General features: G+C 71.8%; 52 protein-coding genes and 2 tRNA genes (1 of these 54 cut by a window edge). 38 read left to right on the forward strand and 16 right to left on the reverse strand.

The annotated features are described in order from the left end of the window. Positions 1–667, forward strand: a 667-nt coding sequence (locus tag AL2_RS33640; RefSeq protein ID WP_245667107.1) for a hypothetical protein, incomplete at its 5' end; no start/stop codon positions are given. On the opposite strand, the gene AL2_RS33645 is transcribed toward AL2_RS33640, so the two are convergent. Beyond that, on the reverse strand, positions 651–1,031 hold the full coding sequence (locus tag AL2_RS33645) for a winged helix-turn-helix transcriptional regulator (RefSeq protein ID WP_067640928.1): 381 nt from the start codon (positions 1,029–1,031) through the stop codon (positions 651–653). The genes AL2_RS33640 and AL2_RS33645 overlap by 17 nt on opposite strands. A gap of 122 nt (positions 1,032–1,153) precedes the next feature. Here AL2_RS33645 and AL2_RS33650 point away from each other — a divergent pair, with 122 nt between their 5' ends. Beyond that, the gene (locus AL2_RS33650) at positions 1,154–1,735 is read left to right on the forward strand and encodes a YceI family protein (protein WP_067640930.1); all 582 of its coding nucleotides are present in this window, start codon (positions 1,154–1,156) and stop codon (positions 1,733–1,735) included. Positions 1,736–1,758: 23 nt separating this feature from the next. Here the strand turns inward: AL2_RS33650 and AL2_RS33655 are convergent, their stop codons facing one another. Continuing rightward, positions 1,759–2,445: an HAD family hydrolase gene (locus tag AL2_RS33655; RefSeq protein WP_067640932.1), complete on the reverse strand. Its 687-nt coding sequence runs from the start codon at positions 2,443–2,445 to the stop codon at positions 1,759–1,761. Then, positions 2,445–3,020 (reverse strand): TetR/AcrR family transcriptional regulator, encoded by a 576-nt coding sequence (locus tag AL2_RS33660; protein WP_067640934.1) that lies wholly within the window; start codon positions 3,018–3,020, stop codon positions 2,445–2,447. The genes AL2_RS33655 and AL2_RS33660 overlap by 1 nt, the downstream gene beginning before the upstream one ends. A gap of 81 nt (positions 3,021–3,101) precedes the next feature. On the opposite strand from AL2_RS33660, the gene AL2_RS33665 reads away from it, so the two are divergent. Then, positions 3,102–3,947, forward strand: a complete 846-nt coding sequence (locus AL2_RS33665) for an SDR family NAD(P)-dependent oxidoreductase (RefSeq protein WP_067640936.1) — start codon at positions 3,102–3,104, stop codon at positions 3,945–3,947. A 156-nt stretch (positions 3,948–4,103) separates the two neighbouring features. On the opposite strand, the gene AL2_RS33670 is transcribed toward AL2_RS33665, so the two are convergent. Together AL2_RS33670 and AL2_RS33675 are read right to left on the reverse strand one after the other, a co-directional pair. Then, positions 4,104–5,942 carry a glycosyl hydrolase family 18 protein gene (locus tag AL2_RS33670; RefSeq protein WP_083947176.1) on the reverse strand — a complete coding sequence of 613 codons (1,839 nt, stop codon included), beginning with the start codon at positions 5,940–5,942 and terminating at the stop codon, positions 4,104–4,106. Positions 5,943–6,131: 189 nt separating this feature from the next. Continuing rightward, complete coding sequence (locus AL2_RS33675; RefSeq protein WP_067640938.1) at positions 6,132–6,602, reverse strand: MarR family winged helix-turn-helix transcriptional regulator; 471 nt, start codon at positions 6,600–6,602, stop codon at positions 6,132–6,134. Between the two features lie 62 nt (positions 6,603–6,664). Here AL2_RS33675 and AL2_RS33680 point away from each other — a divergent pair, with 62 nt between their 5' ends. Continuing rightward, positions 6,665–7,081 (forward strand): cupin domain-containing protein, encoded by a 417-nt coding sequence (locus tag AL2_RS33680; RefSeq protein ID WP_067640940.1) that lies wholly within the window; start codon positions 6,665–6,667, stop codon positions 7,079–7,081. A gap of 66 nt (positions 7,082–7,147) precedes the next feature. Here the strand turns inward: AL2_RS33680 and AL2_RS33685 are convergent, their stop codons facing one another. Together AL2_RS33685 and AL2_RS33690 are read right to left on the reverse strand one after the other, a co-directional pair. Further along, on the reverse strand, positions 7,148–7,792 hold the full coding sequence (locus AL2_RS33685) for a LuxR C-terminal-related transcriptional regulator (protein WP_067640942.1): 645 nt from the start codon (positions 7,790–7,792) through the stop codon (positions 7,148–7,150). Then, the gene (locus AL2_RS33690) at positions 7,744–9,051 is read right to left on the reverse strand and encodes a sensor histidine kinase (protein ID WP_083947177.1); all 1,308 of its coding nucleotides are present in this window, start codon (positions 9,049–9,051) and stop codon (positions 7,744–7,746) included. The genes AL2_RS33685 and AL2_RS33690 overlap by 49 nt, the downstream gene beginning before the upstream one ends. Positions 9,052–9,306: 255 nt before the next feature. On the opposite strand from AL2_RS33690, the gene AL2_RS33695 reads away from it, so the two are divergent. Continuing rightward, positions 9,307–11,811: a Tex family protein gene (locus tag AL2_RS33695; RefSeq protein WP_067640944.1), complete on the forward strand. Its 2,505-nt coding sequence runs from the start codon at positions 9,307–9,309 to the stop codon at positions 11,809–11,811. A gap of 141 nt (positions 11,812–11,952) precedes the next feature. On the opposite strand, the gene AL2_RS33700 is transcribed toward AL2_RS33695, so the two are convergent. Continuing rightward, entirely contained in the window at positions 11,953–13,122 is a 1,170-nt protein-coding gene (locus AL2_RS33700; protein WP_067640946.1) for a DMT family transporter, read from the reverse strand. Positions 13,123–13,351: 229 nt separating this feature from the next. Here AL2_RS33700 and tig point away from each other — a divergent pair, with 229 nt between their 5' ends. The 4 genes from tig to clpX all read left to right on the forward strand — a co-directional run bounded on the left by tig (position 13,352) and on the right by clpX (position 18,015). Continuing rightward, positions 13,352–14,851 carry a trigger factor gene (gene tig / locus AL2_RS33705; protein ID WP_067640948.1) on the forward strand — a complete coding sequence of 500 codons (1,500 nt, stop codon included), beginning with the start codon at positions 13,352–13,354 and terminating at the stop codon, positions 14,849–14,851. Positions 14,852–15,137: 286 nt separating this feature from the next. After that, positions 15,138–15,770 (forward strand): ClpP family protease, encoded by a 633-nt coding sequence (locus tag AL2_RS33710; RefSeq protein ID WP_067641026.1) that lies wholly within the window; start codon positions 15,138–15,140, stop codon positions 15,768–15,770. 112 nt (positions 15,771–15,882) lie between these two features. After that, entirely contained in the window at positions 15,883–16,566 is a 684-nt protein-coding gene (locus tag AL2_RS33715; protein ID WP_067640950.1) for an ATP-dependent Clp protease proteolytic subunit, read from the forward strand. A 174-nt stretch (positions 16,567–16,740) separates the two neighbouring features. Next, the gene (clpX, locus tag AL2_RS33720) at positions 16,741–18,015 is read left to right on the forward strand and encodes an ATP-dependent Clp protease ATP-binding subunit ClpX (protein ID WP_067640953.1); all 1,275 of its coding nucleotides are present in this window, start codon (positions 16,741–16,743) and stop codon (positions 18,013–18,015) included. Between the two features lie 45 nt (positions 18,016–18,060). Here the strand turns inward: clpX and AL2_RS33725 are convergent, their stop codons facing one another. Both AL2_RS33725 and AL2_RS33730 read right to left on the reverse strand, forming a co-directional pair. Beyond that, a complete protein-coding gene (locus tag AL2_RS33725) occupies positions 18,061–18,717 on the reverse strand; it encodes a response regulator transcription factor (protein ID WP_067640955.1) in 657 nt (218 codons plus the stop codon). Then, positions 18,718–19,515, reverse strand: coding sequence for a sensor histidine kinase (locus tag AL2_RS33730; RefSeq protein WP_083947178.1), 798 nt, complete (start codon positions 19,513–19,515; stop codon positions 18,718–18,720). It lies immediately after the preceding gene. Between the two features lie 178 nt (positions 19,516–19,693). Here AL2_RS33730 and AL2_RS33735 point away from each other — a divergent pair, with 178 nt between their 5' ends. Next, complete coding sequence (locus tag AL2_RS33735) at positions 19,694–22,363, forward strand: valine--tRNA ligase (protein WP_083947182.1); 2,670 nt, start codon at positions 19,694–19,696, stop codon at positions 22,361–22,363. 123 nt (positions 22,364–22,486) lie between these two features. Beyond that, a complete protein-coding gene (locus AL2_RS33740; RefSeq protein WP_067640958.1) occupies positions 22,487–23,473 on the forward strand; it encodes a hypothetical protein in 987 nt (328 codons plus the stop codon). On the opposite strand, the gene AL2_RS33745 is transcribed toward AL2_RS33740, so the two are convergent. Then, on the reverse strand, positions 23,445–24,641 hold the full coding sequence (locus tag AL2_RS33745; RefSeq protein ID WP_067640960.1) for a folylpolyglutamate synthase/dihydrofolate synthase family protein: 1,197 nt from the start codon (positions 24,639–24,641) through the stop codon (positions 23,445–23,447). The genes AL2_RS33740 and AL2_RS33745 overlap by 29 nt on opposite strands. Before the next feature lie 107 nt (positions 24,642–24,748). Between AL2_RS33745 and AL2_RS33750 the strand changes: the two genes are divergently transcribed. From AL2_RS33750 to AL2_RS33830, 17 genes are all read left to right on the forward strand, one after another. Beyond that, a complete protein-coding gene (locus tag AL2_RS33750) occupies positions 24,749–26,122 on the forward strand; it encodes a bifunctional folylpolyglutamate synthase/dihydrofolate synthase (protein WP_067641030.1) in 1,374 nt (457 codons plus the stop codon). Further along, positions 26,119–26,463, forward strand: a complete 345-nt coding sequence (locus AL2_RS33755; RefSeq protein WP_067640962.1) for a DUF4233 domain-containing protein — start codon at positions 26,119–26,121, stop codon at positions 26,461–26,463. The genes AL2_RS33750 and AL2_RS33755 overlap by 4 nt, the downstream gene beginning before the upstream one ends. Before the next feature lie 87 nt (positions 26,464–26,550). Then, complete coding sequence (ndk, locus tag AL2_RS33760; protein WP_067640964.1) at positions 26,551–26,961, forward strand: nucleoside-diphosphate kinase; 411 nt, start codon at positions 26,551–26,553, stop codon at positions 26,959–26,961. A 196-nt stretch (positions 26,962–27,157) separates the two neighbouring features. Continuing rightward, on the forward strand, positions 27,158–28,192 hold the full coding sequence (locus AL2_RS33765) for a rod shape-determining protein (protein WP_067640966.1): 1,035 nt from the start codon (positions 27,158–27,160) through the stop codon (positions 28,190–28,192). A gap of 95 nt (positions 28,193–28,287) precedes the next feature. Beyond that, positions 28,288–29,301: a rod shape-determining protein MreC gene (gene mreC, locus AL2_RS33770; RefSeq protein WP_067640968.1), complete on the forward strand. Its 1,014-nt coding sequence runs from the start codon at positions 28,288–28,290 to the stop codon at positions 29,299–29,301. Between the two features lies 1 nt (position 29,302). Next, on the forward strand, positions 29,303–29,902 hold the full coding sequence (gene mreD, locus AL2_RS33775; protein WP_067640971.1) for a rod shape-determining protein MreD: 600 nt from the start codon (positions 29,303–29,305) through the stop codon (positions 29,900–29,902). Beyond that, positions 29,899–31,971 (forward strand): penicillin-binding protein 2, encoded by a 2,073-nt coding sequence (gene mrdA / locus AL2_RS33780; RefSeq protein ID WP_067640975.1) that lies wholly within the window; start codon positions 29,899–29,901, stop codon positions 31,969–31,971. The genes mreD and mrdA overlap by 4 nt, the downstream gene beginning before the upstream one ends. Then, positions 31,968–33,152 carry a rod shape-determining protein RodA gene (rodA, locus tag AL2_RS33785; protein ID WP_157438535.1) on the forward strand — a complete coding sequence of 395 codons (1,185 nt, stop codon included), beginning with the start codon at positions 31,968–31,970 and terminating at the stop codon, positions 33,150–33,152. Before mrdA ends, rodA begins: the two co-directional genes overlap by 4 nt. 64 nt (positions 33,153–33,216) lie before the next feature. Next, entirely contained in the window at positions 33,217–35,139 is a 1,923-nt protein-coding gene (locus tag AL2_RS33790; RefSeq protein ID WP_067640977.1) for a TIGR03960 family B12-binding radical SAM protein, read from the forward strand. A 174-nt stretch (positions 35,140–35,313) separates the two neighbouring features. Beyond that, positions 35,314–36,171 (forward strand): TIGR03936 family radical SAM-associated protein, encoded by an 858-nt coding sequence (locus tag AL2_RS33795; protein ID WP_067640978.1) that lies wholly within the window; start codon positions 35,314–35,316, stop codon positions 36,169–36,171. 205 nt (positions 36,172–36,376) lie between these two features. Next, a complete protein-coding gene (locus tag AL2_RS33800) occupies positions 36,377–39,499 on the forward strand; it encodes an Rne/Rng family ribonuclease (protein ID WP_067640980.1) in 3,123 nt (1,040 codons plus the stop codon). Between the two features lie 289 nt (positions 39,500–39,788). Next, on the forward strand, positions 39,789–40,103 hold the full coding sequence (rplU, locus tag AL2_RS33805; protein WP_067640982.1) for a 50S ribosomal protein L21: 315 nt from the start codon (positions 39,789–39,791) through the stop codon (positions 40,101–40,103). Positions 40,104–40,117: 14 nt separating this feature from the next. After that, on the forward strand, positions 40,118–40,375 hold the full coding sequence (gene rpmA / locus AL2_RS33810; RefSeq protein WP_067640985.1) for a 50S ribosomal protein L27: 258 nt from the start codon (positions 40,118–40,120) through the stop codon (positions 40,373–40,375). Positions 40,376–40,544: 169 nt separating this feature from the next. Beyond that, positions 40,545–41,939, forward strand: a complete 1,395-nt coding sequence (gene obgE / locus AL2_RS33815; protein ID WP_067640987.1) for a GTPase ObgE — start codon at positions 40,545–40,547, stop codon at positions 41,937–41,939. Between the two features lie 52 nt (positions 41,940–41,991). Continuing rightward, positions 41,992–43,098 carry a glutamate 5-kinase gene (gene proB / locus AL2_RS33820; protein WP_174550903.1) on the forward strand — a complete coding sequence of 369 codons (1,107 nt, stop codon included), beginning with the start codon at positions 41,992–41,994 and terminating at the stop codon, positions 43,096–43,098. Positions 43,099–43,153: 55 nt separating this feature from the next. After that, positions 43,154–44,416 carry a glutamate-5-semialdehyde dehydrogenase gene (locus AL2_RS33825; protein ID WP_067640989.1) on the forward strand — a complete coding sequence of 421 codons (1,263 nt, stop codon included), beginning with the start codon at positions 43,154–43,156 and terminating at the stop codon, positions 44,414–44,416. A gap of 64 nt (positions 44,417–44,480) precedes the next feature. After that, positions 44,481–46,232, forward strand: a complete 1,752-nt coding sequence (locus AL2_RS33830; protein WP_067640992.1) for a TIGR03767 family metallophosphoesterase — start codon at positions 44,481–44,483, stop codon at positions 46,230–46,232. Positions 46,233–46,283: 51 nt separating this feature from the next. Here the strand turns inward: AL2_RS33830 and AL2_RS33835 are convergent, their stop codons facing one another. Next, positions 46,284–47,315: a M48 family metallopeptidase gene (locus AL2_RS33835; RefSeq protein WP_067640994.1), complete on the reverse strand. Its 1,032-nt coding sequence runs from the start codon at positions 47,313–47,315 to the stop codon at positions 46,284–46,286. 141 nt (positions 47,316–47,456) lie between these two features. Here AL2_RS33835 and AL2_RS36945 point away from each other — a divergent pair, with 141 nt between their 5' ends. The 9 genes from AL2_RS36945 (at position 47,457) to AL2_RS33875 (ending at position 52,860) form a co-directional block, all read left to right on the forward strand. Continuing rightward, entirely contained in the window at positions 47,457–48,308 is an 852-nt protein-coding gene (locus AL2_RS36945; protein ID WP_083947179.1) for an RNA-guided endonuclease InsQ/TnpB family protein, read from the forward strand. A gap of 100 nt (positions 48,309–48,408) precedes the next feature. Beyond that, positions 48,409–49,695, forward strand: coding sequence for a phenylacetate--CoA ligase family protein (locus AL2_RS33840; protein ID WP_067640996.1), 1,287 nt, complete (start codon positions 48,409–48,411; stop codon positions 49,693–49,695). A gap of 52 nt (positions 49,696–49,747) precedes the next feature. After that, on the forward strand, positions 49,748–50,335 hold the full coding sequence (gene nadD / locus AL2_RS33845) for a nicotinate-nucleotide adenylyltransferase (protein WP_067640998.1): 588 nt from the start codon (positions 49,748–49,750) through the stop codon (positions 50,333–50,335). Positions 50,336–50,494: 159 nt separating this feature from the next. Then, positions 50,495–50,908 carry a ribosome silencing factor gene (rsfS, locus tag AL2_RS33850; RefSeq protein ID WP_067641000.1) on the forward strand — a complete coding sequence of 138 codons (414 nt, stop codon included), beginning with the start codon at positions 50,495–50,497 and terminating at the stop codon, positions 50,906–50,908. Then, on the forward strand, positions 50,901–51,563 hold the full coding sequence (locus AL2_RS33855; RefSeq protein WP_067641002.1) for a histidine phosphatase family protein: 663 nt from the start codon (positions 50,901–50,903) through the stop codon (positions 51,561–51,563). The genes rsfS and AL2_RS33855 overlap by 8 nt, the downstream gene beginning before the upstream one ends. 78 nt (positions 51,564–51,641) lie before the next feature. Further along, positions 51,642–51,714 (forward strand) — tRNA-Ala (locus AL2_RS33860). A gap of 241 nt (positions 51,715–51,955) precedes the next feature. Further along, positions 51,956–52,186, forward strand: a complete 231-nt coding sequence (locus AL2_RS33865; RefSeq protein ID WP_067641036.1) for a hypothetical protein — start codon at positions 51,956–51,958, stop codon at positions 52,184–52,186. Between the two features lie 101 nt (positions 52,187–52,287). Continuing rightward, entirely contained in the window at positions 52,288–52,704 is a 417-nt protein-coding gene (locus AL2_RS33870; protein WP_067641004.1) for a hypothetical protein, read from the forward strand. 83 nt (positions 52,705–52,787) lie between these two features. Further along, positions 52,788–52,860 (forward strand) — tRNA-Ala (locus AL2_RS33875). Positions 52,861–52,924: 64 nt separating this feature from the next. On the opposite strand, the gene AL2_RS33880 is transcribed toward AL2_RS33875, so the two are convergent. The 4 genes from AL2_RS33880 to AL2_RS33895 are packed head-to-tail and all read right to left on the reverse strand — an operon-like array spanning position 52,925 to position 55,230. Further along, the gene (locus tag AL2_RS33880; protein ID WP_067641006.1) at positions 52,925–54,055 is read right to left on the reverse strand and encodes a baeRF2 domain-containing protein; all 1,131 of its coding nucleotides are present in this window, start codon (positions 54,053–54,055) and stop codon (positions 52,925–52,927) included. A 48-nt stretch (positions 54,056–54,103) separates the two neighbouring features. Then, positions 54,104–54,613 (reverse strand): DUF1360 domain-containing protein, encoded by a 510-nt coding sequence (locus AL2_RS33885; RefSeq protein ID WP_067641008.1) that lies wholly within the window; start codon positions 54,611–54,613, stop codon positions 54,104–54,106. Continuing rightward, positions 54,610–54,972, reverse strand: a complete 363-nt coding sequence (locus tag AL2_RS33890; protein WP_067641010.1) for a VOC family protein — start codon at positions 54,970–54,972, stop codon at positions 54,610–54,612. The genes AL2_RS33885 and AL2_RS33890 overlap by 4 nt, the downstream gene beginning before the upstream one ends. Further along, positions 54,973–55,230: a DUF7218 family protein gene (locus tag AL2_RS33895; protein WP_067641012.1), complete on the reverse strand. Its 258-nt coding sequence runs from the start codon at positions 55,228–55,230 to the stop codon at positions 54,973–54,975. Positions 55,231–55,297: 67 nt separating this feature from the next. On the opposite strand from AL2_RS33895, the gene AL2_RS33900 reads away from it, so the two are divergent. Further along, on the forward strand, positions 55,298–57,187 hold the 5' portion of the coding sequence (locus AL2_RS33900) for an ATP-binding protein (RefSeq protein ID WP_067641014.1). The gene runs 1,320 nt beyond the window's last position; only the first 1,890 of its 3,210 coding nucleotides appear in the window; it begins with the start codon at positions 55,298–55,300; the stop codon falls past the right edge of the window.

Here is a 57,187-nt window from a genome sequence, read left to right on the forward strand (position 1 = left end):
AATGTCAGTCGAACGCATGGGACGGCCTCACGAGGTCGATGGGATGACGGCGCACACCGCCGAGCCGGGCCGGGCACGACTGCTCGTCCCCCAGCTCGGCGCGGCTAGCTCGCCGTCCCACCTCGTGAATGACCATCGCACCCAAGCTACCTCGGCACCCGGCATGGCGGCACACGAATTTCCGGTCGCCCCGCACGGCCCGCCGTCCTACGGTGGCGGCATGTACGTCTACGTCGGGCCAGCCGAGTTGCTCGAACAAGCCGAAATGCCGGGCGAACCCGTCAGGTCGCCGGCGGACATGGAGGGCCGTCCGCAGGACGAACCGTTCACCTATGTCGTCACCCTCGACGGCACGCTGCGCATAGCGCCACGTCGCAGCGAACACGTGGCCTGCGCCGGTCGAGAAAATGTTCTGGCCGCGGGTGAAATCACCTTCCAAGGTGCGGTGGCCACCGAGGTCAGCAACCAGTCCACCGGCTACTGCCCGGGCGAAGAATCCTGGCCCGCGGTCGCCGATGCGCTCGACCGTGCCGGAATACGGAGGCCGGACGGCTTCACGGCCACCTTCGTCTTCCGTCACTGTTCCGAATGCGCGGAACTCAACGTTGTGAAAGACGAGTACTACGTCTGCGTCTTCTGCGACGCCGATCTTATGACGGCGTCTTAACGGGCTCTTCCGCGCTGGCGCGGGCGTCGTAGCCGGCGCGTGCGGTGTCGATCTCTTCCAGGTGGCTCTCCGCCCATCTGACGAGGGTGTTCGCCGCGTCCATCAGGGTCGCGCCCATGGGGGTGAGGGAGTACTCCACCCGCGGCGGCACGACCGGGTACACGGTCCGCGTGACGATGCCGTCGCGTTCCAGGCCGCGCAGCGTGACGGTGAGCATCCGCTGGCTGATGCCGTCGATCTCTCGCCTCAGTTCGGTGAACCGTTTGGTGCGCTCGCCGAGCAGCGAGATCACCAGCAGCGACCACTTGTCGCCGACCCGGTCGAGGATCTCGCGGGCCCGGCACCCCGCCGGGGTGTACTCCATGGTTATCTCCAGGTGACCGGGGCAGAAAAAAGTGCCTTCTTGTGCTGACCACGTGGGTCTCCGCACGATGGAGGCGGTTACCGATCGGAACCGCCTTACCATTCATAACCCAAGGAGACACCATGACGGCCGAGCTTGTCGAGGTCCCCGGTTACGTCGCCGGGACCTGGACCATCGACCCCCTCCACTCCAACATCGGCTTCACGGTCCGGCACCTGATGGTCAGCAAGGTCCGCGGCCGGTTCGGGACGTTCGAGGGTACGGTCGTGACCGGCGACGACCCCCTCGACTCGTCCGTGACCGCGACCATCGATCTCGCCTCGATCGACACGGGCATCGACAAGCGCGACGAGCACGTCAGGTCCGCCGACTTCCTGGACGCCGCGAAGTACCCCACGATGACCTACCGGTCCACCGGCGTGCGCCGCGACGGCGACGACTACGTCTTGGACGGCGACCTGACGCTGCGGGGCCTGACCAGGCCCGTCCCGCTGAAGCTGGAGATCGGCGGGTTCGGTCCCGACCCGTTCCGGGAGGACGACCCGTTCAAGGGCGCCCGCGCCGGGTTCACCGCGACGGGCGAGCTCAGCCGGCTGGAGTTCGGGGTCGGCGACACCGCCAAGATCCCGGGCGGCGGCGGACTCGGGCTGGGAGAGAAGATCCAGATCATCCTGGAGATCGAGGCGGTCCTCCGCACCGAGTGATCCCCGCGGCGGGGCTGCGCGGGTCAGCGGTCCCCGAGCAGCCGGGGGAGCGCCTCCAGCGTCGTGACGCGCGGGACGGTCAGCTCCTCCGGGGCGGGGTCGCCGGAGCGGTCGAGCCAGATGCCCGCCAGCCCCGCCGCCGCGGCGCCCTGCGCGTCGGTGACGAGGCGGTCGCCGACATAGACGGCCTCGTCCGGGGGGACGCCGAGGCCCGCACAGGCCGTCCGGAAGATCCCGGCGTCCGGCTTGGCGGACCCCGCCTCGCTGGACGCCACGACGTACGGCAGGACGTCCGCCAGGCCGATCGCGTCGATCTTCCTGCGCTGCTGCTCGGCGTCCCCGTTGGTGATCACCCCGAGCCGCGGGCCGCGCGCCGCCAGGACGTCCAGGACGCGCGGCACCTCCGGGAACGGACGCCACGCCGCCTCGTACAGCGCCACATATCCGGCGAGCCACGCATCGGCGCGGGCGTCGTCCCAGTCGCCGAGCCCCAGCTCCCGGGCGAGCGCGACGATCCGGACGCGGCGCTGGGCGATGAAGCTGAGTTCGCCCGCCAGATACCGGTCGACCGCCGAATCGCTGAGTTGCGCCCAGCGCGGGACGAGCCACGCCGGGTCCGCGTCCGGGAACGAGCGGACGATCGCCTCGCCCGCCGCGCCCTCGTGGTCGAGGAGCGTCCCGTCCAGGTCGAACAGCACCGCCGTGGTCATCACGCGAGCCGGTGCGCTTCGGCGAGGACGCGAGCCGACTCGACGACGGCCGCGCGGCGGCGCGCGAGGGCGGCACCGTCGTCGTCCTCGTCCAGGATCAGCCGCCGCAACTGGGGGACGGCGAAGTTCCACGCGATGAGGCCGAAGACGGTGAACATGAGGTCCTGCACGTCGCGCGAGCTGTGGCCGGTGTCCGTGAAGCGGTCGGTCTTCTGCCGGAACGCGTCGCGGCGCTCGTCCTCGCCCTGCACCTCGCCTCGCGTCTCCAGGGCCTCCCAGAGCAGGAGCCGGATCAGCTCGGGATGCTCCTGATACCAGTCGAACAGCCGGCCCACGCACTCCGACAGCCGGGCGGGATCGATGTCGGTCGCGCCCCCGATCTCGTCCATCTTGGCGCGCACCACGGCGCCGAACAGCTTCTCCTTGCTCCCGAAGTACAGGTAGATGGCCTGCTTGTTGGCCCGCGCCTCGGTGGCGATGCGCTCGATCCGGGCGCCCGCGAGCCCGCGCGCGGCGAACTCGGCGGCGGCGGCCTCGAAGATCCGCCGGCGGGTCGCCTCGGCGTCGTAGCTCATACCGAAATTAAACCATCCGGTTGACTTCGGCTCGGCCGGAGGTCATTCTAAAACAACCAGATGGTTTATTTGGGAGAGTCCATGGCCACGACCGCAGCACCCGTCCCCGTCCGTTCACCGCTCCCGCGGAGCCTCGCCGGCCGGACGGCGGTGATCCTCGGCGGCAGTTCCGGCATCGGCCTGGCCGCCGCCGAACTGCTCGCCTCGTTCGGCGCGCGGATCCTGCTCGTGGGCCGCGACAAGGAGCGGCTGGACGCCGCCGTGACCCGCGTGAACGCCGCCGCCGCCCGCCCGAACACGGCCGGCGCCCCCTCCGGCACGTCCGACATGGCGGGGATACCTGCCGAGGTGCACGGGATGTCCGCCGATGTCGCCGACGACGACGCGCTGGAGGAGGTCTTCGAACGCGCCGGCACCGTCGACCACGTCCTGCTGACGGCCGGTCGTCCCTCCGATGCCGGCCCTGTCAGCGGGCTCACCCGGGAGACCGCCCGGGTGGCCGTAGGGGAGCCGGTGGGGTCCGTCCTCACCGTCGCGCGAGCGGCCGTCCCGCGCATGCGCCCGGGCGGATCGATCACCCTGGCCTCGGGCATCCTCGTGGCGCGCCCGCGACCCGGCATGTCCGCGCTGGTCGCGGCGGCCGGCGCCGTCGAGACGCTCGCCCGCGCGCTGGCCGTCGAGCTGGCGCCGGCCCGCCTGCGGGTCAACGCGATCCGGTTCGGCGCCATGGACACGCCCCTGCTGCGCGCCCTCTACGGAGTCGGCGGAGCCGCGGGTGACGCGGCGATGGCCGAGGCGGGCGGCGGCATGCCGCTCGGCCGGTTCGGGACGGCCGAGGAGGCCGCCTCCGCCGCGCTGTTCCTGATGGCCAACCCGTACATGAGCGGCGAGGTCCTCACGGTGGACGGCGGCCAGTCCCTCGCCTGAACCAGCCTGAAGCCGAGAAGGCAAGGAAAGCCGAGAAGAAAAGGGGCGGGCCCCTGACCGGCGTCCGTTGGGTCAGGGGCCCGATGTCTCGGCCGTCTGAGGGGCTGGGAGTACCCCTTCTGCGAACAGCTCGGCCGAGACGGCTCTGCGATCGGGTCAGCCGAGTCCGCCGCGCATGGCGCCGACCAGCTCGCCGTTCGCGGTGTCACCGCTGAGCTCCCAGAAGAAGGCGCCGCCCAGGCCCTGGCCCTTGGCGTACGTCATCTTCCCGCTGATGGTGGACGGGGTGTCGTAGCTCCACCACTCGCTGCCGCACTTGGCGTAGGCGGTGCCGGCGACGGTGCCGGTGGCGGGGCACTTGCCCTTGAGGACCTTGTAGTCCTCGATGCCGGCCTCGTAGGTGCCGGGCGCGGCGCCGGTGGCGGTGCCGCCGGGCTCGGACTGGGTGACGCCCGTCCAGCCGCGCCCGTAGAAGCCGATGCCGAGCAGCAGCTTGGACGCCGGGACGCCCTTGGCCTTCAGCTTGGCGATGGCGTCGGCGGAGTTGAACCCGGCCTGCGGGATGCCCGGGTAGGACGTGAGCGGCGAGTGCGGCGCGGTCGGCCCCTGGGCGGCCCAGGCGCCGAAGAAGTCGTACGTCATCGGGTTGTACCAGTCGGCGTACTGGGCGGCGCCCGCGTAGTCGGTCGCGTCGATCTTGCCGCCGTCGGACGCGTCGGCGGTGATCGCGGCCGTCACGAGGTTGCCGGAGCCGAACTTGGCCCGCAGCGCGGACATCAGCTTCTTGAACGCGTCCGGCCCGCTGGTGTCGCAGGACAGGCCGCAGGCGTTCGGGTACTCCCAGTCGATGTCGATGCCGTCGAACACGTCCGCCCAGCGCGGGTCCTCGACGAGGTTGTAGCAGGACTCGGCGAACGCGGCCGGGTTCTGCGCGGCCTGCCCGAAGCCGCCGGACCAGGTCCAGCCGCCGAACGACCACAGCACCTTCAGGTTCGGGTGCAGCTTCTTCAGCTTGCGGAGCTGGTTGAAGTTGCCGCGCAGCGGCTGGTCCCAGGTGTCGGCGACGCCGTCGACGCTCTGGTCGGCGGTGTAGGCCATGTCGTAGTCGGCGTAGGAGTCGCCGATGGCGCACTTGCCGCCGGTGACGTTGCCGAACGCGTAGTTGATGTGGGTCATCTTGGCGGCGGAGCCGCTCGTCTCGACGTTCTTGACGTGGTAGTTCCGCCCGTAGACGCCCCACTCGGTGAAGTAGCCGACGACCTTGTCGCCGCCACCGCCGCCGGGGTCGCCGCCGCCGTCCGCGTCGGTGGTGACCGACACGGAGGCCGACGCCGGGGAGGTGTTCCCGGCGGCGTCGCGCGCCTTGACGGTGAAGGTGTAGGCGGTCTTGGCCGACAGCCCGTCGACGGTGGCGGTGGTGCCGGTCACCGAGGCCGCCTTGCCGCCGCCGTTGTAGACGTCGTAGCCGGTGACGCCGACGTTGTCGGTTGAAGCGTTCCAGGCCAGCGACACGCTCGTGGCGGTCTTGCCGGTGGACCGGAGGCCGGACGGCGCCGCGGGGGCCTGCGTGTCGCCCCCGGGGCTGCCGGAGCCGTCGCAGGACGCGCCGTTGATCGTGCAGTTCGTGAACCACCCGGAGCCGCTGCCGCCGAACCCGAAGCCGACGCTCGCGCCGGCCGCGATCGTCCCGTTCCAGCCGGCGTTGGTGAACGTGTAGTGGTTCCCGGAGACGGTCTTCGTCGCGTCCCACACGTTCCCGACGGACGTCCCGGACGGCATGTCCGCTTCGAGCTTCCAGCCGTTGACGGCCGCGCCGGTTCCGTTGGTGATGGTGCAGCTGCCGTCGAAGCCGGTGCCCCAGTCGGACCCCTTCTTGCAGGTCGCGGTGACCGTCCCCGCCGACGACGCCGGGGGCGCCGTCAGGAGGGCGGTGGCCACCGCCAGTGTCGCTGTGCCGGCGAGCGCGATGGCCCGCCGTCCGCCCGGTCTTGACATGATTCTCCGTTCGTTCGGCCCCCGAGCAAACAGGAATCCCCGCTCAATTCTTAGTAAAGTTTCCTAAGAATTGGGAGGATCGTAACCGGGTCGAACGGCACGTTCAAGGGCTTCCGGCAAGCTCGCGAGCAGCGGCAGAGTGGTCTAAGCGACTGCCTGCACCCATACGGTCACCACCGGGCGGAAAGTTCAGCCCGTGCCGAACCAGCCGGGCATGTCGAGGCGCCACAGGTCGGCGGGGGTCATCCGGCGAAGATCGTCCTCCAGGGCGCGGACGCGGCCGGCGCCCAGCGCGGCGACCCAGTCGCCCCGGATCCGCTCGAAGATCTCCGCCGACCGGACGAGCGAGTCCACTCCGCGCTCGGTCAGCCGGACGATCTTGCGCCGGGCGTCCCGCGGGTCGGCGGCGCGCTCGACGTACCCGGCCCGCTCCAGCGACTCGACCATCTTCCCCGCGGCCTGCTTGGACACCCCGAGCCGGTGGCCGAGCTCCACGGCCGTCGTCCCGTCCGGGCCGATGGCCTGGAAGACGAACCCGTGCATCGGGCGCAGCCCGGGGTGCCCCTCGCGCGCCAGCTCGGCGTGCAGCTCGTCGATGATCACGCGGAAGGCCAGGAAGAGCCGCAGCGGCAGCTCGAAACCGGGTGCGTCGCTTGACATAAAAGACAACCTCATTGACTATATGGACAACCATGTTGTCTAAACCTAGGGGATCGGGGCTCATGACGCTCATCCGCAACGCCGACAGCCGCCGCACCGGCACGCCGAACGGCACGATGACCACGTTCGCCACGCCCGCCCAGGGCGGCACCGAGGGCATCGCCGTCTGGCGCGTCGACATGCTGCCCGGCAAGACCGGCCCGCTGCACGCGTTCGACACCGAGCAGGTGTGGACGTTCCTGGACGGCGCCGCGACCGTCGACCTGGACGGACGCAGGCTGGAGGCGGCGCCCGGCGACACCGTCGTCCTCCCGGCCGACGCACCCCGCCAGATGACGGCCGGCGGCACCGGGTTCACCGCCGTCGTCGCCGCCCACGCCGGGTGCCTCGTGTACGACCCCGACGAGATGGTGGACGAGAGCAGGTGCGAGATCGCACCGCAGGGCAGCGAGCGGCTCGTCCCGCCCTGGGCGAAGTGACCAAGGATGCCCGGGAAGTGACCAGGACGTCCGGGAAGTGAGCCGGGATGCCCGGGTAAGTGAGACTCAGGCGCCCAGATAGGCGAGGACGGCCAGCACCCGCCGGTTGTCGTCCTCCGACGGCGGCAGCCCGAGCTTGCCGAAGATGTTGTTGGTGTGCTTGCTGATCGCCTTCTCGGTGACGAACAGCTGCCCGGCGATCGCCGCGTTCGAGCGGCCCTCCGCCATCAGCCCGAGCACCTCGCGCTCGCGGGGGGTCAGCCGCTGCAGCGGCTCCTCGCGGGCGTGCCGGGTGAGCAGCTGCGACACCACGTCCGGGTCGAGGGCGGTGCCGCCGTCCGCGACCCGGCGCACCGCCTCCACGAAGACCTTCACGTCCGACACGCGGTCCTTCAGCAGGTAGCCGATGCCGCCCCGGCTGTCGGACAGCAGCTCCCGCGCGTACAGCTGCTCCACGTGCTGCGACAGCACCAGCACCGGCAGGCCCGGGATCTCCTTGCGGGCCTCCAGCGCGGCCTTCAGCCCCTCGTCGGTGAACGTCGGCGGGAGCCGGACGTCCACCACGGCGACGTCGGGACGGTGCGCGGTGAGGGCCCGCAGCAGCGACGGCCCGTTGTCCACCGCCTCGACGACCTCGAAGCCGAACGCGCCGAGCAGGCGGATCAGCCCGTCCCGGAGGAGGGCGAGATCTTCGGCGATGACAACGCGCACGGCAGCTCCATGGTCACGACGGTCGGCCCGCCGGGCGGGCTCGTCACCGCCATCGTCCCGTCGAAGGCCGCCAGCCTGCGCTCGATGCCGCGCATCCCGCCGCCCGCGCCGGGGTCGGCTCCGCCCGTCCCGTCGTCACCGACGATCATAAGCAGCCGGCCGCCGGAGTGCTCGATCTGGATCCAGGCCCGCCGCGCGCCGGAGTGCTTGACGACGTTGGCGAACATCTCCGCGACCGCGAAGTACGCCGCCGACTCGACCGGGGCCTCCGCGCGTCCCGGCAGGTCGATGCGGACGTCCACGGGCAGCGGCAGGGTCAGCGCCAGGGCGCGCACGGCGCCGTCGAGCCCGCGCTCGGCCAGCACCGGCGGGTGGATGCCGCGCACCAGGTCGCGCAGCTCCGTCAGCGCCGTCCCGCTGGCCTCGCGCGCCTCGGCGAGGAGCTGCCGCGCGGTCTCGGGGTCGTGCTTCATCATCTCCTCGGCGAGCCCGATGTTCATGCTGAGCGCGACCAGCCGGGCCTGGGCGCCGTCGTGCAGGTCGCGCTCGATGCGGCGCAGCTCCGCCGCCGACGCGTCCACCGTCTCCGACCGGGTCTCCGTGAGCCGCTGCACGCGCTCCTCCAGCGCGCGCCTGGTCGGTGAGAGCAGCGACTGGCCGAACAGGGCGTGCGCCTTCAGGAACACCCCGCCCAGCGGGACCGAGACCACCGTGAGCGCGGCGGCGAGGACGATCGTGCCCGCGACCCCGGCCGCGCCGTAGTCGGAGATCATCCAGAAGGGGCCCCAGCCGTAGTCGGTCAGCAGCGCCACCCACCACGCCACGAGCACGCCCTCCAGCCCGTAGACGGTCAGGCCCGCCGCCAGCACCCCGAGGACGAGCGCGACCGGCACGTTCAGCAGCGACCACAGCAGGTCGCGCCACGTCGCCGGGTCGCCCAGCACCCACTTCAGGCGCCCGATCGGACCGGTCGCACCGGCCGGTTCCGGCCGGTAGGGCACCGGGATCCGCACGCCGCTCCAGTCCGCCGCCAGGGTCCGCTGCAGGTTCGCCACCGCCCGGATCGCGAGCAGCACCGCCGGCGCCAGCACCACCCCGGCGCCCAGCGGGATGAAGGCGATCGACAGCACGGCCAGGATGAACAGCGGCAGGTTCACCGCGTAGGCGAGGACGATCTGGGCCGTCCCCCGGAGGACGTTGGCGAACGCCGCCCGGGCGAGCGCGCCCGTCCGGCGGGTGAAACGCCTGCCGTCGTCCATCCGTCCTCCCAGGGTTTCCGGCGGGCGGCCCGCCGCGGTGGCGCCCGGTGCGACCATTGTGTCGCCAGACGCCCGGCCGCTCAGTGGGGCTATGTCCCGGATCCGGGCGGATCATGGGGGAGTTAGCTCTACCCTCTGCGGAAGTGCGGGGCGGCCGGTCCCTCGACCGGCCCCATTCGAGCGGTGACAAGACAACCGGCCGAGTTCCCTGGACAATGCACAGGCGATATCCAGGGGAGAAAGCGAATCCAAGCTGTGACAGCGACCACCAGCCAGACGTCCGCCGGCCAGACCGCGCCGTCCACGCCGCCCATCACGCAGCGCATCGCCGACGAGATCGGCGTCCGCGAGGGGCAGGTGCGGGTCGCGGTGGACCTGCTCGACGGCGGGGCGACCGTCCCGTTCATCGCCCGCTACCGCAAGGAGGCGACCGGAACGCTCGACGACGCGCAGCTCCGCGCGCTGGAGGAGCGCCTGCGCTACCTGCGCGAGCTGGACGAGCGGCGCGCCGCGATCCTGGAGTCGGTCGAGTCGCAGGGCAAGCTCACCGACGAGCTGCGCGCCCAGATCGTGACGGCCGACTCCAAGGCCCGGCTGGAGGACATCTACCTCCCGTACAAGCCGAAGCGGCGCACCAAGGCGCAGATCGCCCGCGAAGCCGGCCTCGAACCGCTCGCCGAGCTGCTGCTGGGCGACCCGTCCCGGGACCCGCAGGCCGAGGCCGCCGCCTACGTCGACGCCGAGAAGGGCGTCGCGGACCAGGCCGCCGCGCTGGAGGGCGCCCGCTCCATCCTCGTCGAGCGGTTCGCCGAGGACGCCGACCTCATCGGGTCGCTGCGCGAGCGCATGTGGAACCAGGGCCGGATGGTCTCCCGGGTCCGGGACGGCAAGCAGGAGAGCGGCGCCAAGTTCTCCGACTACTTCGAGTTCGCCGAGCCGTTCGCGAAGCTGCCCTCGCACCGCATCCTCGCGCTGTTCCGGGGCGAGAAGGAAGAGGTCCTCGACCTCGACCTGGAACCCGAGGAGGCCGACGACTCCGCGGTCCGCAGCTCGTACGAGGCGGAGATCGCGCGCCGGTTCCAGATCGCCGACCAGGGGCGTCCGGCCGACAAGTGGCTGTCGGACGCGGTCCGGTGGGCCTGGCGCACCCGGATCCTCGTCCACCTCGGCATCGACCTGCGCACCCGGCTGCGGCAGGAGGCCGAGGACGAGGCGGTCCGCGTGTTCGCCGCCAACCTGCGCGACCTGCTGCTCGCCGCGCCCGCCGGGACCCGCGCGACGATGGGCCTCGACCCGGGCCTGCGCACGGGCGTCAAGGTCGCCGTCGTGGACGCCACCGGCAAGGTCGTCGCGACCGACACGATCTACCCGCACGAGCCGCGCCGGAAGTGGGACGAGTCGATCGAGACGCTCGCCCGGCTCGCCCGCGAGCACAAGGTCGACCTCGTCTCGATCGGCAACGGCACCGCGTCCCGGGAGACCGACAAGCTCGCCGCCGACCTGATCGCCCGGTACCCCGACCTCGGGCTCACCAAGATCATGGTGTCGGAGGCGGGCGCGTCGGTGTACTCGGCGTCGGAGTACGCCGGGCGGGAACTGCCCGGCATGGACGTCTCGCTGCGCGGCGCCGTGTCGATCGCCCGCCGCCTGCAGGACCCGCTCGCCGAGCTGGTCAAGATCGACCCCAAGTCGATCGGCGTCGGCCAGTACCAGCACGACGTCTCCGAGGTGAAGCTGTCCCGCTCCCTGGACGCCGTCGTCGAGGACTGCGTGAACGCCGTCGGCGTGGACGTCAACACCGCGTCCGCGCCGCTGCTGACCCGCGTGTCCGGCATCGGCGAGGGCCTCGCGGAGAACATCGTCGCGCACCGCGACGCCAACGGCCCGTTCCGCAGCCGCACCGGGCTGAAGGACGTCCCGCGGCTCGGCCCGAAGGCGTTCGAGCAGTGCGCGGGCTTCCTGCGCATCCCCGGCGGCGACGACCCGCTGGACGCCTCCAGCGTGCACCCCGAGTCCTACCCGGTCGTCCGCCGGATCCTGGACGCCGCCGGCAACGACATCAAGGGCGTCGTCGGCAACACGGCCGTGCTGCGCTCGCTGGAGCCGGAGCGGTTCGTCGACGACACGTTCGGGCTGCCGACCGTCACCGACATCCTCGCCGAGCTGGAGAAGCCGGGCCGCGACCCGCGCCCGGCGTTCAAGACCGCCACGTTCAAGGAGGGTGTCGACAAGCTAGGCGACCTCGAACCCGGGATGCTCCTGGAGGGCGTCGTCACCAACGTCGCCGCGTTCGGCGCGTTCGTGGACGTCGGCGTCCACCAGGACGGGCTCGTCCACATCTCCGCCATGTCGGACAAGTTCGTCGAGGACCCGCGCGACGTCGCCAAGCCCGGTGACATCGTCCGCGTGAAGGTGCTGGACGTCGACCTGCAGCGCAAGCGCATCTCGCTCACCCTCCGCCTGGACGACGAGCCCGGCGGTGGCAAGCAGGGGGCCGGTAAGCAGGGCGGCGGCCGGCGCGGTGAGCAGAGCCGCGGCGGCCAGAGCCCGGCTGGTCAGAACCGCGGTGGCCAGGCCCGCGGCGGGCAGAACCGCGGCGGACAGGACCGCGGGCAGAACCAGCGCGGCGGGCGCGGCGGCGGCCAGCCCCGCGGCGGTCAGGGAGGCAGTGGTCAGGGAGGCAGTGGCGCCATGGCCGACGCCCTCCGCCGCGCTGGCCTCGACAAGGGCCTTCCCGGCAAGGACCGCAAGGGCCGCTGAGACACAGAAGGCCACTGAGACACAGAAGGCCACTGAGACACAGAAGGCCACTGAGACACAGAAGGCCACTGAGACGCAGAAGGCCACTGAGACGCGGTGATGCCCGGCCTCGCGCGAGGCCGGGCATCACCGCGTCTTGGCCTAATCTCCGAAGCCGCGCCAGCGCCCGTCCGATCCGGTATCGGTCGGGCCCTGCGGACGGACGGGACGGCGCGGCGGCGTGCCCTCCGGGGCGGCGTACCCGTCCGGCCGGTCGTACCCGTCAGGCCGGTCGTAGGGGCCCTGGCCCAGCGGGTCCCGCGCGTACGGGGACGGCTGCGGCGGCACCGGCGCGCCGTAGACCTGGCCGAGTTGCGGCCCGCCCAGCGCGGGTCCGCCGATCGCCGTCCCGCCGAACGGGTCGTGCGCGGCGTACGCGTCGTCCTCGCGGGACGCCTCCGGCGACTCCTCCTCGACCGGCCGGTGCCGGGGGAACTGCAGGACGGCGACCGCGCCCAGCGCCAGCGCGCCGAGCCGCATCGCCGAGTGCGCCGCGTCCCGCGGCCACGGCTCCCCGTACATGAACGAGCCCATGGTCAGCAGGTACGACTTGGCGGCCACCGTCATGACCGTCGCCACGATCGACACCCGGCAGCGCTGGAACGCCATCACCATGATCCCGAACCCGATGGCCGCCGCCACCACGGTCAGGTAGGGCCACGGCGTCGCGAGGATCCACAGGCTGGAGGCGTTCGGGTCGTCGCTCCACCCCTTGATCGCCAGCTCGGCGGTGCCGACCGGGAAGCCGGCGCCGAGCCCGTAGGCGATGCCGGTGACCGGGCGCGCGTGCCGGCCGTCCGGCCGGTAGTCGCCGAGGACGAGGATCAGCAGCGGCACCACGATCGCCGGGGCGACCACGACCGCGATCTTCCACAGCGGCGCCTCCGCCGAGCCGATCGGCTCGTCCCCGCTCAGCGAGGCGGTCAGCAGCAGGATCGCGGCGCCGATCAGCACCAGGCTCAGCCACTCGCGCGGGGTGAGCCGCTCGCCGAAGAACACCAGCGCGATCAGCAGCAGCGGCACCATGCCGGACATGAAGATCGGCACGGCCTGCGACAGCGGCAGGTTCCGCAGCGCCATGATCTGCAGGCTGAGGCCGCCGAGCACGATCCCGAGTGCGATCAGGAAGACCCAGTCGCTGACGATCACCCAGACCATGTGGAGGAGGCGGTTGCCCCGGACAGGGGGCATCCGGTCCGCCGCCAGCTTGAAGACGGCGAACCCGAGGTAGTAGAGACCGGTCGCACTGAAGGCCGCGGCTATCCCGTTCATCCCGGACGAGTATGGGCCTTCCGGGCACTTATGTCACTGCCCGTGCGGCAACGTTGACGCGGATTTCGACGGTCTTGTGAGCGTCCGATGTCCGCAGCCGGGGCCGCGACCCCATAGACTTGACCGCGCGAAGGCGCGGAGCCGTATTTCGGCGTGCCCGCGCCCCTCGAGTTGAGCACGCGTCGAACGCCGCGGCCGAGACAGCGCCCGATCAAGGAGACCTACCCCAGTGAAGACCGATGTCGAGGAGCTGACCCCCACGCGGGTCAAGCTCACCGTCGAGGTTCCGTTCGACGAGCTCAAGCCGAACCTCGACAAGGCGTACAAGGAGATCTCGCAGCAGGTGCGGATCAAGGGCTTCCGGCCCGGCAAGGTCCCCGCCCCGCTGATCGACAAGTACGTCGGCCGGGGTGCGGTGCTGCAGGAGGCCGTCAACGACGCGCTGCCCGAGCTGTACGGCCGTGCCGTCGAGGAGTCCGAGATCTTCGTGCTCGGGCAGCCCGACGTCGAGGTGACCGAGCTGGACGACGGCACCCAGTTCGCGTTCACCGCCGAGGTCGACATCCGGCCGAAGTTCGACGTGCCCGAGTACGACGGCCTGGAGGTCGTCGTGGAGGACGCCGAGGTCACCGACGAGCAGGTCGAGGAGACCATCGGGAACCTGCGCGAGCGGTTCGCGTCCCTCACCAACGCCGAGCGGGCCGCCGAGGAGGGCGACTTCGCCACCATCGACCTCGTCGCGAAGATCGACGGCGCGGAGATCGAGGACGCCTCCACCGCCGGCTACTCCTACGAGGTCGGCAGCAACTCGGCCATCGAGGGCCTGGACGACGCGCTCACCGGCCTCGCCGCCGGCGAGGACGCGACGTTCACCGGCGCCCTGGTCGGCGGCGAGCGCGCCGGCGAGGAGGCCGAGATCACCGTCACGGTGCAGAGCGTCAAGGTCAAGAACCTGCCCGACCTGGACGACGAGTTCGCCCAGCTCGCCAGCGAGTTCGACACCATCGACGAGCTGCGCGAGGACGTCCGCACGCGGCTCGGCCGGCAGGTGCGGATGCAGCAGCTGTCCGAGGCGCGCGACAAGGCCCTTGAGGCGCTGCTGGAGAAGGTCGAGATCCCCCTCCCCGAGAAGGTCGTGGAAGAGGAGATCAGCCGCCGCAACCAGCAGCTGGAGCAGCAGCTCCAGATGGCGGGCATGACCAAGGAGGACTACCTCGAGGAAGAGGAGAAGTCCGCCGAGGAGTTCGACACCGAGGTCGCCGACGCGGCCCGGCTCGCGGTCAAGGGCGGGTTCGTCCTCGACCAGCTCGCCGTCCAGGAGGAGCTGGGCGTCGAGAACGAGGAGCTCAGCGAGTACGTCGTCACCCAGGCCATGCAGATGGGTGTGCAGCCGCAGCAGCTCGCCGAGTACCTCACGCAGAACAACCAGCTTCCGGCGATCGTCTCGGAGGTGCTGCGCAGCAAGGCGCTGAACCTCGTCGTCGAGCACGTCACCATCAAGGACGAGTCGGGCAACGAGATCGACGTCGAGGCCGTCCGGCGCGAGCTGAACGGCGAGACGGGCGAGACCGTCGACGCCGAGGACGCCGAGGCCGCGGGCGGCACCGAGGACGCCGCCGAGACCGCCGAGACCGAGGAGACCCCCGCGCAGACGGCTGAGGCCGCCGCTGAGGAGTCCCCGGCCGCCGAGGCGAAGGACGAGACGGACACGAAGGACAAGGACGCCTAAGCGTTCTCAAGCGCTCCACCGCGCGCCCCGCACCCGGACACCGGATGCGGGGCGTCCTGCTCTGCGGGGCGCGCAGGGCGTATGAGCTGGGCGAGCCGGGGGATGACGGGGACGACCCCGCACGAGTGTCCCGTTGGTGAAGATCGTCCGGAACGCGGGCGGGGTCCGGCGCCGCGCGGGTACGCCCCTGGCGAAAAGGCGGCCCCCTGGGCTTAAGCGGGTCCGGTGGCGCGTTAATGTCCAATCATCCGAACCGATTAAAGGACCGGAGGAACACCCGGTGAGCATGCCTCCGACTTTCGACGAGTCGTCGCGGATCCAGGCGCGGGTGGCCGAGGCGCCCCTGCTGCCTCTGGGCGACCAGCTGTTCCAGCGGCTGCTGCGCGAGCGCATCGTCTTCCTCGGCCAGCAGGTCGACGACGACATCGCCAACCGCATCTGCGCCGAGCTCCTGCTGCTGTCGGCCGAGGACGGCCGCCGCGACATCACGCTCTACATCAACTCGCCAGGTGGCTCCGTCACCGCCGGCATGGCGATCTACGACATCATGCAGTACGTCCCGAACGACATCGTCACGGTGGGCATGGGCCTCGCCGCGTCGATGGGCCAGTTCCTGCTGTGCGCGGGCACCCGGGGCAAGCGCTACGCCCTGCCGCACGCGCGCATCATGATGCACCAGCCGTCGGGCGGCATCGGCGGCACGGCCTCCGACATCAAGATCCAGGCCGAGCAGATGCTCTACGTGAAGAAGACGCTCGCCGAGAAGATCGCCGAGCACACCGGCCAGGCGCTCGACCAGATCGAGCGCGACTCCGACCGCGACCGGTGGTTCACCGCCGACGAGGCCAAGGACTACGGGTTCGTCGACCACGTGGTGCTCAGCGCCACCCAGGTGCCCTCCGAGGGCACCGTCTCCTGACGGTGGACAGATGACCGCAGCGAGCGCCAGCGAGCGAGGATCGTCTGCCCACCCCGCGGGGGTCTGGGGGGCGTCCCCCAGAGGACACTGACACTTAATCGGAGGCACGCACATGAGCGACCTGTACCGTCCAGGCTTCGCCGATATCGTCCGGCCGGGCGCCGGTCCGATGCCGGTCGACAACCGCTACATCATTCCGTCGTTCGTCGAGCGCACCACGTACGGGGTCAAGGAGATGAACCCGTACAACAAGCTGTTCGAGGAGCGCATCATCTTCCTCGGCGTGCAGATCGACGACGCGTCCGCCAACGACGTGATGGCCCAGCTGATCACGCTGGAGTCCATCGACCCGGACCGCGACATCAGCATCTACATCAACTCGCCCGGCGGCTCGTTCACCGCCATGACGGCGATCTACGACACGATGCAGTTCGTCAAGCCCGAGATCCAGACGGTCTGCATCGGCCAGGCCGCCTCGGCCGCCGCCGTGCTGCTCGCGGCCGGGACGCCGGGCAAGCGGGCCGCGCTGCCCAACTCGCGGATACTGATCCACCAGCCCGCGACCGAGGGCACCTACGGCCAGTCCAGCGACATCGAGATCCAGGCGCGCGAGATCATGCGGATCCGCGAGCTGCTGGAGAGCATCCTGGCCGAGCACAGCGGCCGGAGCATCGACGAGGTGCGCCACGACATCGAGCGCGACAAGATCCTCACCGCGGACGAGGCGAAGGCCTACGGCCTCATCGACGACGTCTTCGCCAGCAGGAAGCGGAAAGCAGAGGTAGTGTCGTCCTGAGACGGCACAAGGACGCGGGAGGTCCCCGAGCCTGGACGCCACACTTCCGGGCGAGGGGCTTTCCAAGTCCGTTGGAGGCGGTAACGTCGAGTCCAACGTCGAAAGCCTTCGGGACGCAACAGAGCTGCGCCGCATCCTCCAAGGCGGGCGGCCCCACGAAAAGGAGACAGTTGGGTGGCACGCATCGGCGACGGTGGTGATCTGCTCAAGTGCTCGTTCTGCGGGAAGAGCCAGAAGCAGGTCAAGAAGCTCATCGCGGGTCCGGGCGTGTACATCTGCGACGAGTGCATCGATCTCTGCAACGAGATCATCGAGGAGGAGCTCTCCGAGACCTCCGACCTCAAGTGGGACAACCTGCCCAAGCCGCGGGAGATCTACGAGTTCCTCGACTCCTACGTCATCGGGCAGGACACGGCGAAGAAGGCACTGTCCGTCGCCGTCTACAACCACTACAAGCGGATCCAGTCGGGCGACGCCGGCCGGGACGACCCGGTCGAGATCGGCAAGTCGAACATCTTGCTGCTCGGCCCCACCGGATCCGGTAAGACGCTGCTCGCGCAGACGCTCGCCAAACTCCTCAACGTCCCGTTCGCCATCGCGGACGCCACGGCGCTGACGGAGGCCGGATACGTCGGGGAGGACGTCGAGAACATCCTCCTCAAACTGATTCAGGCGGCCGACTACGACGTCAAGAAGGCCGAGACCGGGATCATCTACATCGACGAGGTCGACAAGGTCGCCCGCAAGAGCGAGAACCCCTCGATCACCCGGGACGTCTCGGGCGAGGGCGTCCAGCAGGCCCTGCTGAAGATCCTGGAGGGCACCACCGCGAGCGTCCCGCCGCAGGGCGGCCGCAAGCACCCCCACCAGGAGTTCATCCAGATCGACACCACGAACGTGCTGTTCATCTGCGGCGGCGCGTTCGCCGGGCTCGAGAAGATCGTCGAGTCCCGGGTCGGCAAGCAGGGCATGGGCTTCGGCGCGCAGATCCGCTCGAAGACCTCCTTCGAGGAGTCCTCCGCCATGCTCGGCGACGTGATGCCCGAGGACCTGCTGAAGTTCGGGATGATCCCGGAGTTCATCGGCCGGCTCCCGGTGATCACGTCCGTGCACAACCTGGACCGCGAGGCCCTCATCAACATCCTCACCGAGCCGAAGAACGCGCTGGTACGCCAGTACCACCGCCTCTTCGAACTCGACGGGGTCGACCTGGAGTTCACCGACGACGCCCTGGAGGCGATCGCCGACCAGGCCATCCTGCGCGGCACCGGCGCCCGCGGCCTGCGCGCCATCATGGAGGAGGTCCTCCTCTCCGTGATGTACGAGGTCCCGAGCCGCCAGGACGTCGCCCGCGTCGTCATCACCCGCGAGGCCGTCCTGGAACACGTCAACCCGACCCTCGTCCCGCGGGACCGCCCCAAGCGGGAACCACGCGAGAAGAGCGCGTAGAACGAGAAGCCCCGGCCATCGCGGCCGGGGCTTCTTGCTCTGGGGTCAGCGGGGGGTGGATTCGCCGAGGCCGGCCTCGCGGGCCACGACGATGGCCTGGGCACGGTCGGCGACGTGCAGCTTCATGAAGATGTTCGAGACGTGGTTGCGGACGGTCTTCTGGCTGAGGAAGAGCGTGCCGGCGATCTCGGCGTTGCTGCGGCCCTGCGCGATCAGTTCGAGGACCTCCCGTTCCCGCTCGGTCAGCTCGGGGAACGCGGCCTGCCGCGGGTCGGGCATGTCGGTGAAATAGGTGAGGACGCGGCGGGCGATCTCCGGGCCGTAGATGGCCTCGCCGGCCGCGACCGCGCGGACGGCGCGGGCGATCTCCTCGGCGCCGGACTCCTTCAGCAGGTAGCCGCGGGCGCCGGCGCGCATCGCCGCGAAGACGGAGTCGTCGTCGCGGAACATCGTCAGCACCAGCACGCCGATGCGCGGGCTCGTGCGGGTGATGGTGCGCGTCGCCTCGATACCGTTGCCGCCCGGCATGTGCAGGTCCATGACGACGACGTCCGGCTGCAGCTCGGCGGCCAGCCGCACCGCGTCCGGCCCGTTCTCGGCCTCGCCGACGACCTCGACGCCCAGCGCCTGCAGGAGACCCTTCAGGCCCTGCCGGAACACCGGGTGGTCGTCGGTGATGAGCACCCGGATGGTCTCCGTCATCTACGCCCGCCTTCTTCCGACCGAAGGACGATGATATCCGGCGGCGGTCTCGGGGGTGCCGAGCGGGAGCCGGACGGCGACGAGGGTGCCGCCGCCGTTCCGGGACGTGATCACGCAGCTGCCGCCGACCTCGGCCGCCCACTCCTTCATCGCGGCGATCCCGCGGCGGGTCTGCGGACGGCCGCCGTTGCGCGCGGCGTCCGGCAGGCCGGGCCCGCTGTCGGCGACCACCAGGTGCAGCTCGGTGTCCCGCTTCAGCCGGACGGACGCGCAGCTCGCCGGGGCGTGCAGCCGGACGTTCGTGAGCGCCTCCTGCGCGATCCGGTAGGCGGCCACCTCCACCGCCGCGGGCAGCCCCGAGGGCTCGCCGTCGAACCGGATGTCGACCCGCTCGCAGCAGCCGTCCGCGAACGACTCGATGGCGGCGACGAGGCCGAGGTCGTCCAGCGCGGGCGGCCGCAGCCCGTGCGCCAGGTCCCGGATCTCGCCGACGGTGCTCGCCAGCCGGTTGCGGACCTCGGCGAGCAGCGGATCGGTCCGCTCCGGCTCGCAGGCGAGCGTGATGCGGGCCGCGTCCAGCGACATGGCGAGGCTGGCGAGGGTCGGCCCGAGCCCGTCGTGCAGGTCGTGCCGGAGCCGCCGCCGCTCCTCCTCGCGGCTCGCGAGGATCCGCTCCCTGGAGCGTTGCAGGTCGGCGGTGAGCCGGCGGAGGTGAGGGATGGTCGCGGCACGTGCCGCCACGGCCCCCGCGGTGAACGCGCCGGCCAGCACGGCGGCGCGTGCCAGTACCGCTCGCATCCCGTCCCTCTCTCTCCGCCCCGGTGTCGCCGACCTTCCGGACCACCACCTTTTCGGGCGGGGCGACCCGGTGTCAGGTGACCTGTGTCCCGATCGTGACGGGAAAACGCTCTCAGCCGAGCGGGCGAGGGTGCGTCAGTCCTCCACGTCCTTGCGGATGTTCTTGACGGTGTCGGACATGGCCCCGGGGCGGCCCACCCCCGCGGCCCCCGTAGAATCTTCAGCCGTGACACAGCCTGGCAATGAGCGCGGCCACGGGGCCGCCGCGGACGTCGACCTGCCCACCCAGTACCGACCGGCGGATGTAGAGGGCCGGCTCTACGAGCGGTGGGTATCGGCGGGGCTGTTCACCGCCGATCCCGGGCGCGCGCCGGAGCGTCCCGCGTACTCGATCGTGATCCCGCCGCCGAACGTCACCGGTTCGCTGCACATGGGGCACGCCCTCGACCACTCCATCCAGGACACCCTCGTCCGGCGCCGCCGCATGCAGGGCTACGAGACCGCGTGGATCCCGGGCATGGACCATGCGGGCATCGCCACCCAGAACGTCGTGGAGCGCGAGCTGGCCAAGCAGGGCCGCTCCCGGCACGACCTCGGGCGCGAGGCGTTCGTCGAGCGGGTCTGGCAGTGGAAGGCGGAGTCCGGCGGCCGGATCCTCGGCCAGATGCGCCGCCTCGGCGACAGCGTCGACTGGACGCGCGAGGCGTTCACGATGGACGACGACCGCGCCCGCGCCGTCCGGACGATCTTCAAGCGGCTGTTCGACGACGGCCTGATCTACCGCGCCGAGCGCATCATCAACTGGTGCCCGCGCTGCCTGACGGCCCTGTCCGACATCGAGGTCGAGCACGAGGAGGTCGACGGCGAGCTGGTCTCGATCCGGTACGGCTCCGGCGAGGACGAGCTGGTCGTCGCGACCACCCGGGCCGAGACGATGCTCGGCGACACGGCCGTGGCCGTCCACCCCGGCGACGACCGCTACGGGCACATGGTCGGACGGGAGATCGAGCTCCCGCTGACCGGCCGCCGCATCCCCGTCGTCGCCGACGAGCACGTCGACCCGGAGTTCGGCACGGGCGCGGTCAAGGTGACCCCGGCGCACGACCCGAACGACTTCGAGATCGGCCGCCGGCACGACCTGCCGTCGGTGTCGGTGATGGACGAGCGCGGCGTCGTCACCGCGTCCGGCCCGTTCGAGGGCCTCGACCGGTTCGAGGCGCGCCCGGCGGTCGTGGCCGCGCTGCGCGAGCAGGGCCGGATCGTCGCGGAGGTCCGCCCCTACAAGCATTCGGTCGGGCACTGCCAGCGCTGCTCCACGGTCGTCGAGCCGCGCGTGTCGCTGCAGTGGTTCGTGAAGGTGGAGTCGCTGGCGCGGGCCGCGGGCGACGCCGTCCGCGACGGCCGTGTGAAGATCCACCCGCCGGAGATGGCGTCGCGCTACTTCGAGTGGGTCGACAACATGCACGACTGGTGCATCAGCCGGCAGCTGTGGTGGGGGCACCGCATCCCGGTCTGGTACGGGCCGGACGGGAACGTCGTCTGCCCGGGGCCGGACGAGGAGCCGCCCGCCGGCTGGACGCAGGACACCGACGTCCTCGACACCTGGTTCTCCTCCGCGCTGTGGCCGTTCTCCACGCTCGGCTGGCCTGACAAGACGCCCGAGCTGGAGCGGTTCTATCCGACGTCGGTGCTGGTGACCGGCTACGACATCCTGTTCTTCTGGGTCGCCCGGATGATGATGTTCGGCCTGTACGCGATGGACGGCGTCCAGCCGTTCGACACCATCGCCCTGCACGGGATGGTCCGCGACCAGTACGGCAAGAAGATGTCCAAGTCGTTCGGGAACGTCATCGACCCGCTCGACTGGGTCGACGCCTACGGCGCGGACGCGACCCGCTTCACGCTGCTGCGCGGCGCGAACCCGGGCGGCGACGTCCCGGTCGCCGAGCAGTGGGCGCAGGGGTCGCGCAACTTCTGCAACAAGCTGTGGAACGCGACCCGGTTCGCGCTCATCAACGGGGCGCACGTCCGCGGCGACATGCCCGCCGAGGTGACGACCGTGGACGCGTGGATCCTGTCGCGCCTCCAGTCCGTCATCGCCGAGGTCGACGAGCACCTGGAGGGCTACGACTTCGCGAAGGCGTGCGAGGCGCTCTACCACTTCGCGTGGGACGAGGTCTGCGACTGGTACGTGGAGCTGGCCAAGGTCCAGCTCGCGGACGAGCGGGCCGAGGCGACGCGACGCGTCCTGGGCGAGGTCCTCGACAAGCTGCTGCGGCTGCTGCACCCGGTGATCCCGTTCGTCACCGAGGAGCTGTGGACGTCCCTCACCGGGGGAGAGACGGTCCTCACCGCGCCGTGGCCGGCCGCCGAGCCCGCCCGCGCCGACCGGGACGCCGAGGCCCTCATCGAGTCGCTGCAGCGGCTCGTCACCGAGGTCCGCCGGTTCCGCGCCGACCAGGGCCTCAAGCCCGGCCAGAAGGTCGCGGCGGCGCTGGAGTGGGGCGGCTCGCCGCTCGCCGCGCACGAGGAGGGCGTCCGCGCGCTGCTGCGCCTCACCCCGCCCGGGGACGGGTTCTCCGCCACCGCGTCGCTGCCCGTCGAGGACGTCGCGGTGCGGCTCGACACCGCCGGCGCGATCGACGTCGCCGCCGAGCGCAAGCGGCTGGAGAAGGACCTGGCCGCCGCCCGCAAGGAGGTCGACCAGGCGCGCCGCAAGCTCGGCAACGAGGCGTTCATGGCGAAGGCCCCCGAGGCGGTCGTCGCGAAGAACCGCGACCGGCTCGCCCAGGCGGAGGCCGACATCAGCCGGCTGGAGTCGCAGCTGACCGCGCTGCCGGCGGGCTGACGCGGGCCGGACCGGTGACGGGTCGGACTCGGCACCGTGAACCGTCGGCGCGGCGGGCCCGCCGCCGTTACGATCCCGTTGGGCCCGCGGGCTTTTGGCGGTACATGAACCATCGGGAGTGCAATGGCCGAATCACCTCCTCGGTCCGGTGCGCCGGACTCCGCGTCCGGAGATGACCTGGACGCGGCGCAGGTCATCGAGGACGGGGACCCGCCGGAGGCCGCTTCCGCGCCCTGGGGGAGGGCGCGCCCGTGGTGGTCGCTCGACCCGGGCGACGGGACGGGCCCGCTCAAGCCGGTGAACGGCACGGGCGGTCACCCGATGGCCAGAGGTTCGGGTGCCCATCCCGTGGTCGGCTCGGGAGCCCACCCCGTCGTCGGCTCGGGTGCGCATCCGGTGGTCGGCTCCGGCGCCCATCCCGTGCTCGGCACCGGCGGCCACCCCGTCGTCCAGGGCGGCACGGGCCCCGTGCCGGTGTTCCCCGGCGCCCCGAGGCCCGGCGCCCCGAGCAAGCGGCGGGTCCCCAGGCTGCTGCTGGTCGCCGCCGTCACCGCGGTCGCGGCGGTCGCCCTCCTGGCCGGCGCCCTGGCGTTCCGGACGTCCGGCGGCGACGCCGAGGACGCCCGCACGGCGGGCCTCCCCGCGTCCAAGAAGGTGATCGACGCGGGCCCGGCGGCCGGCGGGCTGCACAAGGACGGCCTGACGCCGCCGCAGGCGAGCGCCGCGTACCCGTTCATCGCCGGCGCCGTCGAGGCGGGCGGCGTCCCGGTCGCGAAGCGGGGAATGGCCGTCTACAGCGAGGAGCCCGTGCGTAAGGTCAACGTCCTGTTCATGGGCGGGACGGGCCACGTCGGCAACCCGGCGGACTTCCTGCAGAAGGTCCAGCCGACCACGTTCATCGCCGGCCAGGACGCCGAGCCCGGCGGCAGCGGCGGGAAGGCGGCCTGCGGCACGTTCGCGGTGCTGGCCGAGATCCACACGTACTGCGCGTGGGCGACCAGGGACTCCTACGGCATCGTGGCGTCCAACCGCCCGACGCTGAACCCGAAGTTCCCGCTGATGGCCGACGTGATGCGCCGCATCAGGAATGACGTCGAGCGGCCGAAGTGACGAACAGCCGCTCGGTGCAGGCGTCGACCACGCCGAGGACGTGCCCGGTGAAGTAGCCGGTGCCGAGGACGATCACGCGGTGCCCGAGCGTGGCGAGGGATTCCGGTGTGATGGCGGCCGAGTCGACGACGTCCCAGCCGGGCGGCAGCGGGCGGGTGAAGCTCAGGTGCGGCAGCGGCAGCCGGACGAACGTCACGGGCAGCGCGCCGAGCGCGGCGACGGCCCCGTCGACGTCCTTGTGGTCGGGGAGGCAGACGACGGCGTGGTCGATCGTCCCCCAGGCCTCCCGCGCGGCGGCCAGCGCGGCGGCGACGCCGGTCCGGTCGATGGCCGAGTCGATCAGCAGCCTCGTCGCGGACCCGGGCACGTCGTGCCGGGACATCCGGCCCGGCAGGACGACCGACGCCAGTACCTCGCGGAGCGTCCCCGCCGGGGGCTCGGCCGCGCCCGGCATGCGCCGGGCGGCGGCGACGCCCAGTTCGGCGGCGGCCCGCCCCAGCCCGGCGGGCAGCAGATCGGCGGGCAGCCCGCCGGGTGCGACGACCTCGGCGTCCCGCAGCACCTCGGCGGCCGGTGCCGGCTGCGGCGCCGACAGCACGGCGGTCTCCGGCCCCGCGACGCCGAGTTTCTCCCGCGCGATCTCCGCCTCGGTGTCCCCGAGCACGCCGGCGTGCTCCAGGAAGATCGGCGTGATGGCGGCGACGTCCGGCGGGAACAGGGCGACCTCGTCCGACCGTCCGCCCATCCCGGCCTCCAGGACGAGCGCGTCCGCGCCGGCCCGCCGCGCGTGCAGGACGCCCGCGAGGAGGAACAGGCCCGACGGCGACAGATAGCCGGCCGAGGGCGGCGGGAGCGTGCCGATGGCCTTGTCGAGGGCGCCCGCGAGAAAGGCCAGGTCCTCTTCCGAAACGGCGCGTCCGTCGATCCTGATCCGGTCGCGGTTCGTGCGCAGGCCGGGACTCGTGACGGTGCACACCCGAAATCCGGCGGCGGCGAGGAAGGCCGACGCGTAAGTCGCCGCCGTGCCCTTCCCCTTCGACCCCACGACGGTGAGGACGGGCGAACCGGGGGCGAGAACCCCCAACGCGCCGGCGAGCGCACGGGCCCGCCCGACGTCGCGGGTCTCGCCCGGAGCGCGCCGCTCCCACTCCCGGAAGAACACGTCCATATCTCCAGTGTGGGGCCGGCCGGAGCGTGCCGCACCGCCGAGTAGGCTCTGAGACCGTGAGTCAGCGAACCGAACCGGACGGCTACCGGGCGACCGTCGCCGCGATCATGGCCCGCGGGGTCGAGTGGGACATCGATCCCACCCTCGACCGGATCCGCGACCTGGTCGACGTCCTCGGGGAGCCGCACCGCGCGTACCCGGTGATCCACATCGCCGGGACGAACGGCAAGTCCAGCACGGCGCGGCTCATCGAGTCGCTGCTGCGCGAGCGCGGCCTGCGCACCGGCCTCTACACCAGCCCCGAGCTGACCACGCTGCGCGAGCGCATCGCGATCGACGGGGAGCCCATCAGCGAGGAGCGGTTCGTCGAGGCGTTCGACGACGTCCTGCCCTACGTCGAGCTGGTCGACGGCAAGCACGCGGGGCGGCTGTCGTTCTTCGAGGTCCTGACGGCGATGGCGTTCGCGGCGTTCGCGGACGCCCCGGTCGACGTCGCGGTGGTCGAGACGGGCATGGGCGGCAGCTGGGACGCGACCAACGTCGCGGACGGCGCGGTCGCCGTGATCACCCCGATCGGCCTGGACCACACCCGCTACCTCGGCGACACGCTGGAGGAGATCGCCGGCGAGAAGGCGGGCATCATCAAGACCGGCGCGGTCGCGGTGCTCGCGCAGCAGCCGGTCGAGGCGGCCGAGGTGCTGCTGCGCCGGGTCGTGGAGGTCGGCGCCACGGCCGCGCGTGAGGGCATCGAGTACGGCGTGCTCGACCGCGACGTCGCCTTCGGCGGCCAGCAGATCAGCATCCGGGGCCTGCACGGCGTGTACGACGAGATCTTCCTGCCGCTGTTCGGCGAGCACCAGGCGGGCAACGCCGCGACGGCCCTCGCCGCCGTGGAGGCGTTCGCCGGCGGCGCGCCGACCAGGGGAGAGGCCAACCTGGAGGCGGCGACCCGCATCGCGGCCGGCGAGTCCTACCTCGGCGGCGCCGAGGGGCAGCTCGACCCGGCGCTGGTGCGCCGCGGCTTCGCCGCGTCGGCCTCGCCGGGACGGCTGGAGGTCGTGCGGACCGGCCCGACCGTCCTGCTGGACTCCTCGCACAACCCGGCCGGGATGGCGGCGACCGTCGCCACGATCACCGAGTCGTTCGGCTTCACCCGGCTCGCCGGGGTGCTCGCCATCGCCGCCGACAAGGACGTCGCGGGCGTCCTGGACCAGCTCGAACCGGTCCTGGAGGAGCTCGTGGTGGCCCGCAACTCCTCGCCGCGCTCGATGCCGCCCGAGGAACTGGCCGAGATCGCCGAGGGGATCTTCGGCCCCGATCGCGTCCATGTCGAGCCGCGGCTGGACGACGCCATCGACCGGGCGATCGGCCTCGCCGAGGAGACCGGCGAGTACCGGGGCGCCGGCGTGCTGATCACCGGGTCGGTGGTCACGGCCGGCGACGCCCGCACCCTGCTGCGCGTTGAGGAAGGCCGCCGATGAGCACGCGGACCGCTGACAACCCGGCACGGCGGCTGCTCGCCACCGTGCTGGCGTGCGAGGCCATCGTGATCGCGCTGGCGATCCCGGTCGCCGTGTCGGTGCTGGAGGTGGACGGCGCGACCGCGGGCGCGGTGTGCGGGAGCCTGGCGCTCGGCTGCCTGGTGATGGCCGGGCTGCTGCGCCGTCCCTGGGCGATCCCGGTGGGCACCGCGCTGCAGGTGCTCGTCATCGCGACCGGCTTCATGGTGCCGGCCATGTTCTTCCTCGGCGCCGTTTTCGGTGCGCTCTGGGGCACGGCCATCTGGCTGGGACGCAAGGCGATGAGCGCGCAGCCGCACTAGGTCCGGGCCGGAATGCCACTTCGGGCGCGCGAGCCGGGTAGTATTCGCGCGCTTACCGAAACCGAATTTCCGCAAGGAGAACCACCCGTGTCCGAGCGCACTCTTGTCCTGGTCAAGCCCGACGGCGTCCGCCGCGGCGTCATCGGCGAGGTCATCTCCCGGATCGAGCGCAAGGGCCTGAAGCTCGTCGCGCTGGAACTCCGCACCCTCGCCCGCGAGACCGCCGAGAGCCACTACGAGGAGCACGCCGGCAAGCCGTTCTTCGGCGACCTGGTCGAGTTCATCACCGGCGGCCCGCTCGTCGCCATGGTCGTCCAGGGCCCCCGCGCCATCGAGGCGTTCCGGTCCCTGGCCGGCGCCACCGACCCGGTCAGCGCCACCCCCGGCACGATCCGCGGCGACTTCGCGCTGGAGATCGGCGAGAACATCGTGCACGGCTCCGACTCCACCTACTCCGCCGACCGCGAGATCAAGCTCTTCTTCCCCGAACTGGGCTGAGACGCGTCCCGGGGGGCGACTCTCGAACGCGGGCCGGATCTTCCGGCCCGCGTCTTCTTTAGCGAAAACCGAGCTGGTCAGAACGCGTTTTTTCCGCGACGCGCGGCGCCGGGGTGACTGCCCGCGGACGGGCGCGCACGTTACGATGGACGCGCCGCTATACACGCCCGTCAATCATGAAGGGCTCCCTTTCTTCATGGGTAACAAGCTGTCGTTTCTTGGCCGTGACATGGCCGTCGATCTTGGTACCGCCAACACACTGGTGTACGTGCGCGGGCGTGGCATCGTCCTGAACGAACCATCCGTGGTGGCGATCAATACCAACACCGGAAAGATCGTCGCGGTCGGCATCGAGGCGAAACGGATGATCGGCCGGACGCCCGGCAACATCGTCGCCGTCCGGCCGCTCAAGGACGGGGTCATCGCCGACTTCGACGTCACCGAGCGGATGCTGCGCTACTTCATCCAGAAGGTCCACAAGCGCCGGCACTTCGCGAAGCCGCGGATCGTCGTGGCCGTGCCGAGCGGGATCACCGGAGTGGAGCAGCGCGCGGTGAAGGAGGCCGGCTACCAGGCCGGCGCCCGCCGCGTCTACATCATCGAAGAGCCGATGGCGGCCGCCATCGGCGCCGGGCTGCCCGTCTACGAGCCGACCGGCAACATGGTCGTCGACATAGGCGGCGGCACCACCGAGGTCGCCATCATCTCGCTCGGCGGCATCGTCACCAGCCAGTCCGTCCGCGTCGGCGGCGACGAGCTGGACCAGGCGGTCATCTCCTTCTCCAAGAAGGAATACTCCCTGATGCTCGGGGAACGGACCGCCGAGGAGATCAAGATGGCGATCGGGTCGGCCTATCCCTACGGAGACGAGGAGCCGCACGCCGAGATCAGGGGCCGCGACCTCGTGAGCGGGCTGCCGAAGACCGTCGTGATCTCCGCCGAGGAGGTGCGGCGGGCGATCGAGGAACCGGTCAACGCCGTGGTGGACGCGGTGAAGACCACGCTGGACAAGTGCCCGCCCGAGCTGTCGGGCGACATCATGGACCGCGGGATCGCGCTCACCGGCGGCGGCGCGCTGCTGAAGAACCTCGACGAACGGCTCCGCGAGGAGACCGGGATGCCCATCCACCTGGTGGACAACCCGCTCGACTCGGTGGTGCTCGGCACCGGCAAGTGCGTCGAGGACTTCGAGTCGCTGCGCCAGGTCCTCGTGCCGGAGCCGCGGCACTAGATCGGACGTGGTACCCGGGGGGCGTCGGGGGTCGCCCCCTCGGGAGGAGCTGGTCGGCTCCGGGCTCGCGCAATCAGGAAACCGGAGGTCGGTGCGTGAAGGACACCCGGCGCACCCGCATGGTGCTCGGCGGGCTGCTCATCGTGGCGCTCACGATGATCACCGTGGACTACCGCGGCGGCGCGGACTCGCCGCTGCGCGGGCTGCGCGACGCGGGCGCGTCCGTGTTCGGGCCCGTCGAGCGCGCGTCGGCGTCCGTCGTCCGGCCGGTGGGCAACGCCTTCGACGCGGTCACCGACGCGCCCGGCGAGCGGCGCCGCGCCGACCGGCTCGCCCGGCAGAACCAGAAGCTGCGCGAGCAGCTGCGCTCCGCCCGGCTCGACAAGGACAAGTCCGCGCAGCTGGAGCGGCTGCTCGGCACCGCCGGGATGGGCGGCTACAAGATCCACGCCGCGCAGGTGATCTCCGCCGGGCAGGGCTTCGAGGACACCGTCACCATCGACGCCGGCGGCCGCAGCGGCATCAAGCCCGACATGACGGTGATCAGCGCCGCCGGGCTCGTCGGCCGCGTCACCCGGGTCGGGCCCGCGACCTCGACCGTCCTGCTCGCCACCGACCAGACCTCGTCCATCGGCTCCCGCCTGGAGGACTCCAAGGAGATCGGGATCGTGCAGGGCCGCGGCCGCCGCGGCCTCGGCGGGGGCGGCGACACGCCGCTGCGGTTCCAGCTGCTGGACGCCGCCGCGCCGATCCGGGTCGGCCAGCGGATCGTGACGCTCGGGTCGCAGGGCCAGCGCCCGTACGTGCCCGGCGTCCCGATCGGCGAGGTCGCCCGGATCGAGGAGCCCACCGGCGGGCTGACCCGCACCGCCTACGTCCGGCCGTTCGTGAAGTTCACCAGCCTGGACGTCGTCGGCGTCGTGGTCGCCCCGCCGAAGACCGATCCGCGGGACGCGGTGCTGCCGCCGAAGCCGAAACCGCCCGCGACGCCGACCCCCAGTCCGAGCAAGAGCCCGAAGGCGAGCAAGAGCCCGAAGGCCCGGGAGAGCGCGGACGCGCGGCCGAGCCGCTCCGCGAGCCCGTCCACAGAACCGAGCGCGGGGGACTGAAGTGCTGAACCCACCCGAGGCGTCGCCGGCCGGCCGCACCGCGGTGGCCGCGGTGGTGATCGTCGTGACGCTGATCCTGCAGGTGTCGGTGGCGAACCGGCTGCCGCTGCCCGGCGGCGTGCAACCCGACCTGGTACTGCTGGCCGTCGTGGCGCTGGCGCTGGTCGCCGGCTCGATGACCGGCATGGTCACCGGGTTCCTCGCCGGTCTCGCCGCCGACATCATCCCGCCCGCCGACCACACCCTCGGCAGGTACGCGCTCGTCTACTGCCTCATCGGCTACCTGTGCGGCGCCGCCGCCGCCGAGATGGACCGCCAGTCCGTCGTGCCGTTCTTCGCCGTCGCCGCGGGCGCGCTCGCCGGGACGGTCCTGTACGCGGCGACCGGGATGATCCTCGGCGACCCGCGCGCCGGGTGGGGGACGGTGTCGCGGATGGTCCCGCTGCAGGTCCTCTACGACATCATCGCCAGCCCGTTCGTGGTGTGGGCGGTGCTGCGCGCCACCCGCCGGTACGAGAGCGGCGAACGATCACGCGGCGACCGCCTCGCGGTGCCCGCCGCCCGCTACCGCGCGATGTCGGGGCGGGGCGGGAACCTGTGAACCCCCGCACCCACTTCCGGCTCGTCGTCCTGTACGTGCTCGTCGGCGCGCTGCTGCTCGTCCTCGTCGGGCGCATGTGGACGCTGCAGGTCCTGGAGGGCGGGCACTACCAGGAGATCGCCGCCCAGAACCGCACCCGCGACATCGTCGTCCCCGCCGTCCGCGGCATGATCCTGGACGACCGGGGCGTGCCCCTCGTCCGGAACCGCAGCGCGCTCGTCGTGTCGGTCAACCGGACCACGCTGTCCCGGCAGGAGGACGGCGGCGAGACCGTCCTGAAACGGCTCGCGGCCGTGCTCGGCACCAGCTACGCGGACATCTCCAAGCGGATCCGGCTGTGCAGCCCCACCGTCAAGCGGCCGTGCTGGCCCGGCTCCCCGTACCAGCCGATCCCCGTCGAGGACCACGTCGACTCCAAGCGCGCCCTGCAGATCATGGAGCGGCAGGAGGACTTCCCCGGCGTCACCGCGCAGATCCAGGCCGTCCGCGACTACCCGGAGCCGGAGGACGCGAGCGCCGCGCAGGTGCTCGGCTACCTCCAGCCCGTCACGCAGGAGGAACTGGACCGGCGCAAGGGCCTGAAGGTCACCGGGTACAGCGGCGTCGACCTCGTCGGGCGCGCGGGCCTGGAGGCCCAGTACGACCGCGCGCTGCGCGGCGAGCCGGGGTACCGCAGGGTCCTCGTCGACAGCCAGGGGCGCGTCACCGGCACCGCCGAGGAGCAGCCGGCGACGTCCGGCAGCAACCTCGTCACCAGCATCGACGCGGGCGTGCAGGGCGCGGCCGAGAAGGCGCTCAAGCACGCGATCGACGGCGCGCGCAAGGCGGGGAAGCCCGCCGACGCCGGCGCCGCGGTGGTGATGGACGTCCGCACCGGCCGCATGATCGCCATGGCCAGCTACCCGACCTACGACCCGACCATCTGGACCGGCGGCATCTCGCAGGACAAGTACGACGCGCTGCTCGGCAAGAAGAACGGCGAGCCGCTGATCTCCCGCGTCACCCAGGGGCAGTTCGCGCCCGGCTCCACCTTCAAGATCTCCTCGGTGGCCGCCGCGGTGAAGAACGGCGCCAGCCTGAAGGGCATCTATCCGTGCCCCGGCTCCTACAACGTCGGGAACCGGGCCTTCACCAACGCCGGGGGTGCGGCCTACGGCCCGATGACCCTGCACACGGCCCTTGTGAAGTCCTGCGACACCGTGTTCTACAGATTCGCCTACCTGGAGTGGAAGGCGGACGGCGGGATGCACCCGAAGAAGAACCCGTCCGACCCGATGGTGAAGATGGCCCGCCAGTACGGGTTCGGGACCAAGACCGGGATCGACCTTCCCAGCGAGAGCTCCGGCCGCATCCCGGACCGGCAGTGGAAGAAGGACTACTGGACGGCCACCAAGGCCGCCAACTGCAAGGGCGCCAAGCAGGGCTACCCCGAGGTCGCCAAGACCGACCCCGCGCGCGCCGCCTACCTGAAGGCGGTCGCGACGGAGAACTGCACCGAGGGGTACGTGTGGCGGCCCGGTGACGCGGCCAACTTCGCGGTCGGGCAGGGGAACGTCCTGGTGACACCCCTCCAGCTCGTCCGCGCGTACGCGGCGGTCGCCAACGGCGGCAAGCTGCTGACCCCGCGGCTCGGGGTCGCGGTCGTGCGGCCGGACGGCACGGTCGTCCGCCGGGTCGACTCCCCGCCGCCGCAGAAGCTGCCGGTCGACCCGAAGGTGCTGAAGTACATCCGGGCCGCCCTCGCCCAGGTGCCCAAGCAGGGCACCGCGGCCGGCGCGTTCTCCGGGTTCGACTTCAAGCGCGTCGACGTGGGCGGCAAGACCGGTACCGCGGAGGTCTACGGCAAGCAGGACTCCTCCTGGTTCGCCTCGTTCGGCCCGGTGAAGGACCCGCGCTTCGCGGTCGTCGCGCTGGTCTCCCAGGGCGGCTTCGGCGCCTCGACGTCCGCCCCGGCCGTCCGGGAGATCTGGGAGGCCATGTACGGGACGAAGGACAAGAAGCCGATCCTGAAGGACGGCAAGCTCCCGTCCGAGCTGCCGCGGATGCCCGGCCAGGGGGCCGCCCCGTGATCACCGGAACCGGTGCGGGCCCGGTCGAGGGGTACGGCGCGCGGCGCACCTGGCAGGGCCGGCTCGCCGGGCTGCGGCGGCTCGACTGGCCGCTGTTCCTCGCCGTGCTGGCGCTGTCGCTGCTGGGCGCGCTGCTGGTGCGCTCGGCCACCTTCCACCTGCTCGCCGAGCAGGGCGACGACCCGGAGAGCCTGCTCAAGCGGCACGTGCTGAACCTGCTCATCGGGTTCCTGCTCGGCGGCGTCGTCACCGTCCTGGACTACCGGCTCCTGCGCGCCTACGTCCCCATCCTGTACGGGGTGGCGTGCGTGGGCCTGCTCGCCGTGCTGACCCCGCTCGGCTCGACGATCAACGGGTCGCACTCGTGGATCGTGCTCGGCGGCGGGTTCCAGGTGCAGCCGTCGGAGTTCGCCAAGGTCGGGCTGGTGGTGCTGCTCGCGATGATCCTCGGCGAGCCGCGGGACGGCGAGATCGGGCCGGGCCGCCGCGACGTGCTGCTCGCGCTCGTCCTCGCCGGGGTTCCCGGCCTGCTGATCATGCTGCAGCCCGACCTCGGCACCACGCTGGTGTTCATCGCGGTCGTGCTCGGCATGCTGGCGGTCTCCGGCGCGCAGAAGCGCTGGCTCATCGGCCTGCTGGGCGGCGGTGTGCTCGCGTGCGCCGCCGTGTGGTTCTTCGGGCTGCTGGAGGACTACCAGATCGACCGGTTCATCGCGTTCCTGCATCCGGAGGCCGATCCGCGCGGCGCCGGCTACAACGCCCAGCAGGCCCGCATCGCGGTAGGGTCCGGCGGCGTGTTCGGCAAGGGGCTGTTCCACGGCGAGCAGACCAGCGGCCACTTCGTGCCCGAGCAGCAGACCGACTTCATCTTCACGGTCGCGGGGGAGGAACTGGGCTTCGTCGGCGGTGCGATCATCGTCGTGCTGCTCGGCGTGGTGCTGTGGCGCGGGCTGCGGATCGCCACCCAGGCGGCCGACCTGTTCGGCACGCTGGTCGCGACCGGGGTGGTGTGCTGGCTGGGGTTCCAGACCTTCGAGAACGTCGGGATGACCATCGGGATCATGCCGATCACCGGGCTGCCGCTGCCGTTCATCTCCTACGGCGGGTCGGCCACCTTCGCGAACATGATCGCGTTCGGGCTGCTGCAGGCGGTCCATGTGCGCCGGCACGCGTTCGATTAGCGACCCGCCACCGCGTAGGCTGGACGTTCATCCCAACGTCCCCTGCTGCACGGAGGATTCCGTCATGCCGGTCGAGTCGCTCTTCCCGCGCCTGGAACCGCTGCTCCCGAGCGTGCAGAAGCCGATCCAGTACGTCGGCGGCGAGCTGAACTCCCACATCAAGGACTGGGACGAGACCGACGTCCGGTGGGCGCTGATGTACCCCGACGCCTACGAGGTCGGGCAGCCGAACCAGGGCGTCCAGATCCTTTACGAGATCCTGAACGAGCGCGACGGCGTGCTCGCGGAGCGGACCTACACGGTCTGGCCCGACCTGGAGGCCGTCATGCGCGAGCACGGCATCCCGCAGTTCACCGTGGACGCGCACCGCCCGGTCGCCGCGTTCGACGTGCTCGGCGTGTCGTTCTCCACCGAGCTCGGCTACACCAACATGCTGACGGCGCTCGACCTCGCCGGCATCCCGCTGGACGCCGCCGAGCGCACCGATGACCACCCCATCGTGATCGCGGGCGGGCACGCCGCGTTCAACCCCGAGCCCATCGCCGACTTCGTCGACGCGGCCGTCCTCGGCGACGGCGAGGAGATCGTCCTCGCGATCACCGAGGTGATCCGCGAGTGGAAGGCCGAGGGCGAGCCCGGCGGGCGGGACGGGCTGCTGCTGCGGCTCGCGGCGTCCGGCGGCGTGTACGTACCCCGCTTCTACGACGTCACCTACCTGCCGGACGGCCGGATCCAGCGGGTCGCGCCGAACCGTCCGGGCGTCCCGTGGCGGGTCGAGAAGCACACCGTCATGGACCTCGACCAGTGGCCGTACCCGAAGAAGCCGCTCGTCCCGCTCGCCGAGACCGTGCACGAGCGGTTCAGCGTGGAGATCTTCCGCGGCTGCACGCGCGGCTGCCGGTTCTGCCAGGCCGGGATGATCACCCGTCCGGTGCGGGAGCGGTCGATCACCACGATCGGGAACATGGTCGAGCAGGGCCTCAAGGAGTCCGGCTTCCAGGAGGTCGGGCTGCTCAGCCTGTCCAGCGCCGACCACAGCGAGATCGGCGACGTGGCCAAGGGCCTCGCCGACCGCTACGAGGGCACCAACACCTCGCTGTCGCTGCCGTCCACCCGCGTGGACGCCTTCAACATCACGCTCGCCAACGAGTTCTCCCGCGGCGGCCGGCGCTCCGGCCTCACCTTCGCGCCGGAGGGCGGCTCCGAGCGGATGCGCAAGGTGATCAACAAGATGGTCAGCGAGGACGACCTGATCCGCACCGTCAGCACCGCCTACGAGAACGGCTGGCGGCAGGTCAAGCTGTACTTCATGTGCGGCCTGCCCACCGAGGAGGACGAGGACGTCCTCGCGATCGCCGGCATGGCCAAGCGCGTCATCCAGGCGGGGCGGGAGGCCACCGGCCGCAAGGACATCCGCTGCACCGTGTCCATCGGCGGGTTCGTGCCGAAGCCGCACACGCCGTTCCAGTGGGCGGCGCAGTGCGACCACGAGACCGTCGACCGGCGCCTGCACGCCCTCAAGGACCTGCTGCGCGGCGACAAGGAGTACGGCCGCGCCATCGGCCTGCGCTACCACGACGGGCAGCCGTCCATCATCGAGGGCATGCTGTCGCGGGGCGACCGGCGCGTCGGCAAGGTCATCCGCGCCGTCTGGGAGGACGGCGGCCGCTTCGACGGCTGGAGCGAGCACTTCTCGTACGAGCGCTGGACGGCCTGCGCCGAGCAGGCGCTGGCCGAGGAGCCCGTCGATCTCGCCTGGTACACCGTCCGGGAGCGCGACGAAGTCGAGGTGCTTCCGTGGGACCACCTCGACGCCGGCCTCGACCGCGAGTGGCTCTGGCAGGACTGGCAGGACGCCGTCGACGAGACCGAGGTCGAGGACTGCCGCTGGACGCCCTGCTACGACTGCGGTGTCTGCCCCACCATGGGCACGGAGATCCAGATAGGCCCCACCGGCAAGAAGCTGCTGCCCCTGTCGGTGGTCTGACGACCCGCGCGGGTGTCCGCATGTCCGGAACCGGTTGCGGGAACCCCCTGAACTGCGGGGGTCGGGGCCTTACGGCGCCCGTGCTTGGCCGAACGAGGCTCGGGGACCCGTACTCTATAGGGAGACCTAGTTTTCGACTCGGCACGAGTAGGAAGGACCAGAACCCTGGCACCCATGCCGGAGGGTCCGGCGCCGGCCCCCGTGACCCAGCGACTGCGCGTCCGCTATGCCAAGCGGGGCAGGCTGCGGTTCACGAGCCACCGCGACATTTCCCGGGCCGTGGAACGCGCCGTCAGGCGCGCCGGGATCCCTGTCGCGTTCAGCGGCGGATTCACCCCCCACCCGAAGATCTCGTACGCGGGTGCGGCGGCGACAGGGGTGGCCAGTGAGGCCGAATACCTCGAAATCGGGCTTACCGATACCCGCGACCCTGCGCGGGTGCGAGCCGATCTCGACGCGGCACTGCCCCCCGGGCTCGACATCGTCGATGTCGTGCCGGTCCGGGCGGGACGCGGCGACGCGCCGGTCAAACCGAGCGCGTTCGCCGATCGGCTCGAGGCGTCCGAATGGCGGATCAGGCTGGACGGCGTGTCCGAGGACGACGCCGCCGCGGCCGTGGCCGCCTTCATGGCCGCCTCGGACATCGAGGTGGAACGCCTCACCAAGAAGGGACGGCGCCGTTTCGACGTGCGCGCCGCCGTGTCCGCATGTGAGCTGGACCGGCGCGCCGCGGAGGCGGCGGATGTCCCTTGTGCGATACTTCGAATGGTTGTTCGGCATTCCACACCGGCCGTACGACCCGACGACATCCTCACCGGACTGCGCCAGGTCGCCGACCTCGCGCCGCCGTCACCACCGCTGGTGACCAGGCTGGCGCAGGGGCCCCTCGACGCGGACACCGGTGGACTCGCGGATCCCCTGGATCCCGACCGGGAGATCGGCCCGGCCTCCGGCGACGGCGCCGGGACGGCCGGCGGCCCTGTGCGGCCGCAGCCCGGGGACGCCGCGAGCGCGGATGCCGTCAGCGCCTGACCGGGGAACCGAAGCCGTGGGAGCACGGAACCGGTTCCGCAGGGTACGGCTGGCGCGCCCCCGACGACTTCGTCGTCATGGCCGGACCACGGTCCGGCGATGGCGACGCCGATGACTGAGAGGTGCTCCCGTGCGGCGCACCGCACGTTCCGCCCCCGGGCGGAGCGGGCGGACGCGCCCGGGAGCCTGACGGGAGATTGCCCGGATGCTTGAGAACGAAGCCGATTCGGCCACGGCCGAAGGCACGGATGACGAGACGACCGAGACCGCGGGCACCGCGGCGAACGGCACCGCCGCGGGGGTGACCTCCCGGCCGCGCCGGGCGAGCCGCCCCGCCGGTCCGCCGCCCGAGGTGGACGAGACTCCGGCCGGCCCTCCCGCCGCCGAGGCCGCCTCCGCCGCCGAGGCCGACGATGTGTCCGCCGAGGAGGAGCCCGCCGAGGAGGAGCCCGCGGCGGAAGAGGCCGCCGTGGAGGAGCCGGCCGCCGATGAGCCCGTTGCGGAGGAGCCGGCCGCCGAGGAGCCGGTCGCGGAGGAGGCCCCCGAGCCGCCGAAGCGGACCAGGACCCGTACCAGGAGCGCGAAGGCCGCCGCCGAGACGCCCGCGCCCGTCCCGATGACCGGCGCCGAGACCTCCCCCGAGGCCGAGGCGCAGGCAGAGACCGAGGCGACGCAGGCAGAGACCGAGACGGCCGCGGAAGAGCCCGCCGAGGAGGCGCCCGCGCGCCGCACGCGGACCCGCCGCCGCGCGGCCGCCGCCGAGCCGCCGGCCGTGCCCGCCGTCCCGCCGGTGCCGGACGTCCCCGCCGTCCCGGTCGCGGGCGCCGAAGTGTCCCCCGAGCAGGTGTCGGAGGTCGAGCCCGCGAGCGGCGTCGGCGTCCCCGGCGTCACGTTCCAGCCCCCCATGGTCGTCTTCCAGCCGCCGCAGCCGAAGGCCGAGCCCCCGGCCCGCCAGAAGCCCGCCGAGCCCGAGCCCGAGCCCGAGCCGGAGACCGGCGAGGACGAGCAGGACCACGACCTGTCCGACGAGGACGACTCCGAGGACCGCCCGTCCCGCCGCCGCCGCCGCCGCGGCGGACGCGGCCGCGGCCGGGGCCGGGAGGGCGCCGAGGACGAGGGCCAGCCCGAGGAGGCCGAGGCCGAGGAGCCGAAGGCCGAGGAGCCCAAGGGCGGCAAGGCGGCCAGGAGCGGCAAGAAGGACAAGCCCGCCAAGAAGGAGCCCAAGGCGGAGGAGGCCGAGCAGGAGGCCGCCGACGACGAGGACGAGGACGAGAACGGCCAGTCCGGGACGAGCCGTCGCCGGCGCCGCCGGAGGCGCCGCACCGGGACCGACGGCGAGAACGGGAACGGCGCCGACGACCCGCCGATCACCGTCGTGCACGTCCGCACCGCCCGGGAGGAGCGCGCCGCCGCCGAGGACGAGGTCCGGTCCGTGCGGGGCTCGACCCGGCTGGAGGCCAAGAAGCAGCGCCGCCGCGAGGGCCGCGAGCAGGGCCGCCGCCGCCCGCCGGTGATCACCGAGGCGGAGTTCCTCGCGCGCCGCGAGTCGGTCGAGCGCGTCATGGTGGTGCGGCAGGAGGGCGAGCGCACGCAGATCGCCGTCATGGAGGACGACGTCCTCGTCGAGCACTACGTCAACCGCGCCACGCACCAGTCGTACGTGGGCAACGTCTACCTGGGCAAGGTCCAGAACGTCCTGCCGTCGATGGAGGCGGCGTTCGTCGACATCGGCAAGGGCCGCAACGCCGTCCTGTACGCGGGCGAGGTCAACTGGGACGCCTCCGGCCTGGAGGGGCAGCCGCGCCGCATCGAGTCGGCGCTGAAGTCGGGCCAGTCGGTGCTCGTCCAGGTCACCAAGGACCCGCTCGGCCACAAGGGCGCCCGCCTCACCAGCCAGGTCTCGCTGCCCGGCCGCTACCTCGTGTACGTGCCGGACGGCTCGATGACCGGGATCAGCCGCAAGCTGCCCGACAAGGAGCGCAGCCGGCTCAAGTCGATCCTGAAGAAGGTCATGCCGGAGAACGCCGGCGTGATCGTCCGCACGGCGGCCGAGGGCGCGACCGAGGAGGAGCTCTCCCGCGACGTGTCGCGCCTCGCGGCCCAGTGGGAGAACATCCAGAAGAAGGTGAAGACGGCGTCGGCGCCGTCCCTGCTCTACGGCGAACCGGACCTGACGATCCGGGTCATCCGCGACATCTTCAACGAGGACTTCTCCAAGCTCGTCGTGTCCGGCGACGAAGCGTGGGACACCGTCTCCGAATACGTCGAGTACGTCGCGCCGCACCTGGCCGACCGCGTCGAGCGCTGGACGGGCGGCCAGGACGCCCTGTCGGCGTTCCGCATCGACGAGCAGATCGCCAAGGCGCTCGACCGGAAGGTGTGGCTGCCGTCCGGCGGCTCGCTGGTGATCGACAAGACCGAGGCCATGACGGTCATCGACGTCAACACCGGCAAGTTCACCGGGCAGGGCGGCAACCTCGAGGAGACCGTCACCCGCAACAACCTGGAGGCGGCCGAGGAGATCGTCCGCCAGCTCCGGCTCCGGGACGTCGGCGGCATCATCGTGGTCGACTTCATCGACATGGTGCTGGAGTCCAACCGGGACCTGGTGCTGCGTCGGCTCGTCGAGTGCCTGTCGCGGGACCGTACCAAGCACCAGGTCGCCGAGGTCACCTCGCTCGGCCTGGTCCAGATGACCCGCAAGCGCGTCGGCCAGGGCCTGCTGGACGCGTTCTCGGAGACCTGCGAGTCCTGCAACGGCCGCGGCATCCACGTCCACCTCTCGCCGGTCGAGCCGAAGGCGGAGAAGGCGGCGGGCAAGGAGAGCGGCCGCCGCCGCAAGCGCAAGGGCGAGGTCGAGAAGGCCGTCGAGGAGAAGCTGGCCCGGCACGACGCCGGTCCGGTCGAGCCCGAGCCCGCCGCCGAGGCCCCGGCGCCCGCCGAGGTCCCGGCGCCCGCCGCGGCCGAGCGGCCGGAGCCGGTGCGGTCGCGGCCGAAGAAGTCGGGCCCCGCGAAGCGCCCGGCCGGCCCGCCCCCGGAGGTCGACGAGTCCCCGGCGCAGGCCGCCGTGGAGGCCGCCGACGCCGCCGAGGAGGCCGCGGACACCTCCCCGGGCGCCCTGGACTCCGCCGAGCCCGTCCCGGTGACCGCCAACGGCGCCGGCCCGGACCTGGACGGCGCCGAGGTGCCCGCCGACGCCGCGGCCGCCGAACCGAACGGCTCCGCGCCGGCCGAGGACGAGGGCGGGAACGGCACGGCCGTCCGCCGCCGCACCCGCCGCCGCGCCACGGCCGCGCGGACCGCCGACAGCGCCGAGTCCGCGGACTGACGTGAGACGGATGCCCTGACCGGACGCGTTCGCGTTGCGGTCAGGGCATCCGGTATCGTTCTACTTCGGTGCGCCGTGCGCGCGCCGTCCGTACCTGCACCGCGAAACCCGTCCGGGGGTCGTTCGGTGCTCACCTCGCCGATCCGGTGAGGCCAAGCAGAGAGCGCCAGGGTTTCCCTGGTGTGCCGCCCTCGGCCCGGTGCCGGGGGTAGGCCCCCATCCGGGGGCTGGTGAGCCACGCGCGGGACCGGTTCAGTCCGGAAGCGCGCGCAGACGAAGGGTTTCCGCGGTGTACGCGATTGTCCGCGCAGGCGGCCGGCAGGAGAAGGTGGCCGTCGACGACGTGCTGACCGTCGACAAGCTGGCCGGTGATGTCGGCTCGACCGTCAAGCTTCAGGCCCTGCTGGTCGTGGACGGCGACGACGTCGTCAGCAAGGCCGCCGACCTCGCGCGCTACGAGGTGACCGCGGAGATCCTCGGCGCGGTCAAGGGCCCCAAGATCAACATCATGCACTACCGGAACAAGACCGGGTACAAGCGGCGGATGGGTCACCGTCAGCCGTACACCGAGGTCAAGATCACCGGTATCAAGGCCGGGAAGTAAGGGAGAGCGGTCTCATGGCACACAAGAAGGGCGCATCGTCCAGCCGTAACGGTCGCGACTCCAACGCCCAGCGCCTCGGCGTGAAGCGCTTCGGCGGCCAGGTCGTCAACGCCGGCGAGATCATCGTCCGGCAGCGCGGCACCCACTTCCACCCCGGGCCGGGCGTCGGCCGCGGCGGCGACGACACGCTGTTCGCGCTGGTCGCGGGCGCGGTGCAGTTCCGCCGTTACCGCGGCCGCAACGCGGTCAGCGTCGTCCCGCCCGCGGAATAGGGACGGGCGACCGCGGCGCCAGCGCCGGCGGAGTGAGGATCGCCCGTCCGCCCCTTCGGGGGTCTGGGGGGACGCCCCCGGAGGAACAGGGCTTGGGCACCCGAACGTTTTCGAAGGGGCGGACCGGTTTCGGTCCGCCCCTTTGCCGTTTTCTCAGAGGAGAGTCACCGTGGCCGCTGGAGCGGGATCGGGCGCGCAGTTCGTCGACCGGGTGGTGCTGCACGTCGCGGCGGGCAACGGCGGGAACGGCTGCGCCTCGATCCACCGCGAGAAGTTCAAGCCGCTCGGCGGCCCGGACGGCGCGAACGGCGGGCGCGGCGGCGACGTCGTCCTCGTCGTGGACTCGAACTCCGCGAGCCTGCTGGAGTACCACCGGCGCCCGCACCGCAAGGCCGGGAACGGCCGGCCCGGCCAGGGCAGCCTCCGGACGGGCGCGGACGGCGGCGACGTGGTCCTGCCCGTCCCGGAGGGCACCGTCGTGAAGGAGGGCGACCGTGTCCTGGCCGACCTGGTCGGCGAGGGCACCCGGTACGTGGTCGCGAAGGGCGGCCACGGCGGGCTCGGGAACGCGGCGCTGGCGACCGCGAAGCGCAAGGCGCCCGGGTTCGCGCTGCTCGGCGAGCCGGGCGAGGAGCGGGACGTCGTCCTGGAGCTGAAGAGCGTCGCCGACGTCGCGCTCGTCGGCTTCCCCAGCGCGGGCAAGTCGTCGCTGATCGCCGCGCTGTCCGCCGCGAAGCCGAAGATCGCCGACTATCCGTTCACGACGCTGATCCCGAACCTCGGCGTGGTGAGCGCGGGCGACACGACGTTCACGGTCGCGGACGTCCCGGGCCTCATCGAGGGCGCCAGCGAGGGGCGCGGCCTCGGCCTCGACTTCCTCCGCCACATCGAGCGTTCGTCCACGCTCGCGCACGTCCTCGACTGCGCCACGATGGAGCCGGGCCGCGACCCGGTCAGCGACTTCGAGGTCATCGAACGCGAACTGCGGGCGTACGACCGGGTGCTCGGCGACCGGCCGCTGTCGGACCGTCCGCGCATCGTCGTGCTGAACAAGGTGGACGTGCCCGACGGCCGCGACCTCGCCGAGATGGTCCGCTCCGAGTTCGAGGAGCGCGGGCTGCGGGTGTTCGAGGTGTCGGCGGCCTCGCACGAGGGGCTGCGGGAACTGTCGTTCGCGATGGCGGCGATGGTGGAGGAGTACCGCGCGTCGCTGCCGCCGGCGGAGCCGACCCGCATCGTGATCCGGCCGGAGCCGGTCGGCGGGGATGCCGACTTCGCGGTCAGGAACCTCGGCGACAACACCTACCTGATCACCGGGGCCAAGCCCGTCCGGTGGCTGCGGCAGACCGACTTCGCCAACGAGGAGGCCGTCGGCTACCTCGCGGACCGGCTCGCCCGGCTCGGCGTGGAGGACGCGCTCGCCAAGGCGGGCGCCGACGCCGGCGCCACGGTACTGATCGGCACCATGGACGACTCCGTCGTCTTCGACTGGGAGCCGGAGGTGCCGGCGGGCGAGGCCGCCGCGGGCCCGCGCGGCACCGACCGCCGGCTGGACCGGTCATGAGCGGAGCGGGCCGGGCGGCGTGGGGGGTCGCCTCTCCGCGGGGAGAAGGGGCATGAGCGAGCGCACGGAGATCGCCAAGGCACGCCGCATCGTGGTGAAGGCGGGGTCGTCGTCGCTGACCACGTCGCGGGGGACGATCGACGCGAACCGCATCGACGCGCTGGTGGACGTCCTCGCCGCCCGCCGCGCCGACGGCACCGAGATCGTGTTCGTGTCGTCCGGGGCGATCGCCGCGGGCCTCGCCCCGCTGGGGCTGACCCGCCGCCCCAGGGATCTGGCGACCCAGCAGGCGGCGGCGAGCGTCGGGCAGGGCCTGCTGTTCGCCCGCTACACCTCGTCCTTCGCCCGGTACGGGCTGACGGTCGGGCAGGTGCTGCTCACCGCCGACGACATGATGCGCCGCTCGCACCACCGCAACGCGCAGCGCACCCTGGGGCAGCTCCTCGCGATGGGGATCCTGCCGATCGTGAACGAGAACGACACCGTCGCCACCGACGAGATCCGGTTCGGCGACAACGACCGGCTCGCCGCGCTCGTCGCCCACCTGATCCGCGCGGACGCGCTCGTCCTGCTGTCGGACGTCGACGCCCTCTACACCGGTGACCCGCGCAAGCCCGGCACCCGGCGCGTCGACGACGTGCACGGGCCCGACGACCTGAAGCACGTCGAGCTCGGCGGGTCCGGACGCGTCGGGACGGGCGGCATGGTGACCAAGGTCGAGGCGGCGCGGATCGCGGGCGTCCCGGTCGTGCTCACCAACTCCGCGTCCGCCGCGCACGCGCTCGCCGGAGACCGGGTCGGCACGCTGTTCCACCCGGCCGAGGGCCGCCGCATGTCGACGCGGAACCTGTGGCTCGCGCACGCGACCACCGGCCAGGGGCGCGTCACGCTGGACGCGGGCGCCGTCGAGGCGGTCGTGCGGCGCCGCACGTCGCTGCTGCCGGCCGGTGTGACGGGCGTGGACGGCGATTTCGCCGCGGGCGACCCGGTCGACCTGTGCGACCCGGCCGGGCACGTCGTCGCGCGCGGCCTGGTGAACTATGACGCGTCCGAGATCCCGGAGCTGATGGGGCGCTCGACGCGCTGGCTGGCCCGCGAGCTGGGCGCCGAGTACGAACGCGAGATAATTCACCGCGACCATCTGGTGATCCTGGAATAACCGGGGGTCTGGGGGGTCGTCCCTCCCAGAACGACTTGAGCGAGGGAGCGTTGTGATGAGCGACGACGAGCGTGAGCAGTTCCTGCGGGTGGCGCGGCGTGCGCGCGCGGCGGCGGCCGGGCTGGCGCCGCTGCCCCGCGCGGCGAAGGACGCGGCGCTGCACCGCATCGCCGACGCGCTGGTCGCCGCCGCCCCGCAGATCGTCAAGGCGAACGAGGCCGACGTCGCGCGGGCCAGGGACAACGGCACGTCCGAGTACATGGTCGACCGGCTGAGCCTGTCGGAGGCGCGGATCGCCGCGATCGCCGACGCCGTCCGGAAGGTCGCCGTCCTGCCGGACCCGGTGGGGGAGACGGTGCGCGGCAGCGTGCTGCCGAACGGACTGGAGCTGCGGCAGGTCCAGGTGCCGCTCGGCGTGGTCGGGATCATCTACGAGGGCCGCCCGAACGTGACCGTGGACGCCGCCGCGCTCTGCCTGAAGAGCGGGAACGTGGCGATGCTGCGCGGCTCGTCGTCGGCGCACGACTCGAACACGGTGCTCGTCGAGGTGATGCAGAGCGCGCTGGCCGAGACCGAGGTCCCGGCGGACGCGGTGCAGCTCGTCCCGGGGACGTCCCGCGAGTCGGTGAAGCACCTGATGCGGGCGCGCGGCCTGGTGGACGTGCTGATCCCGCGCGGCGGCGCGTCGCTGATCAACTCGGTGGTGGAGGAGTCGACCGTCCCCGTGATCGAGACGGGCGTCGGGAACTGCTCGGTCTACGTGGACGCCGCCGCCGACGTGGACATGGCCGTCGACATCCTGCTGAACGCCAAGACGCAGCGTCCCTCGGTGTGCAACGCGGCGGAGACGTTCCTGGTGCACGCCGACATCGCCGACACGTTCGTCCCGCGCGCGCTTGAGGCGTTCAAGGCCGCCGGGGTCACCGTCCACGGCGACGACCGCATGCGCTCCTACAGCGCGGACGTCGTTGAGGCCACCGACGACGACTGGTACGCCGAGTACCTGTCGCTCGACATCGCCGCCCGTGTGGTCGACTCCCTCGAGGACGCGGTCGAGCACATCCGCACGTACGGTTCGGGCCACACGGAGGCGATCGTGACGGCGTCCCAGCCGGCCGCGAAGCGTTTCGTGTCGCTGGTCGACTCGGCCGCCGTGATGGTGAACGCCTCGACCCGCTTCACCGACGGCGAGGAGTTCGGGTTCGGCGCGGAGATCGGCATCTCGACGCAGAAGCTGCACGCGCGCGGCCCGATGGGGCTGCCGGAGTTGACCTCCACCAAGTACGTCGTCACCGGTGAGGGCCACACGCGCGGCTGATCCGTCCAAGTTGTGACATTTTTGCCATTGATGTCACGTTGCCGGTGTGGTCTGATTCACGATTGTGACTCGTGAGTACAGCCGCCGTCGTGTCCTGAAGGGCGCCGCCCTCGGCGCGGGCATCGCCTCCACCGGGCTGGCCGCGTTCCCCGCGCGTCCCGCCGCCGCCGCGCCCGCGCTGGCCGGCCCCGTTAACGGCACCACCCTCGACCGGACGTACGTGCTCGGCGCGGCGGGCGCGGGCGGCTACCGCCCGGTGATCACCGGGCCGGGGGAGCCGCACCTGCTGCGCCGCGACCTCGGCGGCGCCGCCGCCGCGCGCCGTGCCGCGACCCGGCGCGGCATCCTCGCGTTCGGGCATCTCACCGACGTGCACATCATCGACGCGCAGTCCCCGGCCCGCGTCGAGTTCATCGACCGCATCCGGGACCTGGTGAGCGGGTTCCCCGAGGGCGGTTACCGGCCGCAGGAGATCCTGTCCACGCAGGTCGCCGAGGCGATGGTGCAGGCCGTGAACAAGGTCGGGCGCGGGCCCGCGACCGGTCTCGGCCTCGCGTTCACCATCAACACGGGCGACGCCGCCGACAACGTCCAGTACAACGAGATCCGCTGGATCATCGACCTGCTGGACGGCGGCCGGGTCCGCCCCGACTCCGGCGACCCGAACCGGTACGAGGGCGTCATGGACTGGGCGTCCTACGACCGGGCGTACTGGCACCCCGAGGGCGCGCCGCCCGGCGCCGAACTCGACGTCGCGATCGCCAAGTACGGGTTCCCGCGGGTGAAGGGCCTGATCGACGCCGCGCGCAGGCCGTTCCAGGCCACCGGCCTCGACGCGCCGTGGCTCGCCGCGTTCGGCAACCACGACGGCCTCATCCAGGGCAACCTGCCGGTCAACCCGCTCGTCTCCGGCCTCGCCACCGGCGGCATCAAGATCGGCGCCCCGGCGGACGACGGCCAGGCCGAGCGCCTCGCCCGCATGATCCAGCAGGCGGACGCCGCCGAACTGGTCCGGCTGAGCCGCGAGCAGGGCGGCTCCGGCGGGCTGTTCCGTCCCGTGACGCCCGACTGGAACCGGCGGATGCTGTCGCGCGCCGAAGTCGTCGCCGAGCACTTCAAGACGAGCGCGTCCCTGCGCGGCCACGGCTTCACCGCCGCGAACCTCCGCGACGGGACGGCCTACTACGCGTTCGACCAGGGCGTGGTGCGCGGCCTCGTCCTCGACACCGTCAACCCGAACGGCTACTCGGAGGGCTCGCTCGACAAGAAGCAGTTCGCGTGGCTGGAATCGCAACTGAAGGCGGGCAGCAGCCGCTACTTCGCCGCGGACGGCTCGGTCGTGAAGCAGACCGCGAAGGACCGGCTCTTCGTCCTGTTCAGCCACCACCCGATCGGCTCGCTGGAGAACCCGCTGGGCGGCGACCGCGTCCTCGGCGACGAGGTGCAGGCGCTCCTGCTGCGCTACCCGAACGTCATCCTGTGGGTGAACGGCCACACGCACCGGAACCAGGTCATCCCGCACGCCCGCGCGACCGGCGGGGGGTTCTGGGAGGTCAACACGGCCGCGCACATCGACTTCCCGCAGCAGAGCCGCATCGTCGAGCTCGCCGACAACGGTGACGGCACCCTGTCGGTCTTCGCGACGATCCTGGACTCGGCCGGGCCCGCGTCCTACGGCGGCCGGCTCACCGACCCCGTCCGCCTCGCGTCGCTGTCGCGCGAGCTGTCGGGCAACGACTGGCAGGACCGCGACTCCGGCCGCCGCGGCGAGGTCGCCGACCGCAACGTCGAGCTCCTCGTCCCGGCGCCCTTCTAGAGCACGAGAAGGGCCGCCGCGTCCGTGTCGCGGCGGCCCCGGCTCCCTCTTTCAGGCGCTCGTCGGCCCGTTGTCGCGGCGGGTGATCCGGTCGAACAGCCCGCCGGCCGCACCCGCCGCCGCGTCCGCCATGTCGCGGACCTTGCCCACGAACGGGTCGGCCGTCCGCTCCCACGACTCCCGGTAGGAGCGCGCCGCGTCCTTGACCTCGTCCCGGACGGACGCGTTGCCGTCGTCGCCGCGGCGCGGGTAGTCCCCGGCGAGAATCCGCTCGTACTCGCCGCTGCGCGCCCACCGGTCGATCTCCGCGAACCGGATCACCGCGAACGGATGCGACTGGCCGAGCAGGTTCAGGAACTTCAGGATCCCGTCCCGCACGTCGCCGGCCGCGTCGTACTCGCGGGCCTGCTCCAGGAACGCCTCGGCGCTCATCTCGCCGAGCCGGACCCCGCCGGCGAGCTTCATGTTGACCCGCTTCGCCGCGTCCACGTCCTGCCCGGCGAGCAGCCCCGCCCGGTCGGACGACAGCTCCGCCTTCCGGAACCACTCCCGCAGCCCGATGATGATCGCCGCGATGCCGACGTTGCCGAGCGGCAGCCACGCGAGCCGCGACCCGAGCTGCAGCAGGACCTGCATCATCGTCTGGTACACCGCGTGCCCGGACAGGATGTGCCCGACCTCGTGGCCGATGACGAACCGCAGCTCCTCGTCGTCCAGCAGGTCGATCAGGCCGGTGTTCAGCACGATGAACGGGTGGTCGGAGCCGAGCGCCATCGCGTTCGGCGTCGGGTCCTGCCGGACGAACAGCTCCGGGACCTCCGGCATGTCCAGGATGTAGCAGGCGTCGCGGACCATGTCGTGGATGTGGCGGAACTGGTCCTCGCCGGCGCGCACCGTCCCGCCGAGGAACATGAGCCGCAGCGACCGCTCGTTCACCAGCCCCGACAGCTTGCGCAGGACGACGTCGAACCCGGAGAGCGAACGCAGCGCCACGAGCGCCGATCGGTCCGCCGGGTGCTCATAGGCCCGGGAACTGATCCCCGGGAACCGCGTACGTGCTCGATCCGGTGTGTTCTCCGTCATGTCTGACCTCCTGGAGGGCTAAGGCCCTGTAGTGGGGCGGGCGGTGCGGAAACGCCGCGTCGCCGTGTCGGGACGGCTTCGGAGGAGCGCAAACGAGAGAATGCCCGCCCCCTGATCGCATGCGCGGATAGTATTGGCCTGGTGACTCAGCGCGTTCGCCGGTCGTTTCGTTACCGCTTCTACCCGACCCCGGAACAGGCTGAGCATCTGAGCCGCACCTTCGGCTGTGTTCGTCTGGTCTACAACATGGCCCTGGAGGCACGCATCCGAGCGCGCCGCGACGGCCGCCCGATGACGTACAGGGATTCGTCCGCGGCGCTGACGAACTGGAAGCGCAACGCGGAATTCTCGTTCTTGAACGATGTCTCCTGCGTGCCCCCGCAGCAGGCCCTGCGCCACCTGCAGACGGCTTTCGGCAACCACCTGGCCAAGCGGGCGGGGCATCCGCGGTTCAAGTCCCGTAAGCGGGCGCGAGCGACTGCAGTCGAACCGCTGGAGCCGACGCAGCAGGCGGTCGGGCTGGACGCCGGCATCTCCGCCCTCGTCACCACGTCCGCTGGGGAGAAGGTGCGCAACCCCCGGCATGAACGATCCAACCGGCGGAGGCTGCTCAAGGCACAACGCGTACTGTCGCGGCGACGGCCGGGGTCGGCCAACCATGCGGAGGCGAGGCTGCGACTTGCTCGTGTGCACGCGAGGATCGCCGATCGGCGCCGCGATCATCTGCACAAGCTCACGACTCGACTCGTCCGTGAGAACCAAACGGTCGTCATCGAGGATCTCCATGTCGGCGGCATGATCCGAAATCATCATCTCGCGCGCCATCGCGGATGCGGGGCGGTGCACGACCGAGATGTAAACGCCGCTCGGAACATCCTCGCCGCCGGGCTGGCGGAGAGGCGAAACGCCTGTGGAGCCGATGTCAGACCTCAACGGGAGGCTTCTCTCCTGAGCGGGCCATCGGTGACGAAGCAGGAATTCTCCTTCAACTGAGAAGAAGCCAAGTCTGGCATGGTATTCCCGACGAACCAGATGGCCTCAGGGTTCCACGCGAGGAACCCGGGCCCACTGCGGTCCGCCCGGGAGGCGAGTTATGTTCGACCCCAAAGCCGAGGCGATGTCCCTGGACGAGCGAGCCGCGCTGCAGCGGCACCGGCTGTGGGGCCTCGTCGACCGGCTCCTCGCCGCCGGCGGCGTGCAGGGCGGGCGGCTGAAGGAGGCCGGTGTCGGCGGCGGCTCGGACGTGACGCTCGCCCAGCTCCGCAGCCTCCCCTTCACCACCAAGCAGGACCTGTGGGACAACTACCCGTTCGGCATGCTCGCCGTCCCGCAGGACCAGGTCGCCGCCGTCCACGGCTCCAGCGGGACGCGCGGCCGCCCCACGCTCGTCGCCTACACCAGGGCCGACCTCGACCTGTGGGCCGCGATGTGCGCGCGTTCCCTCTCCTGCGCCGGGGCGTCACCGGGCAGCATCGTCCACAACGCCTACGGGTACGGGCTGTTCACCGGCGGCATCGGCATCCACCAGGGCGCCGTCGCGTTCGGCGCGACCGTCGTGCCGATGTCCGGCGGCATGACCGACCGGCAGGTGCGGATGCTCGCCGACCTGCGCGCCGACATCCTCACCTGCACCCCCGCGTACGCGCTGCGTCTCGGCGAGGCCGTCGCCGAGGCGGGCGTCGAACTGCCCGCGCTGAAGGCCGGGCTCTTCGGCGCCGAACCGTGGTCGGAGGAACTGCGCACCGCCATCGAGGCCGTCCTGCCCATCAAGGCGATGGACATCTACGGCCTCTCCGAGGTCATCGGCCCCGGCGTCGCCACCGAATGCCTCGAACAGGACGGCCTGCACGTCAACGAGGACCACTTCATCGTCGAGGCCGTCGACCCGTCCACCGGGGACCCCGTCGAGGACGGCACGCCCGGCGAACTCGTCTTCACCACCCCGACCAAGCAGGCCCTGCCCCTGCTGCGCTACCGGACCGGCGACATCGCGTCCCTCACGCGTGGCGAATGCCAGTGCGGGCGGACCCTCGTCCGGATGAGCAAGGTCCTCGGCCGTGTCGACGACATGCTCGTCGTCCGGGGCGTCAACGTGTACCCCAGCGAGGTCGAACGCGTCCTGCTCGGCTCCGGGCTCGTCCGGCCGCACTACCAGCTCGTCGTCGACCGGCGCAGCCCGTCCGCCCGGCTCCTCGTCGCCTGCGAGGCCCTCGCCGGCGACCCGAAGGACCGCCTCGTCCACGCGCTGTACGAGACGCTCGGCCTCACCGCGGAGGTGTTCGTCCTCCCGGACGGGACGGTCCCGAGAGTCGAGGTCGGCAAGGCCGTCCGGGTCGTGACCTGGGACGACGGCCGCCCGCCGATCCCCGGCCTCGGCTGAGCCGGCGACCCCTGGCGTTCCGGGCGCCGGCCCGCCGATTATTCTCGTCGGCATGACGCAAAAGCGGCGGCTCGGGGTCATGGGCGGCACCTTCGACCCCATCCACCACGGGCACCTCGTGGCCGCGAGCGAAGTCGCGCACTTCTTCTCCCTCGACGAGGTCGTCTTCGTGCCCACCGGCCTCTCCTCCCACAAGGAGGGCGGCGACGTCACCCCCGCCGAGGACCGCTACCTCATGGCCGTCATCGCCACCGCGTCCAACCCTCGCTTCTCCGTCAGCCGCATCGACATCGACCGGCCCGGCCCCACGTACACCGCCGACACCCTCCGCGATATGCGCGAACTCCAGGGCCCCGACACCGACCTCTTCTTCATCACCGGCGCCGACGCGCTGGAGAAGATGCTCACCTGGCACGACACTGACGAACTGGTCGAACTCGCCCACTTCGTCGGCGTCACCCGCCCCGGGCACCGCCTCGCCGACCCCGGCCTCCCCAACGGGCGGGTCTCCCTCATGGAAGTGCCCGCCCTGTCCATCTCCTCCACCGAATGCCGCGAACGCGTCCGCGCCGGCGAACCCATCTGGTACCTCGTCCCGGACGGCATCGTCCAGTACATCAACAAGCGCGGGTTGTACTAGCTCGCGCGGCCCGGGGGTGTGTCGGTGGGGGCGCATACCCTGGAGGGGGAAGGGCCGCATGAGCATTGCGGTCGTACAGCGACACGGGGGTCCGTCCGCCGCCGCCCATGAGAGGGTGTCAACGGACACGACCCCTACAGGGAGGATCGCGAGCGCATCGTGACCGCATCCGAGAGGGCGGCAAAGCTCGTCCGGATCGCCGCCGAGGCGGCGGGCGACAAGCTGGCCGACGACATTCTTGCCTACGACGTGAGCGAGCAGCTCGTCATCACCGACGCGTTCGTGCTCTGCTCCGCCCCCAGCGACCGGCAGGTCCGCGCCATCGTGGACGAAGTCGAGAAGCGCCTGCGCGAAGAGGCGGACGCCAAGCCCGTCCGGCGCGAGGGCGAGCGTGAGGGCCGGTGGGTCCTGCTGGACTACGCCGACATCATCGTGCACATCCAGCACGAGGAAGACCGTCTCTACTACGCCCTCGAACGCCTGTGGAAAGACTGCCCCCTCCTCGACCTCCCGGAGAGCGTCACCGCCCACCAGGCCCAGCGCGCCCGCGCCGTCGGGAGCCCGAGTGAGTGACACCCGGCCCGCCCGCGAACCGGGCAGGCGGCGGCTCGTCCTCTGGCGGCACGGCCAGACCGCGTGGAACGTCGAACGCCGATTCCAGGGCAAGACCGACATCCCGCTCGACGAGACCGGCGTCCAGCAGGCCCGGCGCGCCGCCCGGCTCCTCGCCGGGCTCCGCCCCACCGACCTGCTCGCCTCCCCGCTCAAACGCGCCGCCGACACCGCCCAGGCCCTCGCCGACATCACCGGACTCCCCGTCCGCTACGACAGGGACCTCATCGAGCGCGACGGCGGCGCCTGGGAAGGGCTCACCGCCCGCGAGATCCGCGAACGCTACCCCGCCGAGCACGCCGCATGGCAGCCCCCCGGCGGCGAGACCAGCGCCCAGGTCGCCAAACGCGTCGGCGCCGCCCTCGAACGCGCCCTCGACGAACTCCCGCCCAGCGGGCAGCTCGTCGTCGCCTCCCACGGCGCCGCCCTCCGGCTCGGCATGTCCCACCTCATCGGCCTCCCCGAAGAGACCTGGGAACGACTCGGCGGCCTCTCCAACTGCTGCTGGTCCGTCATCACCGAGATGCGCGACGGCGGCTGGCGCCTCGCCGAACACAACGCCGGGACCCTCCCCGAACCCGTCCTCAGCGACGACCGCCCCGACGCCGGCACCTGACCCGCAAACGATTCGAGAGCAGCCCCGTCCGTCCTATACACTGGCGGGGCGCTGCGGGATGAACGTCCACGCAGCGGCGGGGCTATGGCGCAGTTGGTAGCGCGCCTCCATGGCATGGAGGAGGTCTGGGGTTCGAATCCCCATAGCTCCACGAACGAGTTGGGAGTGGTGTGCCCGCGAAGAGCGCGGGCCGCCACTCCTTCGTCATGTCGACCCGGGGGACGACCCCCGGACCCCCGATGTGGGAGGCTCCGCCCCCCACGCCCCCTTGCCGGTTTCTGTAGGTGCGGGCGCTCGGGTTGTGGGCCCCTTGGCTTGTGGTTGGGACCGTCTGGCGAATTGGGCCTGCTGGGCGGCTTGTGCATGGGGTGCCCAGTGGTTTCATGCGGGATATGGGAAGACATCGCAGGGGGGCGACGCGCGAGGTCACCGTGGGGGACCTCATCGACGAACTGCGCCGGTTCGAGCCCGGGACGCAGGTGCGGCTGGCGATCCAGCCCCGGTTGCCGCAGGAGCACGCCGTCGGGCCCGTCGCCGAGGCCGACGGCATGGTGTGGATCGGCGACGGAGGGCATCGCGGGTACGCGCCCGACGAGGTCGCCGAACAGCTCGGGTGGAGCTGACCGCAAAGCCTTCGCAACCTTTGCGCCCGACGCGCTTCGCGATGTCGATCATGCGGGAACAGCCAAGACGTGGCGATGCATGATCGAGAGGGTTGACCTCAATGAGAAGCCGGATCTTCGGGCCGCTGCTCGCCGCGGCGGCCGTCACGGCGATGGCTGTGCCCGCATCGGCGGAGGAGGCGCCGCCGCCCGCGCCGCAGACCCAAGAGGAAGCACCGCCGCCCGTCCCGCAGAGCTACACCGTGGACGACTGCTCCGAGGCCCTGAGCTTCCTGTCGTCGCTGCTGAAGGGCCTGCGGACCGACCAGGACCTCACCAAGGCCGTCTGCTCCATGAAGGAGCAGCAGAAGCCCGAGGATGCGAAGACCGGTCCCGTCGAGAGCACCTACACGGACCCGGAAGGGCGCACCGTCAAGGACAACAGGCTCCTGGGCCTTCCGGTGGAGTGGCCCAAAAGCCTCACCGTCCAGGTCCCGACCTTCAACCAGGGCATGTACAGGTACTCGTCCGGTCGCTGACGCCGCGCGGGCCGCGGAGGGACGTCCCTGTGCGGCCCCGCGTTCTCAGCGGTGCCAACGTGCACTAAGCTTTCCTCGACCGAGGGGCTATGGCGCAGTTGGTAGCGCGCCTCCATGGCATGGAGGAGGTCTGGGGTTCGAATCCCCATAGCTCCACGAACGAGTTGGGAGTGGTGTGCGCAGGCACACCACTCCTTCGTCATGTTGACCCCTCGCCGGCTCAGGTCTGGGTGAACACGTCGGGGCCGGGGGTTGTGGTGTAGCGGAGGACGGCGCCTACGGGGACGCTCGGGTCCTCGCCGTTGGACGGTAGGACCACCAGTTCGCTGTCCGTTGCCGCGGCGGCTCTGACCAGGGCGGCGGCCGCTCGTTCCTGCTCGGGGTCGACGATGCCGAACTCCTCGCGGAGCTCGTCGGCGGACGCCGCGATTTGGGCCGGGTCGGGGCCGATCCACAGGCGGGCGTCGGAGTCGGGGTCGTCGGTCAGGAGCAGCGTCTCCACCTGGCCGTGGCGCAGGGCCGCGGTCGTCTCGGGGAGGCCCGACACCGCGCGCTCGCCGTTCGCGAGTTCGCGGTCGAAGCGTTCCGCGACCGTCATCACGCGTTCGTAGGTCTTCAGCTGCAGGAGGCGGCGCAGCTCCGCGTCGAGCTCCGGGTCGTCGATGTCGGTGTTCTTGTCGGTCTCGACGGTGTGCTCCAGGACGTGTTCGGAGATCTCCTCCAGGACGGCGGTCCGGACGCGTGCGTCCCCGGCGATCACGATCGCCTCCGCGCCGCAGCGGTCGGCGGCGCGGTCGATCTCGTGGGCGACCTTCTTGGCGTTGAGCTTCCAGGTGTTCTCCGCCGCGCGCTGGAACCGGGACTGGTTCCAGTCGCCCGCCTTCGTCTTGCGGATGGGGTAGTCCTCATCGCCCTCCACGTCGATGTGCACGTGGTCGCCCTTGGCCGTCACGCAGTCGATCGCGCCGCCGCGGCGGTCGACGACGGCCAGCAGGTGCGGGATCTTCTCCCCCCGTTCGGCCAGATACGGCAGGACGTCCGGGAGCGGGCCGAGAGTGGCGTGCGGGTTCTGCGGCGGGCTGGGAAGCCGCTCGTTGTAGAGGACTTCGCCGTCCGCCGCGAAGATCACGATGCCTTCCGAGCGGCGGTCGGCGATCTCCTCGCCGATGGCCCGGTCGACCGCGCGCAGTGTGTCCGCCGGGGTGTTCTGGTCCTCCAGGTCCGCACGCAGCGCCCGCCACCGCAGCTCCACGGCCTTGACCGCGTCCTCGGTGTTCCGGGTGAGGTCGGCGTACACCGACGCGTACGGGCCCGGACGTTGATAAAGCGTCTTGAGGAATGCCAGATCCATGGAATGGCCGTACCCCTCCTAGCTGGGACAAACGTGGAAAGGCGGTACTCAGCCCTCCGCGGACTGCTGGAGTCGCGCATAGGCGAGCTGCAGCCAGTCCGACCCCGCGACCGCCGTCATCGTGGTGCCGGCCAGGCGGGTCGCCTGCGGCGCGAACACCAGCCCCGCCGCGTAGGCCGTCGCGACCCACTGCGCCGTGCAGAACGGGCACGTGATCAGTTCGCCGATGGTGTGCCGGACGCCCTTGCCGCGCGCCTCCTCGGCGAGCTCGGACGGGCCGGACGTCCCGGAGTAGCGGGTGAACGGGGCGCGCAGCGGGCTCGTCACCGGGTCCTTGGCGATCAGCCGGGCCACCTTGTGCGTGGTGACCGTCATCAGCGCCAGGTCCGCGAGGCCGATGGTCGGGGGCCGGTCGCGGAGCCTGCGGCCGATCAGTGCCACCGCCCCGGTCGTCAGCGCGTACACGCCGAGGGTGCCGAGGTAGGAGCCGAGCGGACGGTCCTCGCCGCCGGCGTACTCCTCCTTCTGCCGGCGTGCGGTGTCGGCGACCGTGTTCATGATGCGGTCTCCCTTCCTGGTGGGACGATCAGGCAGAACTCGTTGCCCTCCGGGTCGGCGAGCACCGTGGTCGGCCAGCCGTCGTCCACGAAGGGCCCGCGGACGACGGTGGCGCCCAGCGCGGTGACGCGGGCGAGTGCCGCGTCCATGTCGGCGACGCGGAGGTCGGGGTGCATGCGGTTCTTCCCGGCTTTCGGCTCGGGGACGCGCTGCAGCAGGATGCGTGGCCGCTCACCGGCGGGGTCGGTGAGCGGCACGTACGGGGGGTCGAACCCGCCGCGGTCGTACCCGAGCGCGGCCGCCCAGAAGTCGGCCAGGCTGTCGGGGTCGCGGCAGTCGAGGACGAAGACGAGTTCCATCTAGTGGTCGCGGAGCGCCTTGACCAGCTCGGACTTGCTCATCGAGGAGCGGCCCTCGATGCCGATCTCGCGGGCGCGGCCGAGCAGCTCGTCCTTCGTCCAGTCGTCGTATGAGGGGTTCTCGCCGCCCTTGCGGCCGACGTTCTTCTTGCCGCGGTTCGCGGAGGCGTTCGCGATGCGCGCGGCCTTCTCCTTGCTCTCGCCCTTGTCGCGGAGCTTCTGGTAAGTCTTCTCGTCCTTGATCTGTGCTCTAGGCATATCAGGACAAGTACCCGGCACACGTGGCCCACACATGGGAGAGAATCGACTCCGGGGAAGGGGACCTGTGCGCATTGGCATCCTGGGCCCGCTCGACGTGCGGGACGAGGCGGCGCGGCCCGTCGAGGTCGGCGGCCGGCGGCTGCGCGCCCTGCTCGTCCGGCTCGCGGCCGAGGCGGGGCGGCCCGTGTCCGCCGAGCGGCTGCTGGACGACCTGTGGGACGGCGCGCCCCCCGCCGGCGGGGGCAACGCGCTGCAGGCGCTCGTCTCCCGGCTGCGCGGCGTCGCCGGACGGGACGTCGTCGAGCACGGGCCCGGCGGGTACCGGCTCGGCATCGACCCGGGCGAGGTCGACGCGGTCGCGTTCGAGCGGGGCGTCGCGGCGGCCCGCGCGGAGGGCGATCCAGCGCGGCGGGCCGGAGGGCTGGGGTCGGCGCTCGCGCTGTGGCGCGGCCCCGCGCTCGCCGACGTCGCCGGCGCCGACTTCGCCTACGGGATCATCACCCGGCTCGAGGAGCTGCGGCTCGCTGCCGTCGAGGACCGTGTCGAGGCGGAGATCGCCCTCGGGGGGCCCGCCCCGCCGGTCGCCGAGCTGGAGCCGCTCGCCGCTGCCAACCCGCTGCGCGAACGGCTGCGTGGCCAGTTCATGCGCGCCCTGTACGCGGCGGGACGGCAGGCCGAGGCGCTGGAGGTGTACGAGGAGACGCGGCGCGCGCTCGCCGACCGGCTCGGCGTCGACCCGTCGCCCGAACTGTCCGCCGTCCATCTGTCGATCCTGCGGCGCGCGGCCCCTCAGCCGGTTCCGGACGTTCCGACCGCGCCGCGCACGAACCTGCCCGCGCAGCTCACCAGCTTCGTCGGCCGCGAGGAGGAGTCGCGGCGGGTCGGCAAGCTGCTCCGCGAGACCCGGCTCGTCACCCTCACCGGCCCCGGCGGCGCCGGCAAGACGCGGCTGGCCCGGGAGAGCGCCGCCGCGCTCGTCGAGGAGATGCCGGACGGCGCCTGGTTCGTCCCGCTCGCGCCGGTCAGCGACCCCGGCGACGTCGTGCAGGCCGTGCTGTCGGCGCTCGGCGTGCCCGAGACCGTCCGGCCGGGCGAGACGCGCGTGGTGGTGCGGTCCCTGGAACGGCTGACCGACTTCCTCGCCGGCAAGCGGATGGTCGCCGTCCTGGACAACTGCGAGCACCTCATCGACCACGTCGCGCGGCTCGTCGACCACGTCCTCGCGCAGGCCCCCGGCGTCCGGATCCTCGCGACCAGCCGCGAGCCGCTCGGCATCACCGGCGAGTCGCTGTGCCCCGTCCCGTCCCTGCCGTTCCCGGACGGGGACGCCACCGACCCGGCCGACGCCCTCGGCTACGCGTCGGTGCGCCTGTTCGCCGACCGGGCGGCCGCCGCCCGGCCCGGCTTCGCCGTGGACGCCGGCACCGTCGCCGACGTCGTCGCGATCTGCCGGGCGCTCGACGGCATCCCGCTCGCGATCGAACTGGCCGCCGCCCGGCTGCGCTCCCTCACCTCCGGTCAGGTCGCGGCGCGGCTCGGTGACCGGTTCCGGCTGCTCACCGGCGGCAGCCGCACCGCGCTGCCCCGGCACCGCACGCTGCGCGCCGTCGTCGACTGGAGCTGGGACCTGCTGGACGGCGTGGAGCGCACCGTCCTGCGCCGGCTGTCGGTGTTCGCGGGCGGCGCCGCCCCGGAGGCGGCGGTCCACGTGTGCGGGCTGGACGCGGTCGAGCCGCGGGACGTCATCGACGTGATCGCCGCCCTGATCGACAAGTCGCTGGTGATGGCGGACGGCGACGCCGACGTCCGCTACCGGCTGCTGGAGACCGTCCGCGTGTACGCGGCGGAACGGCTGGAGCAGGCCGGTGAGACCCGGCGCGTCCGCGACGCGCACGCCGGCTACATCGTCGGGCTCGCCGAGCGCGCCGAGCCGGAGCTGCGCCGCCGCGACCAG

This window comes from Actinomadura latina NBRC 106108 (genome assembly GCF_001552195.1).
Taxonomy (GTDB): Bacteria; Actinomycetota; Actinomycetes; order Streptosporangiales; family Streptosporangiaceae; genus Spirillospora; species Spirillospora latina.

Coding starts and splice junctions, on each gene's coding strand:
- AL2_RS33645 (WP_067640928.1), bottom strand. CDS start 1,031: ATGGAGTACACCCCGGCGGGGTGCCGGGCCCGCGAGATCCTCGACCGG.
- AL2_RS33650 (WP_067640930.1), top strand. CDS start 1,154: ATGACGGCCGAGCTTGTCGAGGTCCCCGGTTACGTCGCCGGGACCTGG.
- AL2_RS33655 (WP_067640932.1), bottom strand. CDS start 2,445: ATGACCACGGCGGTGCTGTTCGACCTGGACGGGACGCTCCTCGACCAC.
- AL2_RS33660 (WP_067640934.1), bottom strand. CDS start 3,020: ATGAGCTACGACGCCGAGGCGACCCGCCGGCGGATCTTCGAGGCCGCC.
- AL2_RS33665 (WP_067640936.1), top strand. CDS start 3,102: ATGGCCACGACCGCAGCACCCGTCCCCGTCCGTTCACCGCTCCCGCGG.
- AL2_RS33670 (WP_083947176.1), bottom strand. CDS start 5,942: ATGTCAAGACCGGGCGGACGGCGGGCCATCGCGCTCGCCGGCACAGCG.
- AL2_RS33675 (WP_067640938.1), bottom strand. CDS start 6,602: ATGTCAAGCGACGCACCCGGTTTCGAGCTGCCGCTGCGGCTCTTCCTG.
- AL2_RS33680 (WP_067640940.1), top strand. CDS start 6,665: ATGACGCTCATCCGCAACGCCGACAGCCGCCGCACCGGCACGCCGAAC.
- AL2_RS33690 (WP_083947177.1), bottom strand. CDS start 9,051: ATGGACGACGGCAGGCGTTTCACCCGCCGGACGGGCGCGCTCGCCCGG.
- AL2_RS33700 (WP_067640946.1), bottom strand. CDS start 13,122: ATGAACGGGATAGCCGCGGCCTTCAGTGCGACCGGTCTCTACTACCTC.
- AL2_RS33710 (WP_067641026.1), top strand. CDS start 15,138: ATGCCTCCGACTTTCGACGAGTCGTCGCGGATCCAGGCGCGGGTGGCC.
- AL2_RS33715 (WP_067640950.1), top strand. CDS start 15,883: ATGAGCGACCTGTACCGTCCAGGCTTCGCCGATATCGTCCGGCCGGGC.
- AL2_RS33725 (WP_067640955.1), bottom strand. CDS start 18,717: ATGACGGAGACCATCCGGGTGCTCATCACCGACGACCACCCGGTGTTC.
- AL2_RS33730 (WP_083947178.1), bottom strand. CDS start 19,515: ATGCGAGCGGTACTGGCACGCGCCGCCGTGCTGGCCGGCGCGTTCACC.
- AL2_RS33735 (WP_083947182.1), top strand. CDS start 19,694: ATGGCCCCGGGGCGGCCCACCCCCGCGGCCCCCGTAGAATCTTCAGCC.
- AL2_RS33740 (WP_067640958.1), top strand. CDS start 22,487: ATGGCCGAATCACCTCCTCGGTCCGGTGCGCCGGACTCCGCGTCCGGA.
- AL2_RS33745 (WP_067640960.1), bottom strand. CDS start 24,641: ATGGACGTGTTCTTCCGGGAGTGGGAGCGGCGCGCTCCGGGCGAGACC.
- AL2_RS33750 (WP_067641030.1), top strand. CDS start 24,749: ATGGCCCGCGGGGTCGAGTGGGACATCGATCCCACCCTCGACCGGATC.
- AL2_RS33755 (WP_067640962.1), top strand. CDS start 26,119: ATGAGCACGCGGACCGCTGACAACCCGGCACGGCGGCTGCTCGCCACC.
- AL2_RS33765 (WP_067640966.1), top strand. CDS start 27,158: ATGGGTAACAAGCTGTCGTTTCTTGGCCGTGACATGGCCGTCGATCTT.
- AL2_RS33790 (WP_067640977.1), top strand. CDS start 33,217: ATGCCGGTCGAGTCGCTCTTCCCGCGCCTGGAACCGCTGCTCCCGAGC.
- AL2_RS33795 (WP_067640978.1), top strand. CDS start 35,314: ATGCCGGAGGGTCCGGCGCCGGCCCCCGTGACCCAGCGACTGCGCGTC.
- AL2_RS33800 (WP_067640980.1), top strand. CDS start 36,377: ATGCTTGAGAACGAAGCCGATTCGGCCACGGCCGAAGGCACGGATGAC.
- rpmA (WP_067640985.1), top strand. CDS start 40,118: ATGGCACACAAGAAGGGCGCATCGTCCAGCCGTAACGGTCGCGACTCC.
- proB (WP_174550903.1), top strand. CDS start 41,992: ATGAGCGAGCGCACGGAGATCGCCAAGGCACGCCGCATCGTGGTGAAG.
- AL2_RS33825 (WP_067640989.1), top strand. CDS start 43,154: ATGAGCGACGACGAGCGTGAGCAGTTCCTGCGGGTGGCGCGGCGTGCG.
- AL2_RS33835 (WP_067640994.1), bottom strand. CDS start 47,315: ATGACGGAGAACACACCGGATCGAGCACGTACGCGGTTCCCGGGGATC.
- AL2_RS33840 (WP_067640996.1), top strand. CDS start 48,409: ATGTTCGACCCCAAAGCCGAGGCGATGTCCCTGGACGAGCGAGCCGCG.
- nadD (WP_067640998.1), top strand. CDS start 49,748: ATGACGCAAAAGCGGCGGCTCGGGGTCATGGGCGGCACCTTCGACCCC.
- AL2_RS33865 (WP_067641036.1), top strand. CDS start 51,956: ATGGGAAGACATCGCAGGGGGGCGACGCGCGAGGTCACCGTGGGGGAC.
- AL2_RS33870 (WP_067641004.1), top strand. CDS start 52,288: ATGAGAAGCCGGATCTTCGGGCCGCTGCTCGCCGCGGCGGCCGTCACG.
- AL2_RS33880 (WP_067641006.1), bottom strand. CDS start 54,055: ATGGATCTGGCATTCCTCAAGACGCTTTATCAACGTCCGGGCCCGTAC.
- AL2_RS33885 (WP_067641008.1), bottom strand. CDS start 54,613: ATGAACACGGTCGCCGACACCGCACGCCGGCAGAAGGAGGAGTACGCC.
- AL2_RS33890 (WP_067641010.1), bottom strand. CDS start 54,972: ATGGAACTCGTCTTCGTCCTCGACTGCCGCGACCCCGACAGCCTGGCC.
- AL2_RS33895 (WP_067641012.1), bottom strand. CDS start 55,230: ATGCCTAGAGCACAGATCAAGGACGAGAAGACTTACCAGAAGCTCCGC.